Source organism: Streptomyces sp. NPDC014727, assembly GCF_043083485.1.
Lineage (GTDB): Bacteria > Actinomycetota > Actinomycetes > Streptomycetales > Streptomycetaceae > Streptomyces.
This window is the reverse complement of sequence record NZ_JBIBYR010000013.1, coordinates 170542-227730: the sequence shown is the minus strand read 5'-3', so window position 1 is coordinate 227730 and position 57189 is coordinate 170542. Positions and strand designations below refer to the sequence as shown.

Genomic DNA, 57189 nt, shown 5'->3' with positions numbered 1-57189 from the left:
GGCTGCTGCTCCAGGCATGGGTGCGTACGGGGTTCGTACTACGGCGGCGCGCTGCCGGTCAGCTTGGCAGACTGAGGCCCCGACGGGCAGGGAAGACCGGCGAAGGATGGGGTGGCGATGAGTGAGCTCGTGACCGGGGACGCGGTCGTGCTGGGACTGCGACCGGCCGAATTGCCGAGTCGTGCTCTGGCTCTGGCCATCGATCTCGCCCTGGTGGGGACGGCGTTCGTCCTCGTGTCGATCGGGCTGGCCATGGCGACAGCGAAGCTGGACGACGCGGCACTCGCCGCGGTATCCGTCGCCTCCTTCCTGCTGGTGCTGGTGGGTGGGCCGATCGCGGTGGAGACGCTCAGCCATGGCCGTTCACTGGGGAAGCTGGCATGCGGTCTGCGGGTGGTCCGGGACGACGGCGGGCCGATCCGATTCCGGCATGCTCTGGTGCGGGGGGCCATGGGGGTCGTCGAGGTTCTGATGACGCTCGGGGTTGTCGCCTGTATCGCATCGCTGGTGTCGGCGCGGGGACGGCGGCTCGGTGATGTGTTCGCGGGGACGCTCGTCGTACGTGAGCGGGTGCCGGCGGGACGGGCGGCTGCCGTGCCGCCTCCGCCGCCGTGGTTGGTCGGGCGGTTCGCGGGACTGGATCTGTCGGCAGTGCCGGACGATCTCTGGCTGGCGATACGCCAGTACCTGACGCGGATGCATCAGCTCGACGCACAGGTGGGCTGGTCCATGGCGGAGCGGCTGGCCGGGGAGTTGGCGACGCGGACCGGAGTTCCGGTGCCCGAGGGGGTGCCGGCCGGGGCGTATCTGGCGGCAGTGGTGAACGAACGCCAGGCGCGGGATGCGCGGCGGGTGTTCGCCGCTGGTCGAGGCAGTGCGGTGCCGGCGGGGTCCGGGCAGGCCGAGGGTGCGGACGCCGGTGCGGGCGGGCAGGCGAGGAGCGGGGCATTGAACGGTGGAGCTGTTGCTTCCCCGTCGGCAGAGCCCCTGCTGGTGGAGTCCCTGTCGGCTGCGGAGGTTGCCGGGGCATCCGCTCCCGTGGGGCCGGTGGTGGAGGAGAGCGGGGCTGCGCCGGCCGCGACGGGGTTCGCCCCGCCTGCCTAGGGTCTTTCGTTCGGATCAGGCCGGATCGGTGCACCGGGGCACGCAAGCCCGACAAGATCCGGACGGGAAGACCTCAGCGCGGTGACGGTGGGGATTCCAGGTCTTCGAGCTCGATGCCGGGCGCCGAGAGGACCACGTCGCCAGCGATGTGCACGGTGTGCTGTTCGCCGGTGTCCAAGGCGCTGACCTGGTATTCGTCCACCGTCAGAGGGCCGTTGTCAGTGGCGTGCGCTTCACTGTTCACCAGGGCCCAGGACTGGTCGACGGTGCGGGGGGCGAGGACCGGGTCCGTGAAGGCGACCAGGCGGACGCGGGTCGCGGGGGAAGTGGGGGTGAGGCGCAGCAGTCGTGCGGTCGCGATGAGGAATGCGGGGGATGTGCCGGTGAAGGCGTGGGCGCGCGCATTGCCTTCGGTGGCGTGAGTGCCGGTCGGGTCGGTGCGGACCCAGGTGACGCCTTCCAGGGCGGCGCCGCGGACCTGCCAGCTCGCGGCGTGAAGTTCGAGGCGGATGGGGCGGCCCAGTGCATCGAGGGTGAGGTCGACGGAACCGAGGTGGTCGCCGGAAGGGGCGGTGGTCCGGGAGACGTAGCGCCAGCCGGAGGGGCCGGGGGCGCACTGGAAGTGTTCTTCGCCGAGGAGGGTGTGATCGTGGAGATCGTGGAGCGAATATCGGCCGCGGGGCATGGGGTCCTTCGAGGTTCCTCGGGCTGAGCGGGTGCGGTACGACGCAGGCCCCCGACACGGGGGTGCGGGGGCCTGCGCTCGTAGCTGCTGAGGCTGTTCCGTCTGTCAGCGGTCGGTCGTCACCGACCGGTGGTGACGTGCACGATCGCTGACGGGCGGGATCAGTAGCGGTAGTGGTCGGGCTTGTACGGGCCTTCGACCTCGACACCGATGTAGGCGGCCTGCTCGGGGCGGAGCGTCGTCAGCTTCACGCCGAGCGCGTCGAGGTGGAGACGGGCGACCTTCTCGTCCAGGTGCTTGGGCAGCACGTAGACGTCGGTCGGGTACTCCTCGGGCTTGGTGTACAGCTCGATCTGAGCCAGGGTCTGGTCCGCGAACGAGTTGGACATCACGAACGAGGGGTGGCCGGTGGCGTTGCCCAGGTTCAGCAGGCGGCCCTCGGACAGCACGATGAGGACCTTGCCGTCGGGGAACGTCCAGGTGTGGACCTGCGGCTTGACCTCGTCCTTGACGATGCCGTCGATCTTCGCCAGGCCGGCCATGTCGATCTCGTTGTCGAAGTGACCGATGTTCCCGACGATGGCCTGGTGCTTCATCTTGGCCATGTCCGCGGCCATGATGATGTCCTTGTTGCCCGTGGTGGTGACGAAGATGTCGGCCTTGCCGACGACCTCGTCGAGCGTGGTCACCTGGTAGCCGTCCATCGCCGCCTGCAGCGCGCAGATCGGGTCGACCTCGGTGATGATCACGCGGGCGCCCTGGCCGCGCAGGGACTCCGCGCAGCCCTTGCCCACGTCGCCGTAGCCGCAGACGACGGCGGTCTTGCCGCCGATGAGGACGTCGGTGGCGCGGTTGATGCCGTCGATCAGGGAGTGGCGGCAGCCGTACTTGTTGTCGAACTTGGACTTGGTGACGGCGTCGTTGACGTTGATCGCCGGGAAGAGGAGGGTGCCGTCGCGGTGCATCTCGTAGAGCCGGTGCACACCGGTCGTGGTCTCTTCGGTGACACCGCGGATCTCGGACGCCAGCTGGGTCCACTTCTGCGGGGACTCACTGAGGGTGCGGTTCAGCAGGGTGAGGATGTGGCCGTACTCCTCGCTGTCCGCGGTCGACGGGTCCGGGGCCGCACCGGCCTTCTCGAACTCGACGCCCTTGTGGACGAGGAGCGTGGCGTCACCACCGTCGTCGAGGATCATGTTCGGGCCGCCCGTGGGAGTGTTCGGCCAGGTCAGAGCCTGCTCCGTGCACCACCAGTACTCTTCGAGCGTCTCGCCCTTCCAGGCGAAGACCGGGACGCCCGCGGGGGCGTCCGGGGTGCCGTTCGGACCCACGGCGATGGCCGCGGCGGCGTGGTCCTGGGTGGAGAAGATGTTGCAGGAGGCCCAGCGGACCTCGGCGCCGAGGGCGACCAGGGTCTCGATCAGCACGGCCGTCTGCACGGTCATGTGCAGCGAACCGGTGATGCGCGCGCCGGCCAGCGGCTGCGCGGCGGCGTACTCCTTGCGGATCGACATCAGGCCGGGCATCTCGTGCTCGGCGAGGGTGATCTCCTTGCGACCGAACGCCGCGAGGGAGAGGTCGGCGACCTTGAAGTCCTGGCGATTGGCGACCGTTGTCATAACGGGCTGCTCCTCGTGATGGGTGTCGAGGTGGGCACGGCTGGCTCTGCGGCGCCGGACATACGAATGCCCGGGTGCTCGCAGCGCAGTCCGTCGGAGGCCCTCTCTCCCTCGGCCGGCCCGCGCGTACGGACCGATCGACCGCCATCAGCAGCGACGTCTGACACTGGCATCGAATCTACACCGACCGGCCCAGCCGCTCCCAGCCCGCCCGGACGGGCGGGGGTGAGGAGCGGCCTATTGGGGCGGGCGGGAGGGCGGGCCGAAAGGCTGGTGGCGGCCGATGGGAGGGGTGGTCGAGAGAGGGTCGGAGGATGTGCGTCCGTGGGTGCGTTCAGTGGCCGGAATGCGTCGGGTTGTCCGAGGGGCCGTCGGGAGCCGGGGAGGGAGATCCGCCCGGGGCCTTGCCGGGGTTGATGCCGGCTGCGGCGGCCGCCTCGCTGTAGATGTCCGGTTCCAGGTAGATGACCCGGGCGATCGGGACGGCTGCGCGGATACGTGTCTCGGCGGCGTTGATGGCGTTGGCCACTTCGGTGGCCGTGTCGTCGTGCTGCACCGCGATCTTGGCGGCGACCAGCAGCTCTTCCGGGCCGAGGTGGAGCGTGCGCATGTGGATGATGCCGGTGACCGTGTCGCCGTCGACGACCGCGGCCTTGATCTTCTCGACCTGGTCGGCTCCGGCGGCCTCGCCGAGCAGCAAGGACTTCGTCTCGGCGGCGAGGACGATCGCGATGGCGATCAGCAGGACGCCGATGCAGAGGGTGCCGATGCCGTCCCAGACGCCATTGCCGGTCGCGAGGGCAAGGCCGACGCCCGCGAGGGCGAGCACCAGGCCGATCAGTGCGCCGAAGTCCTCCAGGAGCACGACGGGGAGTTCGGGGGCCTTCGCGCGGCGGATGAACTCCTTCCAGGAGAGCGATCCCCGGGTCTCGTTGGACTCCTTGATGGCCGTACGGAAGGAGAAGCCCTCGGCGATGACCGCGAAGACCAGTACGCCGACCGGCCAGTACCAGGCCTCGATCTCGTGCGGGTGCTTGATCTTCTCGTAGCCCTCGTACACCGCGAACATGCCACCGACCGAGAACAGCACGATGGAGACGAGGAAGGCGTAGATGTAGCGCTCACGGCCGTAGCCGAAGGGGTGCTGGGGGGTGGCCTCGCGCTGGGCCTTCTTGCCGCCGAGCAGCAGCAGTCCCTGGTTGCCCGAGTCGGCCACCGAGTGGACGCTCTCCGCGAGCATCGACGACGAGCCACTGAACAGGAACGCCACGAATTTGGCCACTGCGATCGCGAGGTTGGCGCCGAGTGCCGCCACGATCGCCTTGGTTCCGCCTGACGCACTCATGGGTGCCTGGTGTCCCTTCTTCGGTGCTGCGGCCCTGGCGCCGCGGTACGGCCGGACATTGTTGCAGCCGTTGATGCGGACCGTATGTCAGACCACCACGGTCGCGCGGAACAGGGTTCCCGTACCGGACACTTCGACCTTCTCGCCGGAGGGTACGAACACCGAGGCGCCGGGGGTGAGACCGAGCGTGCCCGCCTTCGGGGCGCCCGCGGTGCACAGCAGGATCTGCGGGGCGGCCCTGGTCAGTTCGACGGGGTCCGCGCCGGGCGACAGATCGAAGCGCGAGAGCCGGAATTCGTCCACGGGTGTCTCGTACAGTTCCTCGCCGGACGGGGACGCCTCGGGGCGCAGGACACCGGGGTCGGTCGCCTCGAAGCGGACGATGCGCAGCAGTTCGGGGACGTCGATGTGTTTGGGCGTGAGTCCGCAGCGCAGCACGTTGTCCGAGTTGGCCATGATCTCGACGCCGAGGCCGTCCAGGTAGGCGTGCGGGACACCGGCGCCGAGGAAGAGTGCTTCGCCGGGCTGGAGTTCCACATGATTCAGCAGCATCGCCGCGAGGACACCGGGGTCGCCGGGGAAGTGATGGGCGATCCGGGCGTACGGGGCGTGGGCTCCGCCGAGACGTTCGGCGGCAGCGGCTGCCCGGTTCACCGTTTCGGCCATTTCCGTCGGGTCGGCACTGAGAATCGCGGTGAGGACCTCGCGCAGGGCCGCCTCTTCGGGATGGGCGCCGAGGAGGTCGACGTAGGGCTTGAGGGAGTCGATGCCGAGTGCCGCCATCGCCTCGGCCGCCTCGGTGGGCCTGCGGAAGCCGCACAGGCCGGCGAAGGGGGTGAGTGCGCAGATCAGCTCGGGCTTGTGGTTGGCGTCCTTGTACGTGCGGTGGGGTGCGTCGATCGGGACGGATCGGCGCTCCTCGTCCTCGTAGCCCCGCCCGGCCTGTGCGAGGTCGGGGTGGACCTGGAGGGAGAGGGGGGCACCGGCGGCGAGCAGTTTGAGGAGGAAGGGCAGGCGGGGGCCGAATTTCTCGACGGTGGCCCGGCCCAGTTCGCGCTCGGGGTCTGCGGCGATGACCTCGGTGAGGGCCTGTTCGTGGCCCGCCTCTCCGGTTCCGGTTATGCGGGTGAGGCGGGAGGGTGCTCCGGGGTGGGCGCCCATCCACATCTCGGCCTGGGGTTCCCCGGTGGGGGCGATGCCGAGCAGCTCGGGGATGGCGGTGGTGGAGCCCCAGGCGTAAGGGCGCACGGTGTTGGAGAGCCGGTCCATGGGTTCGTCCTTGTGAGATGCGTGGATCGGGGTGGTGGAGGTGGGCTTGGCGGGGCGGCGCGGGCGCGGCGGGGGTGTGGGGTGCGGTGCGGGACCGGTTCGGGTCTTCAGGCGCGGGCTGCCGACGCGAGTGCCAGGTATACGGCCGCGAAGTCGGTGACCGCGAGGAGTTCGGCGAGGGCTTCGAGCTCGGTGCCCTCGTCCGGTTCGAGCTCGCTGATCGCCGTGTCGTGGCCGAGGGCCAGTTCGCGGGCGGCGGGGCCGGCGCTCAGACCGCCGGTGGGGCGGTCGCGGAGCAGTACGACGCGGGCGTGCAGCGGCTCCGGCTCCTCGACCCGGTCGCGGAAGAAGTCGTCGGGGTCGGCGCCGGCGGCGAAGGTGCCCGCCAGCAGCGCGCCGTGGGCGGGAAGTGCCTCGGGGAGTTCCGCGGCGAGGGCCGGTCGGCCGGACAGCTCGGCCAGGACCGCGGCGAATCTGCGGCCGACCGGGGCCGCGGATTCGCCCTCCGTCCAGATGAGGGGCAGGCTGTCGGCGAGTTCGGCGGCGAGGGTCTTGGCCGGGTTGCTGTACGTGGCGATGGCCGGACCGCAGCGTTCCGCGGTGCGGTCCAGGCGGTCGGCGACACTCTGCAGTGCCTCGGCGGACGCGGTGACCAGGCCCACCTGGTCGAGCAGCGCGAGCAGTGGGGTGAACAGGGCCCAGAGCGTGCCGGGTCCCGCCGCGGACGTCTCGGCGTCGTACTCGCCGTGCGGGGCGGTGGCCATCGGTACGAGGAGTCCGTGCGCCCCGTCGATCGCCTCGCGCAAGGGTGACTGCCGGGGGGCGACGGCGACGACGCTGCAGCCGCGGCGGTACGCCTGTTCGGCGAGGAGGGAGAGGCCGGGTTCGGAACCTTCGGCCGTGACGATCAGCAGCAGGTCCACGGATCCGGCCCAGCCGGGAAGGGTCCAGCGCAGCGCGCCCGCGGCAGGGGCGACCCCGGTGGGGTGGATGCGGGTGACGGGCGCGGAGGCTCCTGCCAGGGCGGTGACCAGATCGGCCACGCCGGACGCGGCGGTGCCGGAGCCCGCGATGAGTACGGCGCGGGGGCGGCCTTCCGGGTTCAGCGCGGCAATCCCGGCCTCCGCCGCGTGCCGGGCGGCGGTGCGGACCCGGGCCCCGGCCTCGGCGGCGCCGCGAAGCAGGCCGCGGCGGTCGGCTCGGGCCAGCGATTCCGGGGCGTCGAGCAGCGACTCGTCGAGCATGGGGACGGTCCTCCGATCACATGCTGATCACCGTGCGGTTTCGGGCACGGATGCCGTTACGCGGGGCGGCGGGCCTCGTCGACGAGGAGGACGGGGATGCCGTCCCGTACCGGGTAGGCCAGACCGCAGTCCTTGCCGGTGCAGATCAGCTCGGGGCTGTCGGCTGCCGACCGGTCGTCGAGCGGAGAGTGACAGGCCGGGCAGGCGAGGATCTCCAGGAGGCCGGCTTCGAGCGGCATGGGTGAGTCCCTTCAAGCATTCGAACAAGCGGTTCGGGTTCACACGGATCAGGCGACGTCAGCCTACCGCCGGGGTACAGGGGGCGCGGGCCGGGGCGAGGCGGGGTCGAGGAGCGCGGGGGCCGGGTGAGTGCTCGGCCGGGCGGAGGTCGCGGGGCAGGCCGATCGGCACCGCTCAGCAGGCCGGAATCGCTCGACCGGACCGAACCCCCGGCCCTCGGACTCTCGCGACAGTGCCCGTCCTCGTCCGCCCGGTCCCGCTCTACGCGGCCCGCGCCCGGACCAGGGCCAGAACCTCGTCCCGTACCGCCGTCATCGTCCGCTCGTCGCGGGCCTCGACGTTCAGGCGGAGCAGGGGTTCCGTGTTGGAGGCCCGCAGGTTGAACCACCAGTCCGGGCCCATGACCGTCAGGCCGTCCAGGTCGTCGGTCCTCACGCCGTCGCGGGGTGCGAAGGATTCGCGTACCGCCGCCGTGCGGCCGGGCTGGTCGGCGACCGTGGAGTTGATCTCGCCGGACCCGGCGTAGCGGTCGTACTGGGCGACCAGTTCCGACAGGGTGCCGTTCTGTCCCCCGAGCGCGGCCAGGACGTGGAGCGCGGCGAGCATCCCCGTATCGGCGTTCCAGAAGTCGCGGAAGTAGTAGTGCGCGGAGTGCTCGCCGCCGAAGATCGCGCCGTGCTCGGCCATCTCCGCCTTGATGAAGGAGTGGCCCACGCGGGTGCGGACCGGCGTTCCGCCGTTCTCGCGGACGACCTCGGGGACGGAGAGCGAGGTGATCAGGTTGTGGATGACGGTGCCGCTGCCGCCGTTGCGGGCGAGTTCGCGGGCCGCGACCAGGGCCGTGATCGCGGACGGGGAGACGCCCGCGCCCCGCTCGTCGACGACGAAGCAGCGGTCGGCGTCGCCGTCGAAGGCGAGGCCCAGGTCCGCACCCTCGGCCACGACCCGGGCCTGGAGGTCGACGAGGTTCTTCGGGTCGAGAGGGTTGGCCTCATGGTTGGGGAAGGTGCCGTCGAGCTCGAAGTACATCGGCACGAGCTCCACGGGGAGGTCGGCGAAGACGGTGGGGACGGTGTGGCCGCCCATGCCGTTGCCCGCGTCGACGACCACCTTCAGCGGGCGGATCGATGCGAGGTCGACCAGCGACAGCAGGTGTGCGGCGTAGTCGGGAAGCGTCTCGCGTTCGGTGAGGGTGCCCGGGGTGACGGCAGGCTGCGGCACGCCGGTCTCGGACCACTTCTCGACCAGGGCGCGGATCTCGGCGAGCCCGGTGTCCTGGCCCACGGGTGCGGCGCCGGCCCTGCAGAGCTTGATGCCGTTGTACCGCGCCGGATTGTGTGAAGCGGTGAACATGGCGCCGGGAAGGCCGAGGCTGCCCGAGGCGAAGTACAACTGGTCGGTCGAACAGAGGCCGATCATGGTGACGTCCGCGCCGCGCGCCGCCGCGCCGCGCGCGAAGGCTGCCGCGAGGCCGGGCGACGAGGGCCGCATGTCGTGGCCGATCACGATCGCTTCGGCGTCCGTCACCTCGACGAACGCGGCCCCGAAATACTCGGCCAGCGACTCGTCCCACTGGTCGGGCACCACTCCGCGCACGTCGTACGCCTTCACGATCTGCGACAGATCAGCAGCCACGGGCCGGTCCTCCTGAGATTTCTTCGGACCGCCCAAACTACCCGGCGGCCGATCGGGCGGGCCGTGAGGTCCTGCGGCTGCACGGCTGCCCGGCTGCCCGGCTGCCCGGTTGTGCCAAGCGTGCCGGAAGGCCGGTTGCCGCTCGGGCGTCCGGCGGCGGGCGGGACAGCCCTCAGGGCAGCATCCGTCCCAGCACCGTCGTGCTCTGTGCCGGACGATCAGGCACATCACAAGCAGTAGTGCCAGGCCGTCCACTCGCGCGCCGCGACGCCGGGTCGTACACCGGGTACCGCGGCAGTGATCAGACCGGCCGGCAGCACGAGGGTGCCACCGGTGGCGACGACCGGGAGCGTGAAGAGGTCGGCGCCGACCGGTCTGCCCGTCGGGTCGACGACATCGAGGAACGGTCGGTCGAACACGCGTGTGAGGCGTGCCGCGGCACGCCTCGCTCAGGAGTCCGGTGAGCGCAGCACCCGCAGATGGCCGCGGCGTGCCACCTCCATCGGATCCGCGGCCTGCGGGCCGTCGCCCCTGCCGTCGGGGCCGCGGTCATGCGGCCGCGCCGCTTCCCGTACGGCGTTGGCGAGCGCTTCGAGGTCGTCGCCGCTGGGGCGCGTGGGAGCGGAGGGGTCGGAGAGCCTGACGACTTCCCAGCCGCGTGGTGCGGTCAGCCGCTCGCTGTGCTCGGCACAGAGGTCGTAGCAGTGGGGCTCGGCATAGGTGGCGAGCGGGCCGAGGACCGCAGTCGAGTCGGCATAGACGTACGTCAGTGTCGCGACGGCAGGGCGGCCGCACGCGGTGCGCGAACAGCGACGTACAGGGCTCACGATGTTGGACGGTACCGCACTCTTGAGCGGGCTGCGACGACTCTCCCTCAGCTCACCCCTCCGTGTCGCCCTGTCACCTCCGGCACGAGCGCCTTCCGGACACTCCTCCTGACCTGCGACGGAACACAGAAGCGCAGGTCATACCGGCAACGATTCCGGTCACCACTCGGTACAAAAGCTGTCATTCAGCAGGAGATCAACGGTCAGGAGCTGGGCCGGAAACGAGCTCCTGCTTGGCCGGATTGTTCAGGATTGGACAGGCCGACGCTCCGTCAGGGAGCGGCGGTCCGGTCGCCCCGTGGAGGGTTACGCTGCGTCAGTGATGGACAGTCCCGTACCGCCCCACCCGTCCGAGCCGCGCCCGCGTCGGCGTGACCGCCATGGCCGCGGCATGCGCGGACCCGTCGCCCCGCCCCAGGTGCCGCTCTCGGTCAGTCGGGCGGAGAACTTCCGTGATCTCGTGCAGGACTCGGTGGAGCGGCTGGAGCGGCGCTGGCCGCAGCTGGCCGATGTCGACTTCATGGTGCTCGATGTGCCGGGGACGCAGGAGGAGACCGTGCCGCTGGGGCGCGCGGTCTCCGCGGAGAAGGGCCGGCCCGCGCAGATCGTCGTCTACCGGCGGCCCGTCGAGATCCGTACCAAGAGTCGCGACGAGCGTGCCCTGCTGGTGCACGAGGTCGTGGTGGAACAGGTCGCGGAGCTGCTCGGGCTCTCGCCGGAGTCGGTGGATCCGCGGTACGGGCAGGAGTAGGACCGGCCGTCCGGGGGCAGGACGACCGGTCCGCCGGGACCGTCCGCTCAGTCGTCCAGGACGGCCAGGTCCTGGACGGCCGCGGGCACCTCCACCGTTCCTCCGTCGTCCGGCAGGGTCTGCACGGTGAACATCTGGACGCCGTTCAGCGGAAGGCTCAGCGTGCGTGCGGCGTACACCGGACCGCCCGACTCCGTCCGGACCGTCAGCGCGTAGCCGCCCTTGAGCCCGGACGGTACGGGCGGGGTGACCGCGAGCGTCGTACGCCCCTCAACTGTGTACGTCTTGACGACCTGCTCGCCGCCCTCGCTGCCCGCGGAGGCGGTGACCTTGACGGTGGCGGTGGCGCCCGGTGCGGTGAGCGAGAGCGTGGACCCCTTGGCCCGGTTGTCGGCCACGGTCGCCTGGGCGCCCACCGGGGCGGTCGCCGGGATGTAACCGACCTCCTGCCCGGAGCCCTTGCCGCGGAACACGCGCAGCGCGGCCACCACCGGGGTGCTCTTGCCGCTCCGGGCCGGGGTGAGCAGCAGGGAGCCGGGCTCGCCCTTGGTGATGTCCTTCAGGTCGATGCCCGCGGTCATCCTCGACTTGACGTGGAGGTTCTGGTGCCCGACCGGGGAGATCGCGCCGTTCTTGCCGAGCAGTTTCACGTTCAGATCGGCGTCGTCGTCGCTGGGTGCGAAGGCCACCAGGCGGACCGCGGTGGCGTCCGCGGGGATGCCGGGGAGCACCAGGGTGCCCGACGGGTCGGCGGAGGCGGCCAGCCAGTCGCTGCCGGTCTCATCGTCCGCGGTCCTGATGACCGCGCCGACGCGTCCGGTACGGGTGGTGACGTGGACGGTCACGTCCTCGGCCACCTCGCTGGTCAGTGTGGAGATCAGGACCGGGACGCTGGACCGGGCGGGCACGGTGATGCCCTCGCCGACGTCGGACTTGAGACTGCCGTCCGGACCGTACAGCTCGATGTCGGCGACGGCCGCGGTGTCGTCGGGGTTGGTGAGGTGGACGTAGTCCTCGCGGGACTTCGCGGTGCTCGCGGCCGGGAACCAGAAGTCGGTGTCGGGCCCGGTGCAGCTGACACCGAGCAGACCGCGGCCGCTGCCCGCCTCGACGGTGGTGGTCTGCTGTGCGGTCCAGCCGGGGGCCAGACGGCCGGTGGCGGTACCGACCAGCGCGGGGGTGCCGGCACCGGACGCGTCGGCGGTGGCGGGTTTGCCGGGTTCCTTGAGGGAGACGACCGGCTTTCCGGCATCCGTCTTCTTCTTGTCCTTCTTGTCCTTGCTCCCGCCCTTGCCCGTGGCGTCCTCGGCCGTGGTGGCCGTGGACTGCCTCAGTTCTGCCGTACCGGCTTCACCGCCACCGCCGCCCGCCGGGGTGAAGGACGTGTACGTCGTCTCCGCGAAGTCCGAGAGACCGGGCGCCGGGCAGAGCAGGCTGGACCGCTCGACGGGCAGTCGGGTGGCGGTCTTCGCCTCCGTCGTGCCCCCGTCGCCGGGCGCGGTGGCCGCGGCAAAGCCGGTGACGGCGGCGAGGGCGACGATGCCCGCGATGAGGGACAGGCTGGTGGACTTCACTCGGACTCGCCTCGCGATGCGTTACCGGTCGGCCACGGGTGCTGGCCCGGGGCGTTCTCGTCGGGGTTCTGCGGGTCGTACTGGCTCTGCCCGCCGTACTGGGCCTGGGGGTCGTACGGGGCCTGCGGATCGTACTGCTGGGCCTGCGCGACGTACGGGGCCTGCGGGTCGTACGACTGCTGCTGTTGCTGTTGTACGTAGCCGTACGGGTCGTAGGCCTGCTGCTGGTACGGGTCGGCGGTCGCCGGGTGGTCCTGCTGCGTGCCGTACTGGCCGTCCTGGTACTGCTGCCCGCCCTGGTACTGCTGGTAGTCGCCGCCCTGGTACTGCTGCGCGTCCCATTCGCCGTACTGCTGCTGCGGCACCGCCGCGTACTCGCCGCTGTCGGACTGCGCGGCGTAGGCGTCCTGGCCGTCGGTCTGCTGCGGCTGCGGCTCGGCCGTCTGCTGTGCGGGAATGTGCTCACCCGCCTGCTCCACCAGGACGTACTCCTCCGACGTCCCAGGTGCGTCCTCGGCATGTCCGTTCCCGGCCGGTTCCGGCGCGGCCTCGGCCTCGGCCTGGGCGGCCGCCCGGAGCCTGCGCGCCCGGCGCCCCTCACCCGCGACCGACTCCGCCTGAACCGTCGTGGCCTCCTCCGGCAGGTCGTCGTCGATCTCCCGGCGACGGCCCGGCAGGGCGAGGACCAGCAGGACCACGGCCAGCGCGCTCTGGGCCCAGACCCAGGCGGTGTGGGTGAAGGGTGCGTTGTAGGTGAGGTCCAGCGTGCCGCCCTCGGTGGGAAGCTCGAAGCCCTGGGCCCAGCCGTCGACGGTCTTTCGGGTCAGGGCCCGTCCGTCGAGCGTCGCCTCCCAGCCGGGGTCGGCGGCGTCGGCGATCCGCAGCACCCGGCCGGAGCCGCCTGCCGGGATCTTGGCGTGCGCCTCGACGGGGAGGGAGCCGACGGGCAGCTGTTCGCCGTCGGTACCGGAGGGGACGATCACGATCCGGGCGACCTGCCGGTCGACCCGCCACAAGGCGCTGCCGTCCAGCTGACTGAGCCGGCTGAGACCCGGGGTGGCGTCGAGGACCCGGCTCATCTCCTTCGGAGCACCGTCCCGCACCAGTACGTAACGGATCGCGAAGCCGCTGAGCTGGCTGCCCTGGTCGGCACCGGAGCCCGCGACCAGATTGGCGACGACCTTGTCGAGGTGGCTGTTGCTGCCGCCCGCCTCGGCCAGTTCGGCGTCGCCGAGCCGCGCACCGGAGCCGCGGACCAGGGTGTACGACACGCTGGCGGGCGAGGTGCCGCCGAGGACCAGGGTGCGCGGCTGGTCGCGCGTGGTGCTCTCCTCCGCGACGAAAGCGGGCACCTGCACCGGGTCGCGGCGCTCCAGTGGGCCCGCGGCACCGCCGATCATCCAGCCCGCGGCGGCCAGCACCGGGGCGAGCCCCGCGGCGACGGCGATCAGTGCGGCGACGGGCTGGCGCCAGCCGAAGCTGAGCTCGGCCACACGCACCCGGGCGCCGTCCGCGCCGACCAGCGCGGCGGCGATCAGTGCGATGCCGTAGACGAGGGTGGCGGGGCCCGCCCAGCCCGAGCCGTTGGCGAGAGCGGCGAAGACCAGCCCCACCAGCGCGACGACCCACGCGGTGCGCACCGCGAACCGGCGCTCCCCGCGCAGCAGCGCGGCCAGCGCGGCGAACACGATGCCGAGCAGCAGCACGCCGCCCGCGGCCTTGGGGCCGCCGGGGCTGATGCCGAGCAGGTCGAGGGCGGAGGCCGTGCCCGAACCGATGTCCAGGCCCGCCTCCTTCAGGAACGCGGACGGGTCGGTGAGGAGCGAGAGCGACCAGGGCGCGAGAACCAGCAGCGGCGTGCCGATCGTCGCGAGGAAGCGGAGCCCGTACGCGGCGATGTCGTCGCGGCGCAGTACGAGCACGCCGATACCGAGGACCACGGCGAGCGGCCAGACGATGGGTGTGAAAGCCATCGCGAAGGTGAGGAGCAGGGTGTACGCCCAGGTGGCGCGCCAGCTGCCGCGGGCGTCGCCGCCGGCACGCATGCCGTGCGCGGAGACGGCGGCACGGGCGATGAGCGGCAGCAGGACGGCCAGTACGGCGGTGCCGAGACGCCCCGTCGCCAGGGCGCCGGTCGCCGCGGGCAGGAAGGCGTACGCGACGCTCGCCCAGGCCCGCAGCAGCCTCGATTCGAGCAGCGGCCGGGAGACGAAGTACGCGGTGAGTCCGGCGAGCGGGACCGAGCAGACCAGCAGCAGCGTGAGCGCGAAGCCGGTCGATCCGAGGAACAGCGCGGACAGCGCGGCCAGCGCGGCCAGGTAGGGCGGCGCCGTCTGGGTGCCGCCCGTGCCGATCGTGTGCCAGCCGTCCGCGTACTTGCCCCACAGGTCGGAGACGTCCGCGGGGGCCGGCAGCAGCGCACCGCCCGCGAGCGCACCGCCGCCGAGCAGGCCGCGACAGGCGACGAGCGACACGAACAGCAGCACGACGAAGAGCACCGGGCCCGGCTTGCGCCCGATCCGCTTCAGCCGCGCGAACTGCTCGATCTCCAGGAAGTCGGCGTCGTCACCGCCGGGACCGGACTCCACGGCGCCGTGCCGGGAGCCGCCCGAGTCGGCGTCGGAACCGCCGCCGAGGTTTCCGGCGACCTGCTCGACGGTGGCGCGGACGGTGGCGCCGGGCGGCGGGAAGAGTCCGCGCAGTTCGGCCTGGTCGACCGCGCCCTTGCCGCGACCGCGCCGGGCCGAAAGGATCCGTCCGGGGCGGAGCAGCGTGCCGAAGAGCCCGGCAACCTCGTCGACGGCCTGGCCGGGCACCTTGCCGACGAGATAGGCGAGGGTGCGCAGCAGCGTGCCGACGACGAGCCGGAGCAGCACCCAGGGCAGCACCTTGGCGCGTGCGTTGGCCAGCATCGTGTAGACGGCACCGGCCTTGTCGACGCGGTGCGGGGAGGCGACCGAGCGGCCCGCGCAGTCGATGGGGCGACGCTCCCGGGCGGACGCCTCGGCGTGCCTGAGGACGGCGTCGGGGGCGACGAGCACCCGGTGTCCCGCGGTGTGGGCGCGCCAGCACAGGTCGACGTCGTCGCGCATCAGCGGGAGCCGGCGGTCGAACCCGCCGAGTTCTTCCCAGATGTCACGGCGGATCAGCATGCCCGCGGTGGAGACGGAGAGGACGGTGCGGACCTGGTCGTGCTGGCCCTGGTCCTGCTCGCGCCGGTCGAGTCCGGTCCAGCGGCGACCGCTGTTGGCGATGGAGACGCCGACTTCGAGCAGTTGCTTGCGGTCGTACCAGCCACGGAGTTTGGGGCCGACGATCGCGGCGTGCGGGTCGGTGTCGACGACGCGCAGCAGTTCGGCGAGCGCGTCGGGCTCCGGTGCACAGTCGTCATGGAGCAGCCAGAGCCACTGCACGGGTTCGCCGTGCGGCAGTTCGGGCAGGTCGTACGCGTCGTCGCGCCAGGTCCTGCTGACGGGGTCCCAGCTGCTGGGGCGCTTGAGGTACGGCAGGTCCTCGGGGGTGAGGACGCCGGTCGTGCGGGTCGCCTCGTCGACGGCGGTGCCGAAGCTCGTACGGCGCGCGAGGTGCAGGACGCGTTCGGCGCCGAGCGCCTCGGTGACCAGCCGCGCGGAATCGTCGGCGCTGCCGGTGTCGGCGGCGACGACGTTCTGTACGGGGCGTTCCTGCCCGAGCAGTCCCGCGAGCGCGTCGGGCAGCCAGCGTGCGCCGTCATGGGAAACGAGCACGGCGGTGACGACATGCCGGGGGAACTCTGGGGCGGCGGCGGCCGCGTACGGCGCCGTCGGTTGGCTGTGCACGGACATCGAGGTACGGGCCCTCCGGCCGGGTCCGGGGGGCGTCCCCCCGGGGGCTGCATCGGTGTACACGCGCGCTCCGTCGGGGCGTTGGCGCGTCTCGGACGGAGCCCCACACTAACGGTACGGACAACCACGACGGCGCCGAGCGGTTGAACGGGGGCGACGACGAGGGGCGGTGGGCACGGCGATGGCCCGTCGACTGCGGGCGGGGTGCAGGCGGCGGGCCATGGTCGGTCGACGCCCGGTACGCGTTCTCACGCGCGTCCGGCGAGTGGGTCGAGAAGATCCGGTGCGTGGTCCGGACCTTCCTTTGTTCTGTTGTTCTGCTGTCACGCGTTCCGTTGTTCCGCCGTCATGGCGGTTCACGGTCGTGGCGGTTCGCTGTCGCGGTGTTCCGCCTGTCGTGCCGGTTCGCGGTCGTGGTGGTCCGCTGTCGAGCTGTTCGCGGTCAGATGGCGGCCTTCTTCAGGCGGCGCCGTTCACGCTCGGAAAGGCCACCCCAGATTCCGAACCGCTCGTCATTGGAAAGGGCGTACTCAAGGCATTCGGACCGGACTTCACAGGCGAGACAGACCTTCTTGGCCTCGCGGGTGGATCCGCCCTTCTCGGGGAAGAAGGACTCGGGATCGGTCTGGGCGCACAGTGCGCGCTCCTGCCAGCCGAGTTCCTCGTCCGCGTCCTCGACCAGCAGTTGCTGGAACAGCTCGGTCATGTGCGCCCCTCGTCTGTCTCTCGCGTCCCCGTGATGCAGCCGTTACTGATTGCGGCCGAACGACACGAGTGAAATTACAAGTGTGTAGCTCCAGGCCAGTCAAGCGAAGATCTGCTATTGGCCCCGGTATTCACTCTGCGGAACCAAGGGTATGCGGAAAGTGTGCAAATCACCAAAAACCTGACATATGCCATGCGTCTCACCGCGCCCCCTTCCCTCACCGAGTGAGACGACCGGGACCGTCCTCATGTTTCGATTCGATCACCGAAGCGACCAGGATCACAGTCAGGTCACGGGGCGCCAACGACGTTTACGGGCGCGGCTGATGCGCCACATCTCCGCCACGATGACCGCACAAACCTTTCCCCCGGTTCCGTAACCGGATGAGGTGAAACATTACCCCCAAATCGGGCATTGAGTTGACAGTGAAGGGTCGAGCCGGTCTCCTTGATTGCATGCCAGCGACCGCAGCGATGTACGCCACCCACATCCGTGGGTTCCGCAACGCTGTCCTGACCCGCTGTTGCTGTTCCAGCTGTCACAGCTGTTGATGCCCCAGGGCACCGGCTCTGATCCAGCTCCTCTCCGCTGAGCCCCTCGCAGAGCGTCTCCACAGACCTTTCTCTCTGCGCTTCCCCGGCTCTCCGGTCTCCGCGACACCCCGCACATGCACCTCCCATGCCGAGGAACCACCGCTTCCATGAACAGCGACAGCGACCTTCAGATCGCCGGCGACATCCTTGAGGTCCAGCACCTCCTCCAGCCGGCCCGCGAGCACCCCACCACCGTGGCCGAGTTCGTCGGACTCGCCCGCTCCATCGCCGCCGACCGCGCGCGGTGGGCGCCGCTCGTCCGCTACGACACCACCACCCGCTGGTACCACCGGCTGCGTACAGGCCCCGGATACGAGGTCTGGCTGCTCAGCTGGGTGCCCGGCCAGGGCACCGGCCGTCATGACCACGGCCTGTCCTCCGGTGTACTGACCGTCCTGGAAGGCCGGTTGACCGAGCGCACCGAACGCGGCACGCGGACGCTGGAACCCGGCGCCCAGCGCGTCTTCGCGCCCGGCTATGTGCACGAAGTGGTCAACGACTCCCTCGAACCGGCCGTCAGTCTGCACGTCTACTACCCGGGTCTGACCGAGATGCCGATGCACACGGCGCAATGCGCCCCGGCGGCCGTGGATGTCGTACCCGCCTGACAAACTGCTGTGCATGCGCATTGTGGTTCTGGCCGGCGGTATCGGTGGTGCTCGTTTTCTGCGTGGCCTCAAGCAGGCCGCGCCCGACGCGGACATCACGGTCATCGGCAACACCGGTGACGACATCCATCTGTTCGGGCTGAAGGTCTGCCCCGACCTCGACACCGTGATGTACACCCTCGGCGGTGGCATCGACGAGGAGCAGGGCTGGGGGCGTAGGGACGAGAGCTTCCAGGTCAAGGCGGAGCTCGCCGCGTACGGTGTGGGACCCGAATGGTTCGGGCTCGGCGACCGTGACTTCGCGACGCACATCGTCCGCACCCAGATGCTGGGCGCGGGCTATCCGCTGAGCGCCGTCACCGAGGCGCTGTGCGCGCGTTGGAAGCCCGGAGTCCGGCTGCTGCCGATGTCCGACGACCGGGTCGAGACCCATGTCGCGGTCGACATCGACGGCGAACGCAGGGCGATTCACTTCCAGGAGTACTGGGTGAAGCTGCGCGCCTCGGTCGAGGCGCAGGCGATCGTGCCGGTCGGTGCCGAGCAGGCCAAGCCGGCGCCCGGCGTGCTGGAGGCCGTCGCCGAGGCCGACGTCATCCTCTTCCCGCCGTCCAACCCCGTCGTGTCGGTGGGGACCATCCTGGCCGTGCCCGGGATCCGGGAGGCGATCGCCGAGGCCGGGGTGCCGGTCGTCGGCCTCTCCCCCATCGTCGGGGACGCGCCCGTGCGCGGCATGGCGGACAAGGTGCTCGCCGCGGTGGGCGTCGAGTCGACGGCGTCGGCCGTGGCCCGGCACTACGGCTCCGGGCTGCTCGACGGGTGGCTCGTCGACACCGTGGACGCCGGGGCCGTCGACGAGGTGGAGGCCGCCGGCATCCGCTGCCGGGCGGTGCCGCTGATGATGACGGATGTCGACGCGACGGCGGAGATGGCCCGGCGCGCGCTGGCGCTGGCCGAGGAGGTACGGGCGTGAGCACCGAGTCCTCCGGTTCCGCCCCGGCACCTTCCTACCGCGTCTGGGCACTGCCCGGGATGCCCGAGGTGCGGGCCGGGGACGACCTGGCGAAGCTGATCGCCGCGACCGAACCGGGGCTGGCCGACGGCGACGTCCTGCTGGTCACTTCGAAGATCGTCTCCAAGGCGGAGGGCCGGATCGTCGAGGCCACCGACCGGGAGGCGGCGATCGACGCCGAGACGGTACGGGTGGTGGCGCGGCGCGGCACGCTCCGGATCGTCGAGAACCGGCAGGGGCTGGTCATGGCCGCCGCCGGTGTCGATGCCTCGAACACCCCGGCCGGAACAGTGCTGTTGCTGCCCGAGGACCCGGACGGATCGGCGCGCGCGATCCGGGACGGGCTGCGGGACACCCTGGGCGTCGAGGTCGGGGTCGTCGTCACGGACACCTTCGGGCGCCCGTGGCGCAACGGCCTGACCGATGTCGCGATCGGCGCGGCCGGGGTCCTGGTGCTGGACGATCTGCGCGGCGGTACGGACACGTACGGCAATCCGCTCAGCGCGACGGTGGTCGCCACCGCCGATGAACTGGCGTCGGCCGGTGACCTGGTCAAGGGCAAGGCTTCTGGACTGCCCGTCGCGGTGGTCCGGGGCCTCGGCCATGTCGTGGATCCGACGGATTCTGCGGGCGGGGCCCGTGCGATGGTGCGGGTCGCGGCCGACGACATGTTCCGGCTCGGCACGTCGGAGGCGGTACGGGAAGCGGTGACCCAGCGGCGGACGGTGCGCGAGTTCACCGACGAACCGGTGGATCCGGGGGCGGTGCGGCGGGCCGTGGCCGCGGCGGTGACGGCGCCCGCGCCGCATCACACGACGCCGTGGCGGTTCGTCCTGCTGGAGTCCGAGGAGGCGCGGACCCGGCTGCTCGACGCGATGCGGGAGGCGTGGATCTCGGACCTGCGCCGGGACGGCCGGAGCGAGGAGTCGGTCGCGAAGCGGGTGCGGCGGGGCGACGTGCTGCGCCGGGCACCGTATCTGGTGGTGCCGTGCCTGGTGATGGACGGCTCCCACACGTACGGGGACACGCGGCGGGACACCGCGGAGCGCGAGATGTTCGTCGTCGCCGCGGGGGCCGGCATCCAGAACTTCCTGGTGGCGCTGGCGGGCGAGCGGCTCGGCTCGGCGTGGGTGTCGTCGACGATGTTCTGCCGCGAGGTGGTGCGCGAGGTGCTGCGACTGCCGGAGTCGTGGGACCCGCTGGGGGCGGTCGCGGTGGGGTGTCCGGCGAACGCACCTGTCCCGCGGGCGGGGCGGGACCCGGAGGGGTTCGTCACGGTGCGGTGAGACGCGGGCGGGGGCGTCTCCCCGTCACAGGCGGGCGATGTCGCCCCGGGTCATGCGTGGGGCCCGGCGGGGCGGGACGCGGCCCGAGAGCAGGATGAGTCGGGTCGCCCGGTGGCGCTGGCCCGCGTAGGGGGTGAGCAGGGTCAGCATCTCCTCGTCGTCGGCGTTCCGGTTGTCCGCCAGCGCGTGGCCGACGATGCCGGGCAGGTGGAGATCGCCGACCGTGACCGCGTCGGCCGCGCCGTTCGACCGCTGAAGGGTCTCGGCCGAGGTCCAGGGACCGATGCCGGGGATCAGTTCCAGGCGGGCCATGGCCTGCGGGAGTTCCATGGCCGACGCCTCCTCCAGACGACGGGCCACCCGTACCGCGCGCAGGATCGTGGCCGAGCGTTTGGAGTCGACGCCCGCGCGGTGCCATTCCCAGGACGGGATCAGCGACCAGGTGCGGGCGTCCGGCATGACATGCAGGCCGAGCGCGGCGAACGCGGCGTGGTCCGTGGGGCCGGGCGCCGGGGTGCCGTGCCCACGGACCAGGTGGCGCCAGGCCCGGTACGCCTCGTCCGTGGTCACCTTCTGTTCGAGGATGGACGGGATCAGGGACTCCATGACCAGTCCGGTGCGCAGCAGGCGCAGGCCGGGGCGGCTGTGCCGGGTCAGGGCGAGCAGCCGGTGGCGCGGGCGGAAGGCGTCCGGATCGTCCGTTGCGCCGAGAAGTGTGGGCAGCTGGTCCAGCAGCCAGGACGCGCCCGGTCCCCAGGCCGTCGCCTCGATCCGGCCGCTCCGGGCCGTGACGCGGAGGGTGCCGGGGCCGGCGGGGGTACGGCAGGCCCGCCAGACCGCGCCGTCCCGGGTCATCCGGAACGTGGGGTCGGCGGGGCCTCGACGCAGCGGCCCGAGAACCAGGCGCAGGTCGAGCGGGCCGGGCGGGGTCCAGTCGCGGGTCAGCGCGTCCGTCGCCGGAGCCGCCGCCTGGTGCGGGACGGCCGCGCGAGAGGCGCTGCGGGGTGCGAATCGTCCTGCCACGGTGAGGTCCTCGGTCGTCAGGGGTGCCTGTCGAGGGTAACGGCTTCTCCTGGAGGGGGGGCCGTACGCACACGGGCGGGTGCGCGGCGGTGTGCCGGACCGTTCGCCGCGCTACTCGTCGGACGAGAAGCGCACCGCCGCGTCCGGCAGGACCGCCCCGCACCAGACGCGGATGCCGGCGCGGAGTTCGTTGTCGGCGCCGATCCGGGCCCCGTCCCCGATGACCGCCCCCTCCATCACCGTACGACTGCCGATCCTGGCACCGGCTCCGACCAGCGAGTCCGTGATCACGGCCCCCGGTTCGACGACCGCGCCGGCCAGTACCGCCGAGCCGTCGATCCGGGCCCCCGCGCCGATCAGGGCGCCCTCGCCGATGACCGTGCCGCCACTGAGTTTGGCGTCGGCCGCCACGGAGGCCGTCGGCAGGACGAGCCGCTCGCCGCAGCGGCCGGGGACGGCCGGGGACGGGGCGTGGCCCAGGACCAGGTCGGCGGAGCCGCGCACGAAGGCCTGCGGGGTGCCGAGGTCCAGCCAGTACGTGGAGTCGACCATGCCCTGGAGGTGCGCGCCGGAGGCCAGCAGTCCGGGGAAGGTCTCGCGCTCGACGGAGACCGGGCGGCCGGCCGGGATGGCGTCGATGATCCGGCGTCGGAAGATGTACGCCCCCGCGTTGATCTGGTCGGTGACGATCTCCTCGGGCGTCTCGGGCTTCTCCAGGAACGCGGTGACCCTGCCGTCGGCGTCCGTCGGTACGAGACCGAAGGCGCGCGGGTCCTCGACCCGGGTGAGGTGGAGGGAGACGTCCGCTCCGGAGGCGGTGTGCGAGGCGACCAGCGCCTGGATGTCGAGGCCCGTGAGGATGTCGCCGTTGAAGATGAGCACCGGTTCGTCGGGCCCCGAGGTGAGCCGGGAGGCGACGTTGCGTATCGCTCCGCCGGTGCCGAGCGGTTCGCGTTCGGTGACGTACTCGATGTGCAGACCCAGCGACGAACCGTCCCCGAAGTACGGTTCGAAGACCTCCGCCAGGTACGAGGTCGCGAGCACGATGTGCTCGACCCCGGCGGCTCGGGCACGCGCCAGCTGGTGGGTGAGGAACGGGACGCCCGCCGCCGGAACCATGGGCTTGGGGGTGTGGACCGTGAGCGGGCGCAGCCGCGTTCCCTTGCCGCCGACCAGGAGGATCGCTTCTCTTGCCTCTGTCACAGCGCTGACTCTGCTTCCTGGTGGGGCCCGGCCGGTTTTCGGCTGGCCAGTGTATGCAGTCCGGTTCGCTACGGTTCGGCCGTCCCCGGTCAGCGGCCCGCAGCGGCCCGCGGTGGTCTCTCGCGGTCATCCGGTCAGCGGCCCTGCAGACGGGCGGAACTGGTCCTGGCCGAGCCGAGCTTCTTGTAGAGACGCGCTCCGGGGCATTCGGTTGCGAAGCCGTCCCGATGGCCGGAGATGACGTTGAGTGTGGCCTTCGTGCCCTTCTTGAACTTGTTCCCGCCACCCGAGACGAGCGTCGTCCTGCCGCTCGGGTCGGCTCCGAACAGGCCGAGTTTCCAGGCGGTGAGCTTCGCGATGGCGTTCACCGCGGAGGCCGACGGGTTCGACCCGGTGAAGGTGCCGAGCACCGCGATGCCCATGCTGTTGGCGTTGAAGCCGAGCGTGTGTGCTCCCAGGACGGGCTTCGTCACGCCGCCCGCGCGTCCTTCGTAGATGTTTCCGCACTTGTCGACGGCGAAGTTGTAGCCGATGTCCCGCCAGCCGCTGCTCTTGACGTGGTAGCGGTAGATGCCTCGCAGGACGGCGGGTGCCTGGGAGCACGTGTAGTTGTTGCCCGTGGCGCTGTGGTGGATGAACGCGGCCTTGACGGTCTTGGTGTAGACGAGGGAGCGCTCTCTGAGCTTCTCGTCGGCGCCCCAGCCCTTGCGGGTGATGATGCGCGGCCGGGGTCCGATGTACGGCTGGGCGCCGGGAGCGAGCCCGGCCTCCGCCTCGCCGAGTGCCTCGGACTCCGCCCTGCTCAGGGCGGGGAGCACGCGGCCGTCGAGTGCTGTGGCGCGACTGCCCTCGTCGTCGCCGGAGGACTCGGGACCCGCCGCGGGGACCGGCTGCGGGTCCTTGCCGGGGTCGACGAGTTCGAGGCGCAGACCGGTGGGCAGCGGTACGGCGGATTCGGTCCGGTCCTGCGGATCGGGCGTCGCCGGGCGTACGCGGACCGAGACGCCGTCCGAGTCGCCGACCCAGAGCGGAGCCGTGGAGCCGCGGACGGTGCCGGATTCGCGCTCGGTGGTCCCGGGGTCGGCGCCGTGCTCGGCGTTGTGCGTCTCCAGGTCCTGCCAGTCGGACCAGCGGGTGGTGCCGAGGGCCCGGGTTCGGACCTGGACGGTGCCGTGGAGTTCGGTGTCCGGGTCGTCCCAGACGACGCCGACCAGGGAGAACGGGCGGACGTCGCGTTCGAGCAGCCCCTGTTCGGCGGCCGCGGTGGTCCGGGTGGGGTCGCCGGTGGATTCGTCGGACGGTGCCCGCAGGGGCGACAACGGCAGGGACTGCGTCGAGCCTGCGGTGTCGGAGGGCTCGGCGGACCCGGCGGTAGCGGTGAAGGTGTCCGGGGCGGCGCTCGCGGGCGCGGCCGACGGCAGTACGAGTACCGCCGCGCAAGTGACACCGATCGAGGATGCAAGGAAGGAACGCATACGAACGATCCTGGGCACATTCCGACAAGTCCGGCTACCGGGGTATCCCGGCACAATTGACGGGCCGTCTGCCGAACCGGTGTACCCGGTGCCCGTCGATCCCGCCCGGCCCGGCGCCGCCGCGTACCCTTGCGCGGATGAACGCCACCGACCGCACCCCCGCCGACCTGCTGCGTTCCGCGCTCGCCGCGGATCCGGCCCGCCCCTTGGTCACTTTCTACGACGACGCCACCGGAGAGCGCGTCGAACTGTCGGTGGCCACCTTCGCCAATTGGGTGGCCAAGACCGCCAATCTCCTGCAGGGCGACCTCGCCGCGGAACCCGGCGACCGGCTGGCCCTGCTGCTGCCCGCGCACTGGCAGTCCGCGGTCTGGCTGCTGGCGTGTTCCTCGGTCGGTGTGGTCGCCGATGTGCAGGGCGACCCGGCCGGCGCCGATCTCGTCGTCAGCGGCCCGGACACGCTGGAGGCCGCGCGCGCCTGCCGCGGCGAGCGGGTCGCCCTGGCACTGCGCCCGCTGGGCGGCAGGTTCCCGCAGACGCCCGAGGGCTTCGCCGACTACGCGGTCGAGGTGCCGAGCCAGGGCGACCGGTTCGCCCCGTTCGCGCCGGTGGACCCGAACGCTCCGGCGCTGGCGGTGGGCGGGGTCGAGCTGACGGCGGCGGAACTGGTGGCGCGGGCCCACGAGGACGCGGCCGGCCTCGGGCTGACCGCAGGATCGCGGCTGCTGACGGGGCGCCCGTACGACACCTGGGAGGGCCTGAGCGCGGGGCTGTTCGCGCCACTGGCCGCCGGGGGGTCCGTGGTCCTGTGCCGGCACCTGGGACAGCTGGGTGAGGACGGTCTGGCGAAGCGCGTCGAGAGTGAACGGGTCACCAACACCACGGTATGACAAGCGCCCTGAGGACCACTCGTCCGGCCCATAGCGGGTCGAGTCCTCAGGGCTGTGCCTCAACTCCGGTACATGATCGGCGGTACAGACCACTCGGGACACAACCAAGCGTGAGGTTCAGCCGTCTACTCCTGCGACCGGCGGCCCAGCGCGCCGCCGAACGTGAAGGATGGACGCAGACGTGAGCGAAAGCGCCGGCCCGCCGGAGAACTCCGACGACTCGGCCACGGACGAGGGCCGATCGCAGGTGGGGGACGACTCCGGTGTCTCTCCCGAGACCCCCGCCGGGCACCGGCACCACTGGCTGCGCTGGACCGCGCTCGGCGTCTCGCTCGTGGTCCTGGTCGCGGCGGGCGGCGGCTGGTGGCTGTACCGGAAGCTCGACGGCAACATCAGGACCGACACCTCGGCGGCCGCCGAACTCAAGACGTACGAGCGGGAGCGGCCCGCCACCGTGGTGCACGACGCGGAGAACATCCTGCTCATCGGCTCCGACAGCCGGGCCGGTGACAATCGCGAGTACGGTCGCGACGACGGCGGCAGCCAGCGCTCGGACACCACGATCCTGCTGCACCTGGCCGCGGACCGGAAGAGCGCCACCGCGATGTCCCTGCCGCGCGACCTGATGGTGTGGATCCCGGCCTGTCACAAGGCGGACGGTACGGTCACGAAGAAGCAATTCGCCCAGTTCAACTGGGCCTTCGAGTTCGGTGGCACCGCCTGCACGATCCGTACGGTCGAGAAGTTGACCGGCATCCGGATCGACCACCAGATGGTCGTCGACTTCAACGGTTTCAAGGACATGGTCAACGCCGTGGGCGGCGTCGAGGTCTGCCTCAAGAAGCCGGTGGACGACCCCGACGCCCACCTCAAGCTCCCCGCCGGACGCCAGAAGCTCGACGGCGAAGAGGCTCTGGGCTACGTACGGGCCCGTAAGTCGATCGGCAACGGCAGCGACACCGAACGCATGGACCGCCAGCAGCAGTTCCTGGGCGCGCTGGTGAACAAGGTGCAGAGCAATGGTGTCCTGCTCAATCCGACCCGGCTGTACCCGGTGCTGGACGCCGCCACCAAGTCGCTGACCACGGATCCGGGGCTGGACAGCCTCAAGGACCTGTACGACCTGGTGCGCGGCCTGCGCGACGTACCGACCGACAGGGTGCAGTTCCTTACCGTGCCCCGGCAGCCGTACGCCGCCGACCCGAACCGGGACGAACTCGTCCAGCCCGATGCGAACCGGCTTTTCAAGCGGCTGCGCGAGGACGCCCCGGTCACGGTGATCCCGGCGGACCGGCTCAAGAACGACAACGGGAAGAACACCGGGAAGAGCAATGCCGCGACCGATGCGCCGGACGCCGCGGGCCCCAACCCCACACCGACCTATTCGGGCAACAACGCGGCGGCCGACCTGTGCAAGCGGTAAAGCAATTCCCAAGCAGAAGCCGGTGATCGGCGTGCAATGAGCAGAATGACCAGTTGTAAGAACCGTGGAATTTGTCACGCTCGTCGCTCGACGTCGAACTGGGCCGATAGTGTGACGCGATCCGGTGCTTCCGGCCTTCCGGCCGCGCACTTCCGGAGCGAAAGATCGAGCGCCCGAACGGGGGAGGCGCCTCGCGTGGCACCGACGGAGGACTCAAGCAACCGTGGATGCGCAAAGCCGTGGGCGGGCGAATGAATTCGACCCCGCAGACCAGTGGGTCCTCAACCCGCACACCGGCGATTACGAACTGCGACTGAATAATTCCGGAGGGGATTCGGCCGGCACTTCCCAGCCGTCGGCCCCGCGTATCCCCCGTCGCAGAGAACCGGTCGGCGACGGTGACGGCGAGCGCAGAACCACGACGCGTGACAGCGGCGGTGAGCGCCGGGGTCCGGCCCGTGACGGGCAGGGGTCGGGTCCGCGCCGCGAGGTGCCGGGACAGCGTGGCCGCCGTTCGGCCAACGGCCCGCGCGGTCAGGAGCGTTCCGGTTACGGCGAGCCGGCGGGCCGCCGCAGCCGCAAGGCCCCGAAGACGCGCCGCAAGAAGGTGCTGCTGTGGACGGGCGGCACGATGGCGTTCGTACTGGTCGGCCTGTCGGTGGGCGGATACGCGCTGTACCAGCACTTCAACGGCAACCTGAGCACCGTCGACGTCGGCAGCGCCGGCAACAAGAACGTCTTCGACAACGACGCCCCGATCAACATCCTGATCATCGGTACCGACAAGCGCACCGGTAAGGGCAACGAGGGATACGGCGACAAGGGCAGCGTGGGCCACGCCGACACCAACATCCTCTTCCACGTCTCCAAGGACCGCACCAACGCGACGGCGCTCAGCATCCCCCGTGACATGATCACCGACATCCCGGACTGCAGGACCAAGCAGCCGGACGGCTCGGAGAAGATCGTTCCGGGTACGCGGAACGTCCGCTTCAACGAGAGCCTCGGCCAGGAGGGCCGCAACCCCGGCTGCACCATGGAAACGGCGAAGGCGATCACCGGCCTGCAGGTCGACCACTTCATGATGGTCGACTTCAACGCGGTGAAGGAGCTGTCCACCGCGGTCGGCGGCGTCAAGATCTGTCTGGCCAAGCCGGTCAAGGACGAGGACTCGCATCTGGACCTGCCGGCGGGCGAGCACCGGATCCAGGGCGAGGACGCCCTGGCGTTCGTACGGACCCGGCACAGCTTCGGCAACCGGAGCGACCTGGACCGGATCAAGGTCCAGCAGCAGTTCATCGCCTCGATGATCCGGCAGATGCAGTCGGACGACACCCTGACCAGCCCGACCAAGCTGTTCAAGCTGGCGGACGCGGCGACCAACGCACTCACCGTCGACACCGGCATCGGCACGGGGAAGAAGCTGGCCTCGCTGGCCCAGGAGCTCAGCAAGGTCAACACGAAGAACATCACCTTCACCACGGTGCCGGTGCTCGACAACCCGGCCGAGAAGACCCCGGTCACCGTCGTACTGAACGAGCCCAAGGCCGACCCGCTGTTCGCCATGATGCGCGAGGACACCTCGCTGACCGAGGTGAAGTCGAAGAAGAAGGCCGCGAAGAGCAAGCAGGACGCGCTCCTCAAGGGCTCGAAGGCGGCCGCGGGCGACGTACGCGTCGACGTGTACAACGGCGGCAAGGTGCCCGGCGCCGCGCAGGCGACGGTCACCTGGCTCCAGAACGAGCAGGGTGTGCTCAAGTCCACCAACAAGGCCAACGCCCCGGCGAAGGCCGCGAGGACGACGCTGGAGTACGCGCCGAACCAGGCGGACCAGGCCCGCGCGCTGGCCGCCATGATGGGACTGCCCGGCTCGGCCATGAAGCAGGGCACCACGGACGCCGAAGGGCTCCAGGCGATGGTGCTGACGCTGGGAGACGACTTCAAGGGCGCGGGCACGCCCATCACCGGGCCGGCGAAGGTGCCGGCCGACATTCAGCAAGCAAACGGCGACAAGGCAGAGTGCGCCAAGTGACACCGGGTCACTGCGCCAAACCACGAGTCTGAGCAGCAGGGGGGTCCTGGTGGGACGGAGCGGTACACCCGGAGAGGAGACGCGACCACGCGTCCGGCACGCCGGTCAACTCGGTTGGGACGACGGGCTCTACGAGGACGCGTCGGCGAAGTCCCCGGACTCCGCCGACGACGGCCGGCGGCCCGGCGCGGCGGACGACGGTCACCGGCGCGGCGGGCAGAAGCGGCACGGCAGGAAGCGCAAGCGCCGGGTGCTGCGCTGGGTCGCCGCGGTTCTCGCGCTGTTCATAGCCGGCGGCGCGGGGGCCGGATACCTCTACTACCAGCACCTCAACGGCAACCTGAAGAAGGCCGACCTGACGCTGGGCGACAAGAAGATGGTCGACCACAAGGCCAATTCCGCCGGTCAGACGCCGCTGAACATCCTGCTCATCGGCTCGGACGCGCGTGACTCCAAGGAGAACCAGAAGCTCGGCGGGGCCAAGGACACCTTCGGGGCCCCGCCCCTGGCCGACGTTCAGATGCTGCTCCATCTCTCGGCGGACCGCAGCAACATGTCGGTGGTCAGCATGCCGCGCGACACGCTGCTGAAGATCCCGAAGTGCACCGACCCGGAGACCAAGCACGTCTACCCGGCGACCACGGGCCTGGCGATGACCAACGAGACGCTCGGCCGCGGCGGTCCCGGATGCACGGTGGCCGCCTGGTACGAGCTCACCGGCATCACCATCGACCACTTCATGATGATCGACTTCTCCGGTGTGGTCTCGATGGCCGACGCGATCGGCGGTGTCCCGGTCTGTGTGAAGGGAAACGTCTACTCCCACACCAGCCAGGGCAAGGGCTCCGGGCTGAAGCTGGAGAAGGGCACCACGAAGATCAAGGGCAAGCAGGCCCTCCAGTGGCTGCGGACCCGCTACGGCTTCGAGGACGGCACCGACCTCGGCCGCACCCACGCCCAGCACATGTACATGAACTCGATGGTCCGTGAGCTGCGCAAGGGCACCAAGCTCACCGACCCGGGCAAGCTGATGGATCTCGCCGAGGCGGCGACCAACGCGCTGACGGTCGACAAGGGCCCCAAGGGCCTCGGCAGCGTCCCAAAGCTGTACGACCTCGCGGGCGAGCTCAAGAAGGTGCCCAGCAAGCGCATCACGATGACGACCATGCCGAACGTCTACGGGACGGGTGTGAACAAGGAGCGGGTCCTCCCGAAGCCCGGCGACGCCGATCGGCTGTTCCAGATGGTCCGCGACGACGTCCCGCTGGACGGCAAGGCGTCCAAGCGCAAGGCCCCGACCGCCAAGAAGCCCACCGCCCCCGTCGCCGAGATCCCGGTCAGCGTCCGCAACGGAACGCGTACCGACACCGCCTACCCGGTCAAGGGCCGGGCCACGGAGGTCCAGGAACTGCTGGCCGGCAAGGGCTTCACCCAGGCCGCGATCGACACGCAGAACACCGAGGCGGCGGCGCGGACCAGAGTGCTCTATCCCAGCGTGGACATGGAGGGCAATGCCCAGGCCGTCGCCAAGGCGCTCGGCATCCCGCTCTCGGCGGTGAAGAAGTCGACCGCCGTCTCCGGCATCACCCTGACCGTGGGGGCCGACTGGCGCGAGAGCGGCGACTATCCCGCGCCGGGCGCCGAGGAGAAGACGCCGGAGAGCGCACGCGCCCTGAACGGCGACGACGAAGGGGCCTGCATGGACATCCAGCCGGGCTTCGGCTGGTAGCGCCGTAACGGGCACCACGCACGGTGGGGGCCTTCCGACGATTCGGAAGGCCCCCACACCGTGTCGGCGGCTATGCGGTGACGGCCGGGCGCCGGACGACGGTCATGCGGTGACGGCCGGGCGCCGGACGACGGTCATGCGGTGACGGCCGGGCGCCGGACGACGGTCATGCCGTGACGGCCGGGCGCCGGCTGGCGATGACCTTCTTGGCCAGCGAGCGCGGGCTGGTCAGGAAGCCGTAGCCCCACGACATGTGCATGGTCGCGAGGGCCACCGGGATCTGGGCCCGCGCCTTCAGCGACAGGCCCGTGCCGGCCGGCACGGACCCGGCGACGATCGCCGCGACGTAACCGGCGGGGACGACGAAGGCCCACGGGGTGACGGCCGCACCGACCACGATGCCCGCCGCGATGGCACAGACGGCGGTGGGCGGCGCCAGATAGCGCAGGTTGATCGAGCCGGAGTGGTAGCGCGCGACGACGTGCCGCCAGCGGCCGTAGTCCTTGTACTGCTTGGCGAGCGCCCGTATCGAGGGCCGCGGCCGGTACTGCACCTTCAGCTCGGGCGAGAACCAGATCAGTCCGCCCGCCTCGCGGATGCGGAAGTTCAGCTCCCAGTCCTGGGCGCGGATGAACTCCACGTTGTAGCCGTCCGCCTTCTCCAGGGCCTCGCGGCGGAAGACACCGAGATACACGGTCTCCGCCGGGCCCGCCTGGCCGCCGGTGTGGAAGGCCGCGTTGCCGACGCCGATCTTCGACGTCATGGCCGCGGCCACGGCGTCCTCCCAGGCGTTCTCACCCTCGGCGTGCATGATGCCGCCCACGTTCTGCGCACCCGTCTCCTCCAGGAGGCGGACGGCCGTCGCGATGTAGTTCGGCGAGAGCATGCCGTGGCCGTCGACCCGCACGACTATGGGATGGCGGGAGGCCTTGATCGCGGCGTTGAGGGCGGCCGGGGTGCGGCCGGTCGGGTTCGGGACGGTGTGGACGCGGGGGTCCTCGCGCACCAGTTCCGCGGCGATCTCGTCCGTACGGTCGGTGGAGGGGCCCAGCGCGATCACCACCTCCATCTCACCTGCGTACTCCTGCTCCAGGATGTGCCGGACGGAGTTCCTGAGATGACGTTCCTCATCGAGCACCGGCATGATCACGGAGACGGCGGGGAGCTGCGCGGCAGACATGGTGGTCCTCGGGTGGTCCTCGGGAGCGCCGGGGGTTCGCACCCCACAAGGCGGCGTTATTCGGCCGCCACGTTACCGCGAATGGGGGACACGGGCGCGCGCCGCCGGGTCGCTCGGCGGAGTGCAGATCATATGGGCCTACTGTGCGAACGATCCCCCCTGTACCACGGAGGTTCCCCCCGTGCCCACGCCGCGCTCCTCCCCCCGTTCGCCGCGCCGCCGCGAAGTTCCGCCGCAGCGCAGGTCCAGAAAGCAGGACGAGCGGCCACGCTGGGGCATGCGGGTGGTGACCGGCATTTCCGTGCTGGTCCTCGGTGCCGGAGGGATCGGCCACGCGGTGGTGACGAGCCTGGAGACCGGGATCGACCGGATCGACCCGTTCAAGGACATGAAGAACCGGCCCCCGGCCGGTCACGGCATGAATCTGCTGCTCGTGGGCACGGACGGCCGCGATCGGATCACCGCGCAGGAGAAGCGGGAGTACCGGTTGGGCGGTGCGCCCTGCAACTGCACCGACACGGTCATGCTGGTGCATCTGTCGGCGGACAAGGGGCGCGCGAGCGTCGTCTCGTTGCCGCGGGACAGCTACGCGGAGATCCCGGAGCACAAGGACCGGAACAGCGGCGAGACGCACGCCGCCCACCCGGTGAAGCTGAACGCCGCGTACGCCGAGGGGGGACCCGGTCTGACGGTGCGGACCGTCGAGCAGATGACGGGCATCAAGATCGACCATTACCTGGAGGTCGACTTCACCAGCTTCATGAAGACGGTGGACACCCTGGGCGGGGTGCGGATCTGCATGGCCCGGCCGATGAAGGACTCGTACACCGGTCTCGATCTCGCCGCGGGCCCCCACGAGCTGAACGGCGGGCAGGCGCTCCAGTACGTCCGCTCCCGGCACGTCGACGGGGCCGCCGACCTGGGCCGGATGCAGCGCCAGCAGAAGTTCCTCGCCTCACTGATCAAGCAGGCGACCAGCAGCGGCGTGCTGCTGAACCCGGTGAAGTTCCGGGACGTGGCCTCCACGATGCTCCGCTCGGTCCGGGCCGACAAGGGCTTCGGTACGGAGCAGATGCTGGAGCTCGGCCAGGCGATGCGCGGTTTCTCCCCCGCCTCGTCCGAGTTCACCTCCGTACCGCTGGGGAACGCCGCCTTCCCGGTCAAGGGCATCGGCTCCACGGTCAAGTGGGACGAGCCGAAGTCGAAGAAGCTCTTCCAGGCACTGCGCGACGACAGGCCGCTCGCCCCGGAACGCTCCGGACAGCCGAAGTCCGTGCAGGTCGAAGTCGCCCCCCAGCGGATCCGGGTCCAGGTCTACAACGGGACCCCGAAGGACGGGCTCGGCAAGACGGTCGACGACGCGCTGCGCGCCACCGGCTTCGACACCACGCGGGCCCCGCTGAACGGAGAACCGGGTGATCTCAAGCGCACCCTGATCACCTACGACCCGCGCTGGGACCGGTCCGCGAAGTCCCTGGCCGGCGCGTTGCCCGGGGCCGAGCTGCGGGCGGTGAACGGGCAGGGCGCCATGCTGAAGGTGACGGCGGGCGCGGACTTCGAGAAGGTGCGGACGGTACGGGGTGAGGAGACGAACCGGGGCGAGTTCGGCACGGTCACGGGCGACCAGGTGGCATGCCCGTGACCGTCCGCGACTACCCCTGACCGTTCGTGATCGCGGGTGAGTCCGTGCTCAGTCGACGTCGATCCCGTCCGCCACGCGCTTCTCGCGCAGTTCCTTGATCGCACGGCGCCGGGCGAGGCGGTGGGTGCGCCGGATCTGCGCCTCCTGGTAGCGCCGCTTGTCGCGCTCCGTCTCCGGGATCACCTGCGGTACGGGGCGGGGCTTGCCGTCCGCGTCGACCGCGGCGAACACCAGATACGCGCTGCCGACCTGCTGGGCGGGGGTGGATTCGTTCCACCGCTCCGCCATGACACGGACGCCGACCTCCATCGAGGAGCGGCCGGTCCAGTTCACCTGGGCGCGGACGTGAACAAGGTCACCCACGCGGACCGGCTCCAGGAAGACCATCTCGTCCATCGAGGCCGTCACCGCGGGTCCGCCGGAGTGCCGGCCGGCCACGGCGCCCGCCGCGTCGTCGACCAGTTTCATGATCACGCCACCGTGCACCGTACCCAGCAGATTGGTGTCGCTGCCGGTCATGATGTGGCTGAGGGTGGTCCGGGAAGCGGCGGTCGACTTGCCCGGAATGTCGCCCTCCGGGTGTGGGGCCTGATCTGTCATACCGTCCACCTTATGCGGGGGCTTCCGCCCGGCGGCAATGCATCAGCTTCGCAACAGCCCTGATGCGATTTCCCGCACCCCCTGTAATACCAGCACACGTGCCCTGCACACTGGACCGCATGAACGATTGGCCCGAGGGATGGTCCGACGACAACCGCAGCGGCAACCGCTACGGGCAGGGCAGCGCCGGCGAGCGGCCCGAGGGCGCCCGCGTCATGCGGCACGTCCAGCGCCCTCCCGCCCCGCCTCAGCACCGCCCGGCCCCGCCCCGGCAGCGCCAGGGCGGGTCGCAGCAGTACGCCGGAGGCTATGACGACGCCGCTGGGTACGACAGCGGTTACAACACGGGCCAGGTCTACGGCGACGGCAACGGCGGCGGCCGGGGCAACGGCGGCGGCGGCCGGGGGGACGGCGGTTACATCCAGGGGCGCCCGGCGCCGAACTGGGGCCGCCGGATAAAGATAGGCACGCTGTCCCTGGTCGTCGTGGTGCTCGCGGTCTCCATCGGCACGTACTTCTGGGCCGACTCCAAGCTCAAGCGCGAGGTGGACCTCTCCAAGGTCATCGAGCGGCCGAAGGCCGGCGACGGCACCAACTACCTGATCGTCGGTTCCGACAGCCGCGCGGGCATGACGGCCGACGACAAGAAGCGGCTGCACACCGGCTCCGCCGAGGGCAAGCGCACCGACTCGATGATGATCCTGCACGACGGGTCGAACGGGCCGACGCTGGTCTCCCTGCCGCGTGACTCGAACGTCGAGATCCCCTCGTACAAGGGCTCCGACTCCGGCAAGCTCTACCCGGCCCGCGGCCGGTTCACCAAGCTGAACGCCGCGTACGCCGAGGACGGCCCCGAACTCCTCGTCCGTACCATCGAGTTCAACACCGGGCTGCACATCGACCACTACGTCGAGATCGGCTTCGGCGGCTTCGCCAAGATCGTGGACGCGATCGGTGGGGTGGAGCTGGACATCCCCAAGGGGTTCAAGGACAAGAAGTCCGGCGCCGACTTCAAGGCGGGCAAGCAGACACTGAACGGCGAGCAGTCGCTGGCCTTCGTCCGCACCCGGTACGCGTTCGCCGAGTCGGACCTGGCCCGTACGAAGAACCAGCAGAAGTTCCTCGCGGCGCTGGCGAGCCAGACGGCGACGCCGTCCACGATCCTCAACCCGTTCAAGTTCTACCCGACGATGAGCGCCGGCCTGGACACACTGATCGTGGACAAGGACATGTCGCTCTGGTCCCTGGGGCAGATGTTCTTCGCCATGAAGGGCGTCACGGGCGGCGACGGCACGTCGATGAACATGCCGATCTCGGGCTCCACCCACGGCAATCTGGTCTGGGACAAGGCCAAGGTGAAGCAGCTCGTGGAGCAGCTCAACAACGACGAGAAGGTCACCGTCTCCGGCAACTGACCTCGCACGTAGACGAAGCGGAGCAGGGCCCGGACGGTTCGCCGTCCGGGCCCTGCTCCATGTGCGACGGACCCGGGAGACCCGGCCCGTCCGGGCGTAGCTCTCGGCTCGCCCCTCCCAGATACGCCGCTCACTCACGTCGAACGCGGTCATCGCTCGCCTCCCGTGGGCCCCTGCGGCTCGGTCTCGTCCAAGTCCTCGTACAGCGCGTCCAGAATCCGCCCCGTGGGCTCGCCCTGCGGCGACAGCTCGGCCAGGCACCAGCCGGGCAGTTGTCGCTCCACCTCGGGCGGGAGGTCGCCGTCGGCCGGGTCGGCCAGCCCGTAGAGAAGGCCGAACGCGGTCTCCTTCGCCACCTCTCGGGCTATCTCCCCCAGGTCGTCGGCGGTCAGACCGAGAGCCAGCGCCCGCTCGACGGCACCACCGGCGAGACCGTCCTTCCGGTAGGCCTCGACCCAGTCCGGCGCCGCCGCACTCCAGCCGTCGATGTCCTGCCAGATCATGCGCAGGAACCGGTAGCGGGCGAGCTGCGGAAGGTTCTCCTCGGCCTCGGAGTCGGCCCAGCCCGCGGCGTCGTCGGCGCCGAGCGCGGTGAACAGGCCGGTGAGCTTGTCGATGTCGGTCATGGACGTGGAAGGTACGCCACGGGGCTGTCATGCGGCGATCAGGAGTGGCCCGGACTCATCCATCGCGGGGCCGGGGCTGAGCGCGGCGCGCGGGCCGGCCCCGAGGGGTCGGCCCGCGCTGTTTCACGCGAACAGGGTCACGAGGTCTTCTTCAGCGTGAAGTTGCCGGTCGTCGTCACCCCCTTCTTGAGCTTCACAGTGGTGGCCACCGGCTGGTAGCCGTCCTTGGCCACGATCACGGTGACCGGGTTGTTGCGGGTGTCGAACCACAGGGCGAAGGTGCCGTCCTTGGCGGTCCGCAGCGTGTAGCTGTTCGCCCAGCTGTCGATCTGGACGGTCGCCCCGGCCAGTGGCGCGGTGCCGCCCTTGCCGTCGGCGCCGAGCACGGTGCCGGCGTACTTGCCCCAGTCCTTCGGCGGGTTGACGTGCATCTTCACGCCGATGTCGGCGACCGAGTACGGGGTGTCGGTCTGGACGGTCAGCGCCGCGGTGTAGTCGCCGGGCTGGGTGACCTCGGGGACCGTGGCGTCCAGGCCGACGGTGATCGTGGTGCTCTCCCCGGGCTGGAGTGTCACCTTGTCCTTGCTCGTGGACAGCCAGCTGACGTCCGAGGACTCGCCGCCCTGGTCGTAGCCGGGCAGCACCTCGACGGTGGACACCGGCGGCGTCGTGCTGCCGCCGGGGTTGCCGCCGACCTTGTAGAAGCCGGAGGCAGCTCCCACACGGTAGAGGCTGGTGTTGGCGTTGGGCAGGGCGGTCCAGCTGCCGGTGCCCGGGTCGAAGGCGTAGCCCTGGTTGGTGATGGCGGCGCTGTTGTTGACGACACCGCTGGAGACCAGCAGCATGCCGTTGCCCACGCTGTACGCCGAACCCCACAGGTCGGCGGGCATGTCCGCGACGGGCGACCAGCTGTCGGCGCCCGGGTCGTAGACGTAGGCGTGCTTGGTCGTACTGCTGCCGCCGCTGCCACCGGCGCAGTAGAGCTTGCCGTCGATGCCGCCGCAGGACTGCCAGGAGATCGGCTCCGGGTAGGAGGCGATCTGGGACCAGCTGTCCGACGACGGGTCGTAGACCGTGGCGTCCGTGGTGCCACAGCTGTCGGTGCAGCCGCCGACGACGTACAGCTTGCCGCCGAGCACCGCGCTGCCCGAACCGGCGTACGGCTTGGGCGAGGACGCCTTGGTGGACCAGCTGTTCGACGCCGGGTCGTAGACCTCCAGCTTGGCGTCGGGGTCGCCGTCGGCACCCCAGCCGCCGACCACGTACAGCTTGCCGCCGATGAAGCCGTGGGCCGGGTTGCCCTCTCGGGTGTCGGCCGCGGAGGCCAGCTTGGTCCAGGAGCCACTGTCGGGGTCGTAGGAGTACAGCGCGTTGGTGTCCGCGCTGCCCGTGTAGCCGAAGGCGGAGTAGACCTTGCCGTCGTGGACGGCGACCGCGTTGTCCTGCACAGCGGTCGGCAGGTTGGCCACCGGCTGCCAGGCGTCACCGGCCGCGTTGGCCGCCGGAGCCGCATCCGAGGTCTTGCCCTTGCTGAGGGCCAGCGGGGAGTAGTCGCCCTTCACCAGGTTGAGCGGCGCGCCGCCCTTGGCCTGCTGGGTGAAGCCGCCCGGCTGCTCACCCAGGGTGAGGCCGGCAGGCGCACCGCCGGTGTTCTTCACCGTCACGTTCTGGGTGGCCTGCTTGCCCCAGGCGAGCGTCTTGTCGACCGAGCTGGGGGAGACCACCAGCTTGCCGGCCTTCAGGTTGAAGCCCGCCTGGGTGGTGCTGTCCGGTGCCACCTTCACCGTCTTGGCCAGGTCGGCGTAGTGCGACTTGGAGGCGGTGTACGTGTGGCTGCCGGTCTTGGAGGCGAACATCCAGTAGAAGCCGCCGCCGAGCGCCGGGTCGTCCGGGGTGGCCGCGGTGATGGCCTTCTCCTGCGAGGCGTCGGTGTTGACGACAGTGGCGCCGACGACGCCGTCGTCGGTGTTGGCGTCCTTCACCGTACCGGCCACCAGACCACCGCTGACAGGCTCGTAGGTCCGCTTGCCCACGAACACGTTGTCGAGTTCCCACCAGTAGCCGTAGCTGCCCGTGAAGTGGAACCGCAGCTGCACGCCGGGCTTCCCGGCGTAGTCGGTCAGCGGAAGCTCGACATGGGCAGGGCCGGTCAGGGTGGTGGTGCGGTTCCAGATGTTGGTCCAGGTCGCACCGCCGTCAGTGCTGACGTCGATGTTGCCGGTCTGGTTGGTGTAGCTCTTGTAGTCGGTGTCGAATTCCAGTTGCGGGCTGTCGTTGCCGGTCAGGTCGAGGACCGGCGTGATCAGCGAGCTGTCCTGCTTCTTGCCGCTGCCGATCTTGTCACTGTCGACCATGGCGAAGGCGCCGGAACCACCGGTCTTGTTACCCCGGTTACCGAAGTCGTCGAAGGCCCAGCCGCCGGTGGTGCCGTCGGCGTTGACCACGCTCCAGCCCTCGGGGGTGCCGGCGGTGGAGTCGAAGGGCTGGGTCGGGCCGGACCGCTTGACCTGGTAACCGGGCGCCGTGGCCGCCTCGGCGTCCACCGGGACCGCGACGTTCGCGGTCTGCGCCGCGTCATTCACGGTCACCTGCTTGGTGACTGCCTCGTAGCCGGGGTACACGGAGGTGAAGCGCAGGGTGTAGTCGGCGCCCTGCGGCAGGTCGACGCTGTACGCGCCGGTGTACGGGTCGGTGAAGACCGGGGCGCCGGGCACGTCATCGATGGTGATCTTCGTGTAGAGCGGCCAGCCGTGGCCGGAGCCGTCGGTCACCTTACCGGTCACGGTCTGCCGGGCCACCGCGTCCAGCGCGAAGTCCATCGTGACGGTGCCATCGTCGACGACGACGCCGTTGGCCTTCTTGGGCGCGTACCCGTAGGCGTACGCGGCCATTTTGTAGGTGTCAGGCGGCACCGTCAGGTTGTAGTGCCCCTGGGCGTCGGTGGTCGACCGGTAGATACCGGCTACGACGGAGGCGCCGGAAAGCGCCTTGCCTGAGCTGTCGGTGACGGCGCCGGAGATCTCGCCGTGCTGGCCGACGCCAGAGGCGGCGAGACCGCCCCCGGGATGCGTCGCGGTGGCGACGGTGCCCGGAGCGGCTGCCTCGGCGCCGGTGGCAGCCTGGGCTGCGGGTAATCCCGCAGCCATGACTGCGACAGCCGCCGCGGTGAAAGCGGCCAGTCGCGCGGAGATCCTCCGCGCGGCCGGTCTGGAATGCCTCGAAGTGCGCAATGTGTGACTCCCATGCAGCTGAGCTGGGGTCGACCCGTGCGCTGGTTCTCGGTCGACAGCGGATGGATTAATCCGCCGGGGCAACTAAACATGGTCGCCATGTCCCCGACAAGACGGCCTCCGGGGCGGATGTACGACATGGCATAGCCTCAACCATTTGTGACGCTCCGTCAGGTGACGGTCACACACCCGGTTGATGTCGGCGGTGGTGACGATCCCGAGGCGCTCAGCTCGTCAAAGTTCCCTGGTGGAAGTACATGCGCCAGCCCGCTTCCGTCAGACGCCACACGGAGCTCCGCCATGCTCGGCGCCCGCTGTGGTCGGCGAAGTACGTCAGATGAACGATGCCGGGAGCGAGTACGACCCCCGACATATCGCTGACCTCGACCGGAGCTTCGGGGGTCACCGAACCGTCACTCGTCACCGTGAGGATCGACGTCGCGTCCCAGCGCCGTCCCGACGCTCCGATCTCGAGGAACTCCGGGTCCAAGAGCTCCGAGACCAGGGCCGGCGAAGCGCGCACGTCGGGGTCGAGAAGCCGCATCTCCGCGTCAATGGCCGCTTGAACGGCCCGTTCACTCTTGTCTGCCATGCACGAAACCTACGGATGTTCCTCGTCACGTCACAGCGAATAGTTCACGCAACGCAAGCAGCGACTCCGGCGATGACGTCATCCAGCCTCGGCCGCCCGCAGCAGCCTGCACGCCAACGTGATAGCCACCGAGTGCGTGTGGGATCAGTGCCCGGCGGCGTACAAGACGAAGCCCGCCCAAGCACCTGCCGCGAAAGCGAGCCGGGCCCCCTGCAAGTTCTTGGAGTCGCGCACGTGAACCACCCCCGGGGTGGCTGCGACCTCCACGCATTCGCTGCCGTCGCTGCTGTCGCTGTAGCTGCTCTTGAACCACTTCAGCCGGGAAGCGTCTCCAGCCGAGGTCTCACTGCTCATGTCTCTCCCAGCACTTGCTCGATGAAGGCCAGTGACTCCCGTGGAGTGAGAGCCTGGGCCCGGATGATGCCATAGCGCAGCTCCAGGATTCGGATCTGCTTCGGATCGGAGACCGGGCGGGCGGCGAACGCTCCGTCGGAGCGTCCCACCGCCGAACCGTCCCCGAACTTCAGCAGCTGAACATCTCCGTCCACCCCCGCGTGATCCTCACAGTCAGTCGGCATCACTTGGATCTCGACGTTCCGCAACTCTCCGATCTCCAGGAAGCGTTCGAGCTGTCGACGCAACACCATCTTGCCTCCGATGGGGCGTCGGAGCATCACTTCTTCCTGGACGAAGCTCAAAGCCGGGGCGGGCGAGCGTCCGAAGATGGACTGCCTGGCCATGCGCGCGGCCACTGCCAGATCCACCTCATCCTGCGAGTACGCGGGCCGCCGCATCTCGAACAAAGCTTGCGCGTACTCTGCCGTCTGCAACAGCCCGTGCGGGGTTCGGCTTTTGTACGCCGCGAGCTCGACAGCCTTTTCTTCCAGCTTCGCCAGATCCCGAACCTTCTTCGGGTACCGGACCTCCGCCACATCCCGCTTCATCGCCGCGAGCTTTCCGTCCGCCCCCAGCACCTCGTCCGCCCGGTCCAGGAACTCCGGCCGGGGGATGCGCCGTCCGCCCTCCACCTTGTAGACCAGGTCCTCCCCGTACCCGATCGCAGCACCGAACTCGCCGGCCCACCGCAGCGACGACGGCCACCCCCGACTCGTCGTCGGGGTCGACGTCCCAGCCCGGCTCGTCCGCCCCGCCGTCGCCGCGCTCGGTACAGGTCTCATCCACGCTCATCCGTGCCCCACTTCCGACGTGCATGCCGTTCTTGCTCAACCCCTGGTCTCCCCAGCAGGTCACGCCGGACAGCCGGGACAGCACTGGACAAGCCCGGGACAATCACCGCACGTATGGGGCTCATTGCCGTTCACGGTATGCAGGCACGACCACGCTGAGCGACGTGAACCAACAACGTCACCCGAACCGAACATTCCGCTCTCACCTGGCCGGGACTTCCAACTCGGCCTCACCGCCCACCGCGACGAGCTCCACCGGGTCGCGGAGGTCCACGACCCGGTGGACCACGTCACCGCGCCCCACGACGCATAAAGCTTTAAAGAACTTGGGGAAATCACCCTCCCCACCCAAACCCGACCCCGCACGGCCCCGTCACTCGCCCGGGTGACATATGGCAACTGGGCTGGATTTCATACGGGTTGACTGGCATATGCTCGCCGCGACAACTCCAGACATGCGACGGCCCCCGACCGAGATTCACAGTCTCAACCGGGGGCCTGACCACCGAGGAAGTAGAGGCTTCCCGATGGATACCCAGCAGATTACCGTGCCCTCGCGCGGTCCGTCCCCCGTACCCGGGGCCGCCACACCGTTATCCGGTGTCATCCACATCAACGTCCGGCACGCCGCAGGCTTCACGGTCATCGGCAATCACCTCGCCCAGCACCGCGGCCTCTCCCTCACCGCCATCGGACTCGCCGCACACATCCAGTCGCTGCCCGCCGGAGCGAGGATCGGCATCAAGCACCTCGCCGAACGTTTCCCGGAGAGCGAGACCCGGGTCGCCGCCGCCCTGCGCGAACTGGAAGCCCACGGCTACCTCCACCGCAGCCGCGTACGTCTCCCCGACGGCCGCATCGTCACCCGCACCGTCTCGTACAACCAGCCGGGCGCCACCGCGTCCACCGCCCCACCCGAGCAGCGGACCAGGCGCACCAAACCGGCAGCCCCGCTCCCCGCGCCACAGCCGCCACCACGCGAGAGCGCCGCCGAGCAGCACTTCGCCCCGACACCCGCACCGGAGCCCACCCCAGCCTCCGTACCGCACCCTGCCCCCTCCGAGACGCCGCAACGGCCCGTGCCGCAACGGACGCCCGAGACCCCGCCGGTCCTTGCACCCGAACCGCGTCCCGCTGCCGTCTTCGTACCGGCTCCCACCGCCCCCAGGACACTGCCCCCGCCGCTACCCCAGCCCCGGGAACCCACGTCGGAACTGCACCGCGCAGCCGCCGCGTTCCTCGCCGACCTGCGCCGCCACGCACCCCAACTCGTCCTCTCGGAGAACGACATCCACACCCTCACACCGGGCGTCGCCACCTGGCTCGAACGCGACGCCCACCCCGACACCATCCGCCACGTCCTCACCAACGACCTCCCCGTCCCGCTGAAGCACCCGGCGAAGCTCCTCCGGCACCGGATCACGACGCTCCTGCCACCGCCGCTGCCGGGCGCCGAGGACCTCGCACCCGCGCGCCCCGGAGTCATCGTCATCCCGCTCCAGAACTGCGACGGCTGTGACCGCGCCTTCCGCTCCCGCCACCTCGGCCACTGCCGCGACTGCCGGGCAGACCTCCACACAGCCGCCTGACGGAAACGTCCCCGACCCGAACGGACCTACATGGTCAGCTCGTCCCACGAGGCAATGCACCGCATCTTCCAGGAGTACCCGGGTCTCTTCTCCCGTGTCTCCGAAGTGCTCGGAGTCGACATCCCACCACCCACCTCGGCCACGGCCCTGCCCACCGACCTCACCGAAGCCCGTCCCGTCGAACGTCGGGTGGACACTCTCCTGCGCATCGACACCGAGCACGACGGTCCCTTCCTTCTCGCCATCGAAGCCCAGGGCAAGAAGGACCGGGCCAAGACCGCCAGCTGGCCGTACTACGTCGCCTACCTCAACAACAGATACGGGCTGCCCGTCCTGCTACTGGTCGTCTGCCAGGACCACGTCACCGCCGAATGGGCCGCACGCCCCATCTCGATCGGCGTCCGCCAATGGCAGACACTCGCCCTGAAGCCCCTCGTCGCGGGACCGCACAACATGCCTGTCGTCACCGACGTGGCCGAAGCCCGCAAGGACCTCGCACTCGCCACCCTGGCCGCCATCACACACGCCGACAATCCGGACGTCGGTGCCATACTGAAAACCCTGTCCGCCGCACTGCGGGACACACCGGAAGCAATCGCCGACCCCATCGTCGAACTGATCGCACAAGGCCTGGGCAACCGCCCGGCCGCACAACAGTGGAGGAATCTGGTGGCCGTGGACCTCTCTTTCTACAAGTCCTTCATGTCGGAGGAAATCCGGGACGAAGGCCGAGCCGAAGGCCGAGCCGAAGGCCAGGCCAGAGGACGGGCCGATGGGCTCCTGCTCATCCTCGAGATGCGCGGTATCGCCGTTTCCGACGAGTTCCGAGAGAAGATCACGAGCTGCAACGACCCCCAACTCCTGCATCAGTGGCTCAACCGCGCCACCACCGCCGCCACTGCCGAGGAAGTCTTCGCCGGGGAGTGATCCAACCCCGGCCTCTCCGCCGCATACACACGTCCGGCCCCCGACGCACACATCGGGGGCCGGACGCCGGAGCAGCAACCGTTATGGCAGGTTCCTGGCCATCACGATGCGCTGGACCTGGTTCGTGCCTTCGTAGATCTGCGTGATCTTCGCGTCGCGCATCATCCGCTCCACCGGGTAGTCCCGCGTGTAGCCGTAGCCGCCCAGCAGCTGGACCGCGTCGGTGGTGATCTCCATCGCGACGTCGGAGGCGAAGCACTTGGCCGCCGCGCCGAAGAAGGTGAGGTCGCCGTCGAGGCGCTCGGACTTGGCGGCGGCGGAGTAGGTGAGCTGGCGGGCCGCCTCCAGCTCCATGGCCATGTCGGCGAGCATGAACTGGACGCCCTGGAAGTCGGCGATCGGCTTGCCGAACTGCTTGCGCTCCTTGACGTAGCCCTTGGCGTAGTCGAGGGCGCCCTGGGCGATGCCGAGGGCCTGGGCCGCGATGGTGATGCGGGTGTGGTCCAGGGTCTTCATCGCGGTGGCGAAGCCGGTGCCCTCCTCGCCGATGATGCGGTCGGCGGGGATGCGGACGTTGTCGAAGTAGACCTCGCGGGTCGGGGACCCCTTGATGCCGAGCTTCTTCTCCGGGGCGCCGAAGGAGACGCCCTCGTCCGACTTCTCGACGACGAAGGCCGAGATGCCCTTGGAGCGCTTGGTCGGGTCGGTGACGGCCATCACCGTGTAGTACTCGGAGACGCCCGCGTTGGTGATCCAGCGCTTCACGCCGTTGAGCACCCAGAAGTCGCCGTCGCGCACGGCCCTGGTCTTCATGCCCGCCGCGTCGGAACCCGCGTCGGGCTCGGAGAGGCAGTACGAGAACATGCCGTCGCCCTTGGCCAGCGGGCCCAGGTACTTCTTCTTCAGGTCCTCGGAACCGGAGAGGATCACCGGGAGCGAGCCGAGCTTGTTCACGGCCGGGATGAGGGAGGAGGAGGCGCAGACACGGGCCACCTCCTCGATCACGATGACCGTGGCGAGGGCGTCGGCGCCCGCGCCGCCGTACTCCTCGGGTACGTGCACCGCGTGCAGGTCCGCGGCGGTCAGGGCGTCCAGCGCCTCCTGCGGGAAGCGCGCCTCCTCGTCGACCGCCGCCGCGTAAGGGGCGATCTTCGCCTCGGCGAGCGCACGCACCGTCTCGCGGAGCATCTCGTGCTCCTCGGCCGGACGGTACAGGTCGAAATCGGTCGAACCCGCCAAGACGCTCACTCCCCATGAAGCTAACTACCGTTAAGTAACCCAATTTTAGAGCCCGGCTCCCCTGATGGCCTATGGAATGCGCGCGTGAGCTTCACGACAGGGGTGGGAGAACCCACGCGGGCAGCCGGAAACCGGGCCTTCGAGGGCACGACTATGCTCGTTCACCGCACGTCTGTCCGCACCTTCCAGGAGCACTCCATGGCCCTCAGGATCACTGTGATCGGCACCGGCTACCTCGGCGCCACCCACGCCGCGGCCATGGCGGAGCTGGGCTTCGAAGTGCTCGGCCTCGATGTCGTGCCCGAGAAGATCGAGATGCTCAGCACCGGCAAGGTCCCGATGTACGAGCCGGGCCTGGAGGAGCTGCTCCGCAAGCACGTCGAGGGCATCGAGGGATCGACCGGGCGGCTGCGGTTCACCACCTCGTGGGAAGAGGTGGCGGCCTTCGGCGACGTCCACTTCGTCTGCGTGAACACTCCGCAGAAGCACGGCGAGTACGCCTGCGACATGAGCTACGTCGACAGCGCCTTCGAGTCGCTGGCACCGCATCTGACCCGGCCCGTCCTGGTCGTCGGGAAGTCGACCGTCCCTGTGGGCTCGGCCGCCCGGCTCGCGGCGCGGCTGACGGAGCTGGCGCCGGCGGGCACGGACGCGGAGCTGGCCTGGAACCCGGAGTTCCTGCGCGAGGGCTTCGCCGTGAAGGACACTCTGCACCCGGACCGGATCGTCGTCGGTGTGGCGAGCGAGCGGGCCGAGAAGCTGCTGCGCGAGGTGTACGCGGCGCCGGTCGCCGAGGGTTCGCCGTTCGTGGTGACGGACTTCCCGACCGCCGAGCTGGTGAAGACCGCGGCCAACTCCTTCCTGGCCACGAAGATCTCGTTCATCAACGCCATGGCCGAGGTCTGCGAGGCCGCCGACGGTGATGTGGTGAAGCTGGCCGAGGCGATCGGGCACGACGAGCGGATCGGCTCGAAGTTCCTGCGGGCCGGGATCGGCTTCGGCGGCGGCTGCCTGCCGAAGGACATCCGGGCCTTCATGGCGCGCGCCGGCGAGCTGGGCGCGGACCAGGCGCTGACCTTCCTGCGCGAGGTCGACTCGGTCAACATGCGGCGCCGCGGCCACATGGTGGAGCTGGCCCGGGAGGCCGTGGGCGGCGATTCGTTCCTCGGCAAGCGGGTGGCGGTGCTGGGCGCGACGTTCAAGCCGGACTCGGACGACGTACGGGACTCGCCGGCGCTGAACGTGGCGGGGCAGATACAGCTGCAGGGCGGCCAGGTCACGGTCTTCGACCCGAAGGGCATGGACAACGCCCGCAGGCTCTTCCCCACGCTCGGTTACGCGGACTCGGCGCTGGACGCGGTGCGCGGCGCGGATGTGGTGCTGCATCTGACGGAGTGGCGGGAGTTCCGCGAGCTGGACCCGGCGGCGCTCGGCGAGGTCGCCTCCCGCCGGATCATCCTGGACGGCCGCAACGCGCTCGACAGCGAGCTGTGGCGCAAGGCCGGCTGGACGTTCCGGGCGATGGGACGCCCGACGGCCTGACCCGCGCCCCTCAGCCGCGCTTGGCGCGGTAGGTGCGCATTTTGGCGCGGGCGCCGCACACCGACATGGAGCACCAGCGGCGGCGCCCCGCCGGGCTGCGGTCGTAGTACGCCCACTGGCAGTCCTCGGCCTCGCATGCCTTGAGCCGGGCCCAGGTGCCGTCGGCCGCCGCGGTGGCGATGGCCGCCGCGACGCGCATGGTCAGCCCCGCCGGTTCGGCCGCGGGACGCAATGTGGCGGCGCCCGCCGCGTCCACGCTGACGCGCAGGGGCGCTTCGGCGAGCAGCCGGTCGAGCGGGGGCGCGGCGGCGCCGTCCGGCGGGCGGTGGCCGGCGTGGGCGAGGCAGGCGGTACGGAGCGCCTCGCGCAGCACGCGCGCGTCCGGGACCTCGGACTCGGTGAGGGAGAAGGCGGCGCGCCCGTCCGCGGTATCGAGGGCGTCCGCACCGGTCTCGACGTCCAGTGTGTTGACCAGGGCCTCGATCAGGGCGAGTCCACCGGGCGCGGAATCCTTCGCATTCATGGTTGCGACGTTACCTCCAGTGCGGCAGCATGCAGTAACGGTTACCTGTTGAGACGACTTAGAGGTAACTTTCCCTGCCCGAAGTCTGTCCCCGTTCGAAGGAGGAAGTGCCATGGCTGTCGCCACACTGGGTGCTGTCGTTCTGGACTGTCCCGATCCCGCCGCGCTCGCCGGCTTCTACGCCGGGCTGCTCGGCGGGAAGGTCGAGGACGACGGCGAGGGCTGGGTGGAGCTGACCGGGGCCGGAGGCACGCGGCTCGCGTTCCAGGGCGCGCCCGGTCACGTACCGCCGCAGTGGCCGCGTCCGGACGGTTCGCAGCAGTTCCATCTGGATCTGTCCGTGCCGGATCTGGACGCGGCGGAGAAGGAGGTGCTCGCGCAGGGCGCGACCGTGCTGGACGCGGCGGACCGGGAGCGGACCTTCCGGGTGTACGCGGATCCCGCGGGGCACCCGTTCTGTCTGTGTGCGTGTTAGAAGCGGGCAGAAAAACGTGCGGGGCGCCCCTAGGGGCGCCCCGCAGTCAGGAACTCCGGCTCAGCCGGCCTGGGCGTCCAGCTGCTCGATCGTGGCGTGCGACGGCGCCCGGCGCGTGCCCAGCTCGCGCGCGACGTCCTCGGCGTCGCGCAGCACCCGTACCGCGTTCTGCCAGGTGAGCTTGGCGAGATCGGCGCTCGACCAGCCGCGGCCGAACAGCTCCGCGATCAGGTTCGGATAGCCCGCGACGTCCCCAAGGCCCTCCGGGAGGAAGGCGGTGCCGTCGTAGTCGCCGCCGATGCCGATGTGGTCGATCCCGGCGACCTCGCGCATGTGGTCGAGGTGGTCGGCGATCGTCGCCACGGTCGCCATCGGGCGCGGGTTGGCCGCCTCGAAGGCGGCGTGGATCTCCATGGCCCGCGCGGTGGTGTCGAGGTGGTGCAGGCCGTGGGCGCGCAGGTTCTCGTCCGCGGCACGGGTCCAGTCGACGGCCGCCGGGAGGACGAACTTCGGCACGAAGGTCGCCATGGCGATGCCGCCGTTGGCCGGAAGGCGGCCGAGGACGTCGTCCGGGATGTTGCGCGGGTGGTCGCAGACCGCGCGCGACGAGGAGTGCGAGAAGATCACCGGCGCCGAGGAGGTGTCGAGCGCGTCGCGCATGGTGGTGGCCGCCACATGGGAGAGGTCGACCAGCATGCCGGTGCGGTTCATCTCCCGTACGACCTCGTGGCCGAAGGGCGAGAGACCGCCGACGCCCGGCTCGTCGGTCGCCGAGTCCGCCCACGCGATGTTGTCGTTGTGGGTGAGCGTCATGTAGCGGACGCCCAGGGTGTGCAGGGCGCGCAGGGTGCCCAGCGAGTTGTTGATGGAGTGGCCGCCCTCGGCACCCATCAGGGAGGCGATGCGGCCCTCGGCGCGGGCCGCCTCCATGTCGTCGGCGGTCAAAGCGCGCCGCAGGTCCGCGGGGTGGCGCTCCAGCAGCTCGGCGACCACGTCGATCTGTTCGAGCGTGGCGCTGACGGCTTCGTCGCCCGCCATGTCGGACCGCACGTAGACGGACCAGAACTGGGCGCCGACGCCGCCCGCGCGCAGCCGCGGGATGTCGGTGTGCAGATGGGCGGACTGGTCGGTGGCGATGTCGCGGGCGTCGAGGTCGTAGCCGACCTGTTCGCGCAGCGCCCACGGCAGGTCGTTGTGCCCGTCGACGACGGGGTACTCGGCGAGGAGTTCCGCCGCCCGCTCAAGCTGTTCGGCCTTCTCCACCGGGGCCTACTTCCCGAAACCGAAGGAGTCGGCGCCCTCGACCTTGGCGCGCAGCCGCTTGCCCTTCTCCGTCGCCTGCTCGTTCAGCTCCTGCTGGAACTCCTGCATCCGCGCCAGCAGCTCGCTGTCGTGGGCGGCGAGGATGCGCGCGGCCAGCAGGCCGGCGTTGCGTGCGCCGCCGACCGAGACGGTCGCGACGGGGACACCGGCGGGCATCTGCACGATGGAGAGCAGGCTGTCCATGCCGTCCAGGTACTTCAGCGGGACCGGCACACCGATGACCGGGAGCGGGGTGACGGAGGCGAGCATGCCGGGCAGATGGGCGGCACCACCCGCGCCCGCGACGATCACCTTGAGACCGCGCTCCGCGGCCTGCTCGCCGTACGCGATCATCTCGCGCGGCATGCGGTGGGCGGAGACGACGTCGACCTCGTAGAGGATCTCGAACTCGTCGAGGGCCTTGGACGCTGCTTCCATGACGGGCCAGTCGGAGTCCGAGCCCATGACAATGCCGACGACCGGCGCGGCGGTGGCGGGGGAAGTCATTCGGTGATCGTTCCTCGCAGGTAGTCGGCCGCGTGCCGGGCGCGCTCACGCACGTCCGCCAGGTCGTCGCCGTAGGTGTTGACGTGTCCGACCTTGCGGCCGGGCTTCACGTCCTTGCCGTACATGTGGATCTTGAGCTGCGGGTCGCGGGCCATGCAGTGCAGGTACGCCTGGTACATGTCCGGGTAGTCGCCGCCGAGGACGTTGGACATGACCGTCCAGGTGGCGCGCGGACGCGGGTCGCCGAGCGGCAGGTCGAGGACGGCCCGGACGTGGTTGGCGAACTGCGAGGTGATCGCGCCGTCCTGGGTCCAGTGCCCGGAGTTGTGCGGACGCATGGCCAGCTCGTTGACCAGGATGCCGGGCTTGCCGTCGGGTCCACGGGTCTCGAAGAGTTCGACGGCGAGGTGGCCGACGACACCGAGTTCGGAGGCGATCCGGAGGGCGAGCTGCTGGGCCTCGCCGGCGAGCCGCTCGTCCAGCTCCGGGGCCGGGGCGATCACCGTGTCGCAGACCCCGTCGACCTGGATCGACTCGACGACCGGGTAGGCGACGGCCTGGCCGTGCGGCGAGCGGACGATGTTGGCCGCCAGCTCCCGTATGAAGTCGACCTTCTCCTCGGCGAGGACCGGGACACCGGCGCGGAACGGGTCGGCCGCGTCCGCCTCGGAGCGGACCACCCACACGCCCTTGCCGTCGTAGCCGCCGCGGACCGTCTTGAGGACGACGGGGAAGCCCCCGACCTCCTGGGCGAAGGCCGCGACGTCCGCCGGGTCCGTCACGACGCGGTGGCGGGGGCAGGGCGCGCCGATCTCGGTGAGCTTCGCGCGCATCACCCCCTTGTCCTGGGCGTGCACCAGCGCCTCCGGGCCGGGGCGCACGGGGATGCCGTCCGCCTCCAGGGCCCGCAGGTGTTCGGTCGGTACGTGCTCGTGATCGAAGGTGATCACGTCACAGCCGCGCGCGAAAGCACGCAGCGTGTCCAGGTCGCGATAGTCGCCGACGACGACTTCGTTCACCACCTGGGCCGCCGAGTCCTGGGGGGTGTCACTGAGGAGCTTGAACTTGATGCCGAGGGGGATGCCCGCCTCGTGGGTCATACGGGCGAGCTGACCGCCGCCGACCATACCGACTACCGGGAACGTCACTCCTCCAGGGTATCCGCCGCCCCGAAGCTCGCCCGACGACGCCCTCCGCCGCCCCCGCCGGGCGGGGTTCGTCGAGCACGGCCGCACCTGTCCGAACATCCCCGGCGCCCTGTGAGGGAGGCGGCTAGCATGGCTTGGCTGACGTAACCGACAGACAGGCTGAACCATCACCATGAGCGAACGGGGCGCACTGCGGGCCCGGCTGGATCTGCTGGCCCGGGAGGTCGCCAAGTTCGGCGCGGTCGGCGCCTGCGGCCTGGTCGTCAATATCGCGGTGTCCAACCTGCTCTGGCGCACCACGGATCTCCAGGTGGTGCGGGCGGGGCTGCTGGCGACGCTCGTCGCGATCCTCTTCAATTACGTCGGCTTCCGCTACTGGACGTACCGGGACCGCGACAAGAGCGGGCGGACCCGCGAACTGACGCTGTTCCTGCTGTTCAGCGCGGTCGGTGCGGTCATCGAGACCGGTGTGCTGTACGTGGCGACGTACGGGTTCGGGTGGAACAGCCCATTCCAGAGCAATGTCTTCAAGATCCTCGGGATCGGCATCGCGACGCTGTTCCGCTTCTGGTCCTACCGGACGTGGGTGTTCAAGGCGCTGCCCGCGAAGGAAGCCGTGCTGAACGCCGGGGGGTTCATCAAGCAGGGGCGTACGGAGCAGGTGCCGCAGGTCGAGGCGGACTCCGCCCGGCGGTAGGGCGTGTTTCGAAAGCCCCGTCTGGCCGGGGGCGCCCGGCACGCACGCTCGCTGCGTTGTCGGTCGTCGGCGCAGCCCGCTGCGCTCTCCTCCCTCCGCCTTGCGATCGCACGCACCAGACACCCCCGGCCCCGCCCTGCGGGCGGACGACGCTACTTTCGAAACACGCCCTGGCCGCTTCACCGCACCGGGCGTTCCGGTTCCTGTCTCTTCAGGGCCACCCGGCTGAGGAAGAGCGCGAAGACCGGTGGCTGCTGCTGGAGCAGTTCGAGCCGTCCGCCGTCCGCCTCCGCAAGGTCCCTGGCCACCGCGAGGCCGATGCCGGTGGAGTTGCGGCCGCTGATCGTCCGCTCGAAGATCCTGGCGCCGAGGTCGGGAGGCACGCCCGGACCCTCGTCCGTGACCTCGATGACCGCCTGGTTGCCGGTGACCCGGGTGCGCAGCGCGACCGTACCGCCTCCGTGCATCAGTGAGTTCTCGATCAGGGCGGCCAGCACCTGGGCGACCGCGCCGGGTGTACCGACGGCCCGCAGCCCCTGCTTTCCGGAGCGGACGATGGCGCGGCCCTCGCCCCGGTAGGCCGGGCGCCACTCCTCGATCTGCTGCTTGACGACCTCGTCGAGGTCGAAGACGACGGCGGAGCCGGTCCGCGGATCGCGGGCGTTGGTCAGCAGCCGCTCGACCACGTCGGTGAGGCGCTCGACCTGGGTGAGGGCGATGTTCGCCTCCTCCTTCACCGTGTCCGGGTCGTCGGTGACGGAGATCTCCTCGATCCGCATGGAGAGCGCGGTCAGCGGCGTACGGAGCTGGTGCGAGGCGTCGGCGGCCAGCCGGCGTTCCGCGGTGAGCATCCGGGCGATCCGTTCGGCGGAGGCGTCCAGGACGTCGGCGACCCGGTCCAGCTCCGGTACTCCGTACCTCTTGTGGCGCGGGCGCGGGTCGCCGGAGCCCAGACGTTCGGCGGTCTCGGCGAGGTCGGTCAGCGGTGAGGTCAGTTTGTTGGCCTGACGCACCGCGAGGAGCACCGCCGAGACGATGGCCAGCAGGGCCACCGCGCCGATGATCAGCAGGGTGCGGCCGACCTCTCGGGTGACGGCGGAGCTGGACTCCTCGACGGTGACCCGTTCGCCCTGCTCCCCCTCGGCCGTGCTGCTGATCACCCGGCCGGTGGGGCGCGTACCGACTTCGAGGGGGGCTCGCCCGGGGATCTTGACCAGGGCGTAGCGCTTCCTGGAGATCTGCTCGGCCAGCAGCGCGGGGTTGATCCGCTCGTCGCCCAGGAGCCGGCTCTCGACGACGCTGATCAGCCGCAGCGCCTCGGAGTCGACGCTCTCCTGGGCGCTGTTGCTGATGGTGCGGCTCTCGACGATGACGAGGGAGACGCCGAAGACGGCGATCACCACGAGCACCACGGCGAGCGTGGAGTTGATCAGTCTGCGGCGCATGAGTGCTTCTGTACGTCAGCTCTTCTCGAAGCGGAAGCCGACGCCCCGTACGGTCGCGATGTAGCGGGGGTTGGCCGCGTCGTCGCCGAGCTTCTTGCGGAGCCAGGAGATGTGCATGTCGAGGGTCTTGGTCGACGACCACCAGGTGGTGTCCCAGACCTCGCGCATCAGCTGGTCGCGGGTGACGACCCGGCCGGCGTCGCGGACCAGGACCCGCAGCAGGTCGAATTCCTTTGCCGTGAGCTGGAGTTCCTCGTCGCCCATCCAGGCCCGGTGCGACTCGACGTCGATCCTGACGCCGTGGGTGGCGGGCTGCGGGGCGGGCTCGCTGGCGCCGCGGCGCAGCAGGGCCCGGACACGGGCGAGCAGTTCGGCCAGGCGGAAGGGCTTGGTGACGTAGTCGTCGGCGCCCGCGTCCAGGCCGACGACGGTGTCCACCTCGTCGGCGCGGGCGGTGAGCACCAGGATCGGCACGGTATGGCCGTCGGCACGGAGCCTGCGGGCGACTTCGAGGCCGTCCATCCCGGGCAGGCCCAGGTCGAGTACGACCAGGTCGATTCCGCCCTGGAGGCCGGCGTCGAGAGCGGTCGGACCGTCTTCGCGGACCTCGACCTCGTAACCCTCCCGACGCAGGGCGCGGGCCAGTGGCTCCGAGATGGATGCGTCGTCCTCGGCGAGCAGTACACGGGTCATGGAGTGATGGTAGTCCGCGCAGGGGGGATGCTGTGAGGTGATCGAAAAGCCCTGCGGGTCCGCAGGGAAATCGGAGAAACGCCTTCGAATATGGGTGTGCGGTTCCATCGAAACCTGTGATCCATCTCTCAAGTCCATTCATATCCGGCGGTGTCGTGCGTATGGTGGCTTGACGCCTGTTGCACTACTCAAGGACCCTTGGGCAGCTTTTAGCGCCAAGGGTCTCTTTTGTTTGTCGGCTGGTACCCGCCAGCCGTGACTTCAGTGAATGACCTGTGGCCGGGCCCGGAGCGCGAGGATGCGCGCCGGGCGTGGATCCCGACGCGGTCGGTCCCCGTCTCCTCCAGTCGGCTCCCCGGTGAGTCCGGCGGTCGGGACGAATCCCCTGTCAGGCGTGGGGGTGGGGTGCGGCCGGGTCGGTGTCGGCCTCCCCCCACCGGGCGCGTCACGCTCACAAGGCGTCGCGTCCCGAGCACCCAAGGATCGACCATGGCGTCCAGCCTGACGAAGGACTCGGCCAGTACATCTGGATCCGAGAAGACCTTCTTCGGCCACCCCCGCGGCCTGGCCACTCTCTTCATGACCGAGATGTGGGAGCGCTTCAGCTTCTACGGCATGAGGGCCCTGCTTCCGCTTTATCTGGTCTCCGGTTCCGGCCTGCACATGAACGCGGCCACGGCCACCGCGATCTACTCCATCTACATGGCCATGGTGTACCTGCTGGCCATGCCCGGCGGCTGGTTCGGCGACCGGGTCTGGGGGCCGCGCAAGACGGTCACCGTCTCGGCGGCGATCATCATGGTGGGCCACCTCACGCTGGCGCTGCCCGGCTCGGGCACCTTCTTCGCCGGTCTGGCGCTGGTCGCGCTCGGCTCCGGTCTGCTGAAGGCCAACATCTCGACGATGGTCGGCCACCTCTACAACGGCCCGGAGGACCCGCGCCGCGACGGCGGCTTCACCGTCTTCTACATGGGCATCAACCTCGGTGCCTTCGCCGCCCCGCTGATCATCGGCACGGTCGGCGAGAAGGTGAACTGGCACCTCGGCTTCGCCATCGCCGCGGGCGGCATGGCGCTGGGCCTGGCCCAGTTCCTCATCGGTACGCGCCACCTCAGCGCCCGCAGCAGCGTCGTCCCGAAGCCGCTGTCGGCCGAGGAGCGCCGTACGACCCTGCGCAAGGGTCTGCTGTGGCTGATGGCCGCCGCCGTCTTCTACGGCGTGCTCGTCGCCACCGATGTGTACACGCTCAACTGGGCGCTCGTCCCGATCACCGTCGCCGGCCTGATCATTCCGATCGCCGTGCTGGTGCGGATCAAGCGGGACCGGGACCTCTCGAAGACCGAGCAGTCGAAGATGTCCGGCTACATCTGGTTCTTCGTCGCCGCGGCCGTGTTCTGGATGATCTACGACCAGGGCGGCTCCACGATGTCGCTCTTCGGTGAGTCCTCCACCACGAACAGCGTGCTGGGGGTGAGCTTCCCGACCTCCTGGTACCAGTCGGTCAACCCGGTCTTCATCATGGCGCTGGCCCCGGTCGTCGCCTGGATATGGCTGGCGCTGAACCGGCGTGGCAAGGAGCCGAGCACGGTCGTCAAGTTCGGCTCGGGCCTCTTCCTGGTCGGCGTCTCCTTCCTCGTCTTCATGCTGCCGCTGACCATGACCACGGACGGCGACAAGGTCAGCCCGATGTGGCTGGTGTCGATCTACTTCCTGCAGACCGTCGGTGAGCTCTGCCTCTCCCCGGTCGGCCTCTCGGTCACCACGAAGATGGCTCCGGCGAAGTACGGCAGCCAGATGATGGGTGTCTGGTTCCTCGCCGTCACCGCGGGCGACTGCACCACCAGCCTGCTGTCGCTGGCGGGTGTCAACCTGAACAAGACCGGCATGGTGGGCCTGGAGGCGGCACTCGCGATCGTCGCGGCGGTCGCGATCTGGATGTACCGCAAGAAGGTCGTGGAGCTCATGGGCGACGTGCGCTGACGTACGGTTCCCGCACCGTCCACGGCACAAGGGCCGCCGCACCGTCGACCGGTGCGGCGGCCCTTGTGGGTTCACCTCGTGCCGGTGAACCTCGTCCCGGCGCTACGTGAGCGGGCTCACCTGGTGCCACGCAGCCTGCGCCACGGGGTGAAGGTGAACACGGCGCCACCCAGCAGGATCGCCGTCCCCGCGACCAGGCCGAGCGCACGCAGGGTGCCGTTGTCCTCGGCCCCGGTGGCGGCCAGTCCGCCGCCGGAGGCCGTACCGCCGGCCGCGGAGCCGGTGGAGCCCGTCGTGGAGGAACCGGAGGCGCCGCCCTGCTGGGCGGTCGTGTCGAGTTCCAGTGACGGGGTCACCGATCCCTTGACCTTGCAGGGAATGTTGATCTTCGAGGCGCCCAGGGTGACATCGATCGTCAGGGTGCCGGGGCTGAGCGTGGACTTCCCGGACGCGCCCGGCTTGTAGGTGCCGGTCATGTCGGACAGGTCGACCGGCTTGCCCTGCTCCAGCGGTGCGGCGTTGGCCGGTCCGCTGACCTTCACCGAGCCCTTGTCGGCGCCACCGATGACGATGTCCATGGACGGCTTGAGCGCACCGGCGGGCAACGCGGCCGGGCTGTCCATCACGCCCTTGGCCGTCTTGACCGTGAGCGCGTAGCTCCCGCCGCTCCTCTTGGCGTTGATCGTCACCTTGGAGGCGATGTCGGCCGGTCCGGGGGACGTGCAGGTGAAGTGGACCGAGACCTCCTTGCCGGGGAAGTCGGTCTGGCCGCCGCCGGAGCCCGAGGTGGCGCCGCCCGCCGTCGTGGAGCCGGACGACGTGCCGCCCGCCGTGGAGCCGGAGGTGGAACCGCCGCTCGTCGTACCGCCCGTGGTGGAGCCCGAGGTCGTACCGCCCGCCGTCGTGGAACCGGAGGTGGAGCCGGAGGACGTGCCGCCCGCCGTCGTGGATCCGCCACCCTCCGTGACCTTGATGGTCGCGCCCGGCTGCACGGTCTCCTTCGGGGAGCACTTGGTGTCGGTGGAGATCGGCTTGGAGACGTTGATGTTGTACGCGTCCGGTGTGAGCGTGATCTCACCGACCTTCTCCAGCTTCAGTGTGCCCTTCATGTCGGGCAGCACCATGGCGCTGTTCTTCGGGATCGGCGGGTTCTGCCGCGGCCCCTCCATCTGGAGGGTGCCGGTGGCCGCCCCGCCCACCTTGATCGTGCCGGTCGGCTTGACCGTGTCCTTGTCCAGATCGAGCACGTCGGGGTTCTTGGAAGCGGCCTCGACCGTCTTCCACACCACCTCGACGGTGTCCCCGACCTTGGCCTCGGCGGGCGCGGTCAACTGCACCACGGTGGTGCCCTGCACGGCCGGCAGCCCGGAGATGGGCGGGGGTATGCACTCCGTCCTGTACGAGATGTCGGCGGCCTGGGCCGGGCTCGCGGCCAGCAGCAGGCCCGCGCTGCCGAGCATCATCGCGACTCCCGCCGCGACCGTCCTCCGTTGCGTACTCACGAATGTCCCTTCGTCGTCGGTCTGTTCTCTGACGGTGCGGAATCCGGTGTGAACCACGGCAGCGCGGCCGTCGTGGTCGTGGGCGCGCCAGCGGGGCCCTCGGCAGGCCGCGGTGGGCGGCGCAGCTTCGGGGGCCCGGCGGTCGCCCCGGTGAGTCGCGGGCGGCGACGGCGTCCGGAACGGGCCGGGGTGCGCGCGGAGCGGGGGCGTACCTTGTCGACGATCGCCATGCCGATGCGGAACACGGCGGCCGGTACGACGACGCACAGCAGGATCCAGAACAGCGTGACGCCCCAGGGGCGGCCGACCCCCCACGGCTGCTCGGCCAGGACCTTGCTGCCGTACTTCAGCGAGATCTGGTAGTCGCCGTGGGCGCCCGCCGACAGTTCGACCGGCAGCTTGATCTGCGCCTTGCGGCCGGACTCGATGGTGCCGCGCCACTGCCGCTCCTCCCACTGCGGGGCGAAGACGCCGTGCGCGGTGCCGATCCGGAAGACCGGATCCTTGACGGGGGCGGAACCCAGATTGCCGACGGTGAAGACCAGTTGCCGGGACGGCGGGGCGCCGAACCAGGTGAGGATGGAGCTGTCGCCCTCCAGCCGGGTGGTGGCCAGCACCGCCAGCCTGCCGCCCCCGGTCTCCTCGGGCAGCGCGGCGACCGGGTGGCCCGCGACGACGAACACGGCGTCGGCGGTGGCCTGTTCTCCGGTGACGGTCGCGACATGGACCACGCAGGGGCAGGGCACGGGCGGCTCGGCGACCGGCATCTTCTTGCGGAAGGCGCCCGCGGTACCGGTGGTGACGGCTCGACCTTCGGCGTTGGCGCAGGAGTTGGTGCCGCCGATCACGCCGCGGTCGGGGGTGGACCGGCCGCAGATGAGCATCATCAGCAGCGTGTTCGGACGCCAGCCGCTGCCCTTGACGGTGATGTCACCGCCCTTGCCCGCCTGCTGCTTGGAGAGGGTGACCGCGGGCTTCGGGTCCGCGGCCCTCGTACCCGCCGCGTCGGCGCCGGTCGCAAAGAGCATCAGCAGGGCGGGCAGCAGTACGCCGA

Annotated in this window: 47 protein-coding genes and 1 pseudogene (1 of these 48 only partly in view); 17 read left to right on the top strand and 31 right to left on the bottom strand. The window is 70.3% G+C overall.

Features of this window, described 5'->3' with window-relative positions; all coding sequences use genetic code 11:
* The first annotated feature begins 117 nt into the window (after positions 1-117).
* Positions 118-1104: an RDD family protein gene (locus tag ACF1B9_RS22110; RefSeq protein ID WP_391742959.1), complete on the top strand. Its 987-nt coding sequence runs from the start codon at positions 118-120 to the stop codon at positions 1102-1104.
* A 73-nt stretch (positions 1105-1177) separates the two neighbouring features.
* Here ACF1B9_RS22110 and ACF1B9_RS22105 read toward each other — a convergent pair whose 3' ends face one another.
* The 9 genes from ACF1B9_RS22105 to ACF1B9_RS22065 form a co-directional block, all read right to left on the bottom strand.
* Complete coding sequence (locus tag ACF1B9_RS22105; protein WP_391742960.1) at positions 1178-1789, bottom strand: hypothetical protein; 612 nt, start codon at positions 1787-1789, stop codon at positions 1178-1180.
* A 161-nt stretch (positions 1790-1950) separates the two neighbouring features.
* Complete coding sequence (gene ahcY / locus ACF1B9_RS22100) at positions 1951-3408, bottom strand: adenosylhomocysteinase (RefSeq protein ID WP_391742962.1); 1458 nt, start codon at positions 3406-3408, stop codon at positions 1951-1953.
* A 334-nt stretch (positions 3409-3742) separates the two neighbouring features.
* Positions 3743-4753, bottom strand: a complete 1011-nt coding sequence (locus ACF1B9_RS22095) for a cation diffusion facilitator family transporter (protein WP_391742964.1) — start codon at positions 4751-4753, stop codon at positions 3743-3745.
* A gap of 87 nt (positions 4754-4840) precedes the next feature.
* A complete protein-coding gene (gene manA / locus ACF1B9_RS22090) occupies positions 4841-6022 on the bottom strand; it encodes a mannose-6-phosphate isomerase, class I (RefSeq protein WP_391742966.1) in 1182 nt (393 codons plus the stop codon).
* A 107-nt stretch (positions 6023-6129) separates the two neighbouring features.
* Positions 6130-7266: an SIS domain-containing protein gene (locus ACF1B9_RS22085; RefSeq protein WP_391742968.1), complete on the bottom strand. Its 1137-nt coding sequence runs from the start codon at positions 7264-7266 to the stop codon at positions 6130-6132.
* Between the two features lie 56 nt (positions 7267-7322).
* On the bottom strand, positions 7323-7505 hold the full coding sequence (locus ACF1B9_RS22080) for a Trm112 family protein (RefSeq protein WP_328894320.1): 183 nt from the start codon (positions 7503-7505) through the stop codon (positions 7323-7325).
* Positions 7506-7767: 262 nt separating this feature from the next.
* Positions 7768-9141 carry a phosphomannomutase/phosphoglucomutase gene (locus ACF1B9_RS22075; protein ID WP_391742969.1) on the bottom strand — a complete coding sequence of 458 codons (1374 nt, stop codon included), beginning with the start codon at positions 9139-9141 and terminating at the stop codon, positions 7768-7770.
* Positions 9142-9368: 227 nt separating this feature from the next.
* Positions 9369-9560, bottom strand: coding sequence for a hypothetical protein (locus tag ACF1B9_RS22070; protein WP_391742971.1), 192 nt, complete (start codon positions 9558-9560; stop codon positions 9369-9371).
* A gap of 30 nt (positions 9561-9590) precedes the next feature.
* On the bottom strand, positions 9591-9968 hold the full coding sequence (locus tag ACF1B9_RS22065; protein ID WP_351081039.1) for a DUF3499 domain-containing protein: 378 nt from the start codon (positions 9966-9968) through the stop codon (positions 9591-9593).
* A gap of 322 nt (positions 9969-10290) precedes the next feature.
* Between ACF1B9_RS22065 and ACF1B9_RS22060 the strand changes: the two genes are divergently transcribed.
* Positions 10291-10719, top strand: coding sequence for a metallopeptidase family protein (locus ACF1B9_RS22060; RefSeq protein WP_351081037.1), 429 nt, complete (start codon positions 10291-10293; stop codon positions 10717-10719).
* Between the two features lie 47 nt (positions 10720-10766).
* Here ACF1B9_RS22060 and ACF1B9_RS22055 read toward each other — a convergent pair whose 3' ends face one another.
* The 3 genes from ACF1B9_RS22055 to ACF1B9_RS22045 all read right to left on the bottom strand — a co-directional run bounded on the left by ACF1B9_RS22055 (position 10767) and on the right by ACF1B9_RS22045 (position 16823).
* Positions 10767-12293 (bottom strand): DUF5719 family protein, encoded by a 1527-nt coding sequence (locus ACF1B9_RS22055; RefSeq protein ID WP_391742972.1) that lies wholly within the window; start codon positions 12291-12293, stop codon positions 10767-10769.
* Entirely contained in the window at positions 12290-16117 is a 3828-nt protein-coding gene (locus ACF1B9_RS22050) for a glycosyltransferase (RefSeq protein ID WP_391742973.1), read from the bottom strand. Before ACF1B9_RS22050 ends, ACF1B9_RS22055 begins: the two co-directional genes overlap by 4 nt.
* Positions 16118-16559: 442 nt before the next feature.
* Entirely contained in the window at positions 16560-16823 is a 264-nt protein-coding gene (locus ACF1B9_RS22045) for a WhiB family transcriptional regulator (protein WP_003968728.1), read from the bottom strand.
* Positions 16824-17523: 700 nt separating this feature from the next.
* Between ACF1B9_RS22045 and ACF1B9_RS22040 the strand changes: the two genes are divergently transcribed.
* From ACF1B9_RS22040 to ACF1B9_RS22030, 3 genes are read left to right on the top strand one after another with little or no spacing between them, the layout of a single operon-like run.
* A complete protein-coding gene (locus tag ACF1B9_RS22040) occupies positions 17524-18024 on the top strand; it encodes a cysteine dioxygenase (RefSeq protein ID WP_391742974.1) in 501 nt (166 codons plus the stop codon).
* Positions 18025-18037: 13 nt separating this feature from the next.
* The gene (gene cofD / locus ACF1B9_RS22035; RefSeq protein WP_391742975.1) at positions 18038-18994 is read left to right on the top strand and encodes a 2-phospho-L-lactate transferase; all 957 of its coding nucleotides are present in this window, start codon (positions 18038-18040) and stop codon (positions 18992-18994) included.
* 59 nt (positions 18995-19053) lie between these two features.
* A complete protein-coding gene (locus ACF1B9_RS22030; RefSeq protein ID WP_391743164.1) occupies positions 19054-20319 on the top strand; it encodes a coenzyme F420-0:L-glutamate ligase in 1266 nt (421 codons plus the stop codon).
* A 24-nt stretch (positions 20320-20343) separates the two neighbouring features.
* Here ACF1B9_RS22030 and ACF1B9_RS22025 read toward each other — a convergent pair whose 3' ends face one another.
* The 3 genes from ACF1B9_RS22025 to ACF1B9_RS22015 all read right to left on the bottom strand — a co-directional run bounded on the left by ACF1B9_RS22025 (position 20344) and on the right by ACF1B9_RS22015 (position 24020).
* Positions 20344-21342, bottom strand: a complete 999-nt coding sequence (locus ACF1B9_RS22025; protein ID WP_391742977.1) for a DNA-3-methyladenine glycosylase family protein — start codon at positions 21340-21342, stop codon at positions 20344-20346.
* A gap of 111 nt (positions 21343-21453) precedes the next feature.
* Positions 21454-22545 (bottom strand): sugar phosphate nucleotidyltransferase, encoded by a 1092-nt coding sequence (locus ACF1B9_RS22020; protein ID WP_391742978.1) that lies wholly within the window; start codon positions 22543-22545, stop codon positions 21454-21456.
* A gap of 134 nt (positions 22546-22679) precedes the next feature.
* On the bottom strand, positions 22680-24020 hold the full coding sequence (locus tag ACF1B9_RS22015; protein ID WP_391742979.1) for a peptidoglycan recognition protein: 1341 nt from the start codon (positions 24018-24020) through the stop codon (positions 22680-22682).
* A 137-nt stretch (positions 24021-24157) separates the two neighbouring features.
* On the opposite strand from ACF1B9_RS22015, the gene ACF1B9_RS22010 reads away from it, so the two are divergent.
* The 4 genes from ACF1B9_RS22010 to ACF1B9_RS21995 all read left to right on the top strand — a co-directional run bounded on the left by ACF1B9_RS22010 (position 24158) and on the right by ACF1B9_RS21995 (position 30094).
* Entirely contained in the window at positions 24158-24910 is a 753-nt protein-coding gene (locus ACF1B9_RS22010) for a TIGR03089 family protein (RefSeq protein ID WP_391742981.1), read from the top strand.
* A gap of 169 nt (positions 24911-25079) precedes the next feature.
* Positions 25080-26333 (top strand): LCP family protein, encoded by a 1254-nt coding sequence (locus ACF1B9_RS22005; RefSeq protein WP_391742982.1) that lies wholly within the window; start codon positions 25080-25082, stop codon positions 26331-26333.
* Between the two features lie 223 nt (positions 26334-26556).
* Entirely contained in the window at positions 26557-28365 is a 1809-nt protein-coding gene (locus ACF1B9_RS22000) for an LCP family protein (protein ID WP_391742984.1), read from the top strand.
* A 49-nt stretch (positions 28366-28414) separates the two neighbouring features.
* Positions 28415-30094, top strand: coding sequence for an LCP family protein (locus ACF1B9_RS21995; protein ID WP_391742985.1), 1680 nt, complete (start codon positions 28415-28417; stop codon positions 30092-30094).
* Between the two features lie 166 nt (positions 30095-30260).
* On the opposite strand, the gene ACF1B9_RS21990 is transcribed toward ACF1B9_RS21995, so the two are convergent.
* Positions 30261-31274, bottom strand: a complete 1014-nt coding sequence (locus tag ACF1B9_RS21990) for a glycosyltransferase family 2 protein (protein WP_391742986.1) — start codon at positions 31272-31274, stop codon at positions 30261-30263.
* 277 nt (positions 31275-31551) lie between these two features.
* Here ACF1B9_RS21990 and ACF1B9_RS21985 point away from each other — a divergent pair, with 277 nt between their 5' ends.
* The gene (locus ACF1B9_RS21985) at positions 31552-32916 is read left to right on the top strand and encodes an LCP family protein (RefSeq protein ID WP_391743165.1); all 1365 of its coding nucleotides are present in this window, start codon (positions 31552-31554) and stop codon (positions 32914-32916) included.
* A 48-nt stretch (positions 32917-32964) separates the two neighbouring features.
* Here ACF1B9_RS21985 and ACF1B9_RS21980 read toward each other — a convergent pair whose 3' ends face one another.
* Positions 32965-33516, bottom strand: coding sequence for an acyl-CoA thioesterase (locus tag ACF1B9_RS21980; RefSeq protein ID WP_391742988.1), 552 nt, complete (start codon positions 33514-33516; stop codon positions 32965-32967).
* Positions 33517-33635: 119 nt separating this feature from the next.
* On the opposite strand from ACF1B9_RS21980, the gene ACF1B9_RS21975 reads away from it, so the two are divergent.
* Positions 33636-34931 carry an LCP family protein gene (locus ACF1B9_RS21975; RefSeq protein ID WP_391742989.1) on the top strand — a complete coding sequence of 432 codons (1296 nt, stop codon included), beginning with the start codon at positions 33636-33638 and terminating at the stop codon, positions 34929-34931.
* A gap of 149 nt (positions 34932-35080) precedes the next feature.
* Here the strand turns inward: ACF1B9_RS21975 and ACF1B9_RS21970 are convergent, their stop codons facing one another.
* The 5 genes and pseudogenes from ACF1B9_RS21970 to ACF1B9_RS21950 all read right to left on the bottom strand — a co-directional run bounded on the left by ACF1B9_RS21970 (position 35081) and on the right by ACF1B9_RS21950 (position 40567).
* Positions 35081-35557 (bottom strand): hypothetical protein, encoded by a 477-nt coding sequence (locus tag ACF1B9_RS21970; RefSeq protein ID WP_391742991.1) that lies wholly within the window; start codon positions 35555-35557, stop codon positions 35081-35083.
* A 137-nt stretch (positions 35558-35694) separates the two neighbouring features.
* Positions 35695-38703: a carboxypeptidase regulatory-like domain-containing protein gene (locus ACF1B9_RS21965; protein WP_391742992.1), complete on the bottom strand. Its 3009-nt coding sequence runs from the start codon at positions 38701-38703 to the stop codon at positions 35695-35697.
* Positions 38704-39013: 310 nt separating this feature from the next.
* Positions 39014-39379, bottom strand: a complete 366-nt coding sequence (locus ACF1B9_RS21960) for a DUF4440 domain-containing protein (RefSeq protein WP_391742994.1) — start codon at positions 39377-39379, stop codon at positions 39014-39016.
* Positions 39380-39523: 144 nt separating this feature from the next.
* Positions 39524-39733 carry a DUF397 domain-containing protein gene (locus ACF1B9_RS21955; protein ID WP_391742996.1) on the bottom strand — a complete coding sequence of 70 codons (210 nt, stop codon included), beginning with the start codon at positions 39731-39733 and terminating at the stop codon, positions 39524-39526.
* Positions 39730-40567 (bottom strand): annotated as a pseudogene (locus ACF1B9_RS21950) (DUF5753 domain-containing protein). The gene ACF1B9_RS21955 and the pseudogene ACF1B9_RS21950 overlap by 4 nt, the downstream one beginning before the upstream one ends.
* 526 nt (positions 40568-41093) lie before the next feature.
* Between ACF1B9_RS21950 and ACF1B9_RS21945 the strand changes: the two are divergent.
* Complete coding sequence (locus tag ACF1B9_RS21945) at positions 41094-42155, top strand: helix-turn-helix domain-containing protein (RefSeq protein WP_391742997.1); 1062 nt, start codon at positions 41094-41096, stop codon at positions 42153-42155.
* A 30-nt stretch (positions 42156-42185) separates the two neighbouring features.
* Positions 42186-43082 (top strand): hypothetical protein, encoded by an 897-nt coding sequence (locus tag ACF1B9_RS21940; RefSeq protein ID WP_391742998.1) that lies wholly within the window; start codon positions 42186-42188, stop codon positions 43080-43082.
* Between the two features lie 81 nt (positions 43083-43163).
* On the opposite strand, the gene ACF1B9_RS21935 is transcribed toward ACF1B9_RS21940, so the two are convergent.
* Positions 43164-44321, bottom strand: coding sequence for an acyl-CoA dehydrogenase (locus ACF1B9_RS21935; RefSeq protein ID WP_391743166.1), 1158 nt, complete (start codon positions 44319-44321; stop codon positions 43164-43166).
* Positions 44322-44519: 198 nt separating this feature from the next.
* Here ACF1B9_RS21935 and ACF1B9_RS21930 point away from each other — a divergent pair, with 198 nt between their 5' ends.
* The gene (locus ACF1B9_RS21930) at positions 44520-45863 is read left to right on the top strand and encodes a UDP-glucose dehydrogenase family protein (protein ID WP_391742999.1); all 1344 of its coding nucleotides are present in this window, start codon (positions 44520-44522) and stop codon (positions 45861-45863) included.
* A 10-nt stretch (positions 45864-45873) separates the two neighbouring features.
* Here the strand turns inward: ACF1B9_RS21930 and ACF1B9_RS21925 are convergent, their stop codons facing one another.
* Positions 45874-46386, bottom strand: coding sequence for a CGNR zinc finger domain-containing protein (locus tag ACF1B9_RS21925; RefSeq protein WP_391743000.1), 513 nt, complete (start codon positions 46384-46386; stop codon positions 45874-45876).
* A gap of 112 nt (positions 46387-46498) precedes the next feature.
* Here ACF1B9_RS21925 and ACF1B9_RS21920 point away from each other — a divergent pair, with 112 nt between their 5' ends.
* A complete protein-coding gene (locus ACF1B9_RS21920) occupies positions 46499-46861 on the top strand; it encodes a VOC family protein (protein ID WP_351080985.1) in 363 nt (120 codons plus the stop codon).
* A gap of 60 nt (positions 46862-46921) precedes the next feature.
* Here the strand turns inward: ACF1B9_RS21920 and ACF1B9_RS21915 are convergent, their stop codons facing one another.
* From ACF1B9_RS21915 to ACF1B9_RS21905, 3 genes are read right to left on the bottom strand one after another with little or no spacing between them, the layout of a single operon-like run.
* Positions 46922-48124, bottom strand: coding sequence for a dipeptidase (locus ACF1B9_RS21915; RefSeq protein WP_391743001.1), 1203 nt, complete (start codon positions 48122-48124; stop codon positions 46922-46924).
* Positions 48125-48130: 6 nt separating this feature from the next.
* Complete coding sequence (gene purE / locus ACF1B9_RS21910; protein ID WP_391743002.1) at positions 48131-48670, bottom strand: 5-(carboxyamino)imidazole ribonucleotide mutase; 540 nt, start codon at positions 48668-48670, stop codon at positions 48131-48133.
* Positions 48667-49818, bottom strand: a complete 1152-nt coding sequence (locus ACF1B9_RS21905; RefSeq protein WP_391743004.1) for a 5-(carboxyamino)imidazole ribonucleotide synthase — start codon at positions 49816-49818, stop codon at positions 48667-48669. The genes purE and ACF1B9_RS21905 overlap by 4 nt, the downstream gene beginning before the upstream one ends.
* A gap of 172 nt (positions 49819-49990) precedes the next feature.
* Between ACF1B9_RS21905 and ACF1B9_RS21900 the strand changes: the two genes are divergently transcribed.
* Positions 49991-50515, top strand: a complete 525-nt coding sequence (locus ACF1B9_RS21900) for a GtrA family protein (RefSeq protein WP_391743005.1) — start codon at positions 49991-49993, stop codon at positions 50513-50515.
* Positions 50516-50694: 179 nt separating this feature from the next.
* Here ACF1B9_RS21900 and ACF1B9_RS21895 read toward each other — a convergent pair whose 3' ends face one another.
* Both ACF1B9_RS21895 and ACF1B9_RS21890 read right to left on the bottom strand, forming a co-directional pair.
* Positions 50695-51960: an ATP-binding protein gene (locus tag ACF1B9_RS21895; RefSeq protein WP_376222842.1), complete on the bottom strand. Its 1266-nt coding sequence runs from the start codon at positions 51958-51960 to the stop codon at positions 50695-50697.
* A 15-nt stretch (positions 51961-51975) separates the two neighbouring features.
* Complete coding sequence (locus tag ACF1B9_RS21890; RefSeq protein ID WP_351080973.1) at positions 51976-52653, bottom strand: response regulator transcription factor; 678 nt, start codon at positions 52651-52653, stop codon at positions 51976-51978.
* Between the two features lie 489 nt (positions 52654-53142).
* Here ACF1B9_RS21890 and ACF1B9_RS21885 point away from each other — a divergent pair, with 489 nt between their 5' ends.
* Positions 53143-54633: a peptide MFS transporter gene (locus ACF1B9_RS21885; protein WP_391743006.1), complete on the top strand. Its 1491-nt coding sequence runs from the start codon at positions 53143-53145 to the stop codon at positions 54631-54633.
* A gap of 116 nt (positions 54634-54749) precedes the next feature.
* Here the strand turns inward: ACF1B9_RS21885 and ACF1B9_RS21880 are convergent, their stop codons facing one another.
* Both ACF1B9_RS21880 and ACF1B9_RS21875 read right to left on the bottom strand, forming a co-directional pair.
* A complete protein-coding gene (locus tag ACF1B9_RS21880) occupies positions 54750-56093 on the bottom strand; it encodes a hypothetical protein (RefSeq protein WP_391743167.1) in 1344 nt (447 codons plus the stop codon).
* Between the two features lie 38 nt (positions 56094-56131).
* Positions 56132-57189, bottom strand: the 3' portion of a protein-coding gene (locus ACF1B9_RS21875; protein ID WP_391743007.1) for a hypothetical protein. It continues 64 nt past the right edge of the window; only the last 1058 of its 1122 coding nucleotides appear in the window; its start codon lies off the right edge, out of view — the gene reads right to left on this strand; the stop codon is at positions 56132-56134.

Coding starts and splice junctions, on each gene's coding strand:
- ACF1B9_RS22110 (WP_391742959.1), top strand. CDS start 118: ATGAGTGAGCTCGTGACCGGGGACGCGGTCGTGCTGGGACTGCGACCG.
- ACF1B9_RS22105 (WP_391742960.1), bottom strand. CDS start 1,789: ATGCCCCGCGGCCGATATTCGCTCCACGATCTCCACGATCACACCCTC.
- ahcY (WP_391742962.1), bottom strand. CDS start 3,408: ATGACAACGGTCGCCAATCGCCAGGACTTCAAGGTCGCCGACCTCTCC.
- ACF1B9_RS22095 (WP_391742964.1), bottom strand. CDS start 4,753: ATGAGTGCGTCAGGCGGAACCAAGGCGATCGTGGCGGCACTCGGCGCC.
- manA (WP_391742966.1), bottom strand. CDS start 6,022: ATGGACCGGCTCTCCAACACCGTGCGCCCTTACGCCTGGGGCTCCACC.
- ACF1B9_RS22085 (WP_391742968.1), bottom strand. CDS start 7,266: ATGCTCGACGAGTCGCTGCTCGACGCCCCGGAATCGCTGGCCCGAGCC.
- ACF1B9_RS22080 (WP_328894320.1), bottom strand. CDS start 7,505: ATGCCGCTCGAAGCCGGCCTCCTGGAGATCCTCGCCTGCCCGGCCTGT.
- ACF1B9_RS22060 (WP_351081037.1), top strand. CDS start 10,291: ATGGACAGTCCCGTACCGCCCCACCCGTCCGAGCCGCGCCCGCGTCGG.
- ACF1B9_RS22050 (WP_391742973.1), bottom strand. CDS start 16,117: ATGTCCGTGCACAGCCAACCGACGGCGCCGTACGCGGCCGCCGCCGCC.
- ACF1B9_RS22045 (WP_003968728.1), bottom strand. CDS start 16,823: ATGACCGAGCTGTTCCAGCAACTGCTGGTCGAGGACGCGGACGAGGAA.
- ACF1B9_RS22040 (WP_391742974.1), top strand. CDS start 17,524: ATGAACAGCGACAGCGACCTTCAGATCGCCGGCGACATCCTTGAGGTC.
- cofD (WP_391742975.1), top strand. CDS start 18,038: ATGCGCATTGTGGTTCTGGCCGGCGGTATCGGTGGTGCTCGTTTTCTG.
- ACF1B9_RS22030 (WP_391743164.1), top strand. CDS start 19,054: ATGCCCGAGGTGCGGGCCGGGGACGACCTGGCGAAGCTGATCGCCGCG.
- ACF1B9_RS22015 (WP_391742979.1), bottom strand. CDS start 24,020: ATGCGTTCCTTCCTTGCATCCTCGATCGGTGTCACTTGCGCGGCGGTA.
- ACF1B9_RS22010 (WP_391742981.1), top strand. CDS start 24,158: ATGAACGCCACCGACCGCACCCCCGCCGACCTGCTGCGTTCCGCGCTC.
- ACF1B9_RS22005 (WP_391742982.1), top strand. CDS start 25,080: ATGGACGCAGACGTGAGCGAAAGCGCCGGCCCGCCGGAGAACTCCGAC.
- ACF1B9_RS21990 (WP_391742986.1), bottom strand. CDS start 31,274: ATGTCTGCCGCGCAGCTCCCCGCCGTCTCCGTGATCATGCCGGTGCTC.
- ACF1B9_RS21985 (WP_391743165.1), top strand. CDS start 31,552: ATGCGGGTGGTGACCGGCATTTCCGTGCTGGTCCTCGGTGCCGGAGGG.
- ACF1B9_RS21980 (WP_391742988.1), bottom strand. CDS start 33,516: ATGACAGATCAGGCCCCACACCCGGAGGGCGACATTCCGGGCAAGTCG.
- ACF1B9_RS21975 (WP_391742989.1), top strand. CDS start 33,636: ATGAACGATTGGCCCGAGGGATGGTCCGACGACAACCGCAGCGGCAAC.
- ACF1B9_RS21970 (WP_391742991.1), bottom strand. CDS start 35,557: ATGACCGACATCGACAAGCTCACCGGCCTGTTCACCGCGCTCGGCGCC.
- ACF1B9_RS21965 (WP_391742992.1), bottom strand. CDS start 38,703: ATGGCTGCGGGATTACCCGCAGCCCAGGCTGCCACCGGCGCCGAGGCA.
- ACF1B9_RS21960 (WP_391742994.1), bottom strand. CDS start 39,379: ATGGCAGACAAGAGTGAACGGGCCGTTCAAGCGGCCATTGACGCGGAG.
- ACF1B9_RS21955 (WP_391742996.1), bottom strand. CDS start 39,733: ATGAGCAGTGAGACCTCGGCTGGAGACGCTTCCCGGCTGAAGTGGTTC.
- ACF1B9_RS21945 (WP_391742997.1), top strand. CDS start 41,094: ATGGATACCCAGCAGATTACCGTGCCCTCGCGCGGTCCGTCCCCCGTA.
- ACF1B9_RS21940 (WP_391742998.1), top strand. CDS start 42,186: ATGGTCAGCTCGTCCCACGAGGCAATGCACCGCATCTTCCAGGAGTAC.
- ACF1B9_RS21930 (WP_391742999.1), top strand. CDS start 44,520: ATGGCCCTCAGGATCACTGTGATCGGCACCGGCTACCTCGGCGCCACC.
- ACF1B9_RS21925 (WP_391743000.1), bottom strand. CDS start 46,386: ATGAATGCGAAGGATTCCGCGCCCGGTGGACTCGCCCTGATCGAGGCC.
- ACF1B9_RS21920 (WP_351080985.1), top strand. CDS start 46,499: ATGGCTGTCGCCACACTGGGTGCTGTCGTTCTGGACTGTCCCGATCCC.
- purE (WP_391743002.1), bottom strand. CDS start 48,670: ATGACTTCCCCCGCCACCGCCGCGCCGGTCGTCGGCATTGTCATGGGC.
- ACF1B9_RS21900 (WP_391743005.1), top strand. CDS start 49,991: ATGAGCGAACGGGGCGCACTGCGGGCCCGGCTGGATCTGCTGGCCCGG.
- ACF1B9_RS21895 (WP_376222842.1), bottom strand. CDS start 51,960: ATGCGCCGCAGACTGATCAACTCCACGCTCGCCGTGGTGCTCGTGGTG.
- ACF1B9_RS21890 (WP_351080973.1), bottom strand. CDS start 52,653: ATGACCCGTGTACTGCTCGCCGAGGACGACGCATCCATCTCGGAGCCA.
- ACF1B9_RS21885 (WP_391743006.1), top strand. CDS start 53,143: ATGGCGTCCAGCCTGACGAAGGACTCGGCCAGTACATCTGGATCCGAG.
- ACF1B9_RS21880 (WP_391743167.1), bottom strand. CDS start 56,093: ATGCTCGGCAGCGCGGGCCTGCTGCTGGCCGCGAGCCCGGCCCAGGCC.